Raw genomic sequence first — 40,658 nt, 5'->3', positions numbered from 1 at the left:
GAGGTGGGCTCCAACTCAAAATGCTGGAGATTCACGCCATTCGGCGTGAAGATCTCTTAACCGCATTTTGAGCCTCCACCGTTTTACGGCTTTGCCGAAGATTTCAGGCTTTAGCAGAACTTTACCGCCAGCAGAGAGGTAACACCAGCTGCGGAGCAGCAAATCGGAGAAGTGAGAAAAATGCGTTTAGCGAAGCGGCTAGCTTTTTTCCACTTCGACTTCCCCTTCGGGGTCTGAAAGGGGCGAGCAGCCCCTTTCTCGTGGATCCAGCGCATCGAAATCGCTGGTGGTTTTCTGGTTCTCTTTTGACACCAAAAGAGAACAATTAGCCTTAATGAAAAAGCGCTCTGCCCTTGTAAAAAGCCTTCAAAAAGGGTATCATAAAGAAAAAAACAAAGGAGCCTTACTTATGCGTGCTTACGAGCGACTGCTGAAATATGCCAAAGTATACACCACCTCGGACCCCGAGTCCGGCACCCATCCTTCTGCCGCACGGGAATTCGACCTCGCCCACCTGCTGGTGGAAGAGATGAAATCCATCGGCATTGAGGACGCCTTTGTGGACGAGCACTGCTACGTCTACGGCAGCATTCCCGCCACCAAGGGCTGCGAGAAGAAGCCCGCGCTGGGCCTCATCGCCCACATGGACACCGCCCCCGACGCTTCCGGCGAGAACGTCAAGCCCATCCTCCACGAGAACTACGACGGCGGCGATGTCACCCTGCCCGGCACCGGCATGGTCATGAAGACCTCCACCTTCCCCTTTCTGAAGGAGCTGAAGGGCGAGACTCTCATCACCACCGACGGCACCACCCTGCTGGGCGCTGACGATAAATCCGGCGTCGCTGAGATCCTGACCGCTGCCGAGACCCTTATCAAAAAGAAGCTGCCCCACGGCAAGCTCTGCATCGCCTTTACCCCCGATGAGGAGATCGGCGAGGGCGCTTCTCTCTTCGACATCCCGGGCTTCGGCGCAGACTTCGCCTACACCGTCGATGGCGGCGACGTGGGCGGCATCGAGTACGAGAACTTCAACGCCGCATCTGCCACTGTCACCATCCACGGCTTCTCCGTCCACCCCGGCAGCGCCAAGGACGCTATGATCAACGCCTCCAACGTGGCAATGGAGTTCCACATGGCCCTGCCCGTCATGGCCCGCCCCGAGACCACCGAGGGCTATCAGGGCTTCTACCACCTGTGCCAGATGTACGGCGACGTCACCGAGGCAAAGCTGGGCTACATCCTCCGCGACCACGACGCCGGCAAGCTGCAGTTCAAGAAGGACAACCTTCTCCACATCGCCTGCTACCTCAACGGCAAGTACGGCCCCGGCACGGTGGAAGTCGAGATCAAGGACAGCTACCGCAATATGCTGGAGAAGATCAAGCCCCACTTCCACCTTGTGGAGACGGCCCGCAAGGCCATCGAGAAGGCCGGCCTGACCCCGGAAGAGATCCCCGTCCGCGGCGGCACCGACGGCGCTGTCCTGAGCTGGAAGGGTCTGCCCTGCCCCAACCTCGGCACCGGCGGTTTCAACTTCCACGGCGTCTGCGAATGCACCACCGTCGAGCGGATGGACAAGGCCACCGAGATCCTGCTGAATATCGTTGAACTTTATTCTAAATAACTTCGCATCGTAAAAAATGGCTCTGGCATCTGCCGGAGCCATTTTTTGCTTCTTAAAACTCGATGCTCTGCGCCGCCTTGGCGATGGCTCCCAGCAGCTCCACCAGCTTGCTCTCGTCCATCCGGCTGCTGTTGTTGGCAAAGGCGTAGAAGCAGCCCTGCACGCAGAACGAGAGCAGGATGCCCCGGTTCAAATCAGCCGCGAAGGTCGGGTCGGCTTCCTCAAAGCGCTGGCGCAGCCCCTTCTCGATGCTGTTGGCGAAGATGCCCTGCCGACTGCCCGAAAAGAGGATGTTCACGGCCCGCTGGTTCTGCATGAAGGCATGGAACAGCTCCCGCGTCAGCGTCTCTGCCTGATGCAGTGCCACGCTGTCGTTGGTGCGGGGTACGCTGGCCAGGATAGACTCGATGAGCTTGTTTTCCAGTGCATTGGCCAGCGCGTAGATGTCCTCATAGTGGGCATAGAACGTCGATTTGTTGATGCAGGCCATCGCACACAAGTCTTTTATCTTGATTTTTTCCAGAGGGTTCTTCTCCCGCAGTTCCATGAAAGCCTGTTCGATGGCGCGGTCGGTACGGGCGATACGGATGTCCACAAAATCCACCTCTTCCGTGTTTTAGTTGATTATCCAACGGTTTTCGTCTTTCGTCGATGGACAAGACCCCGTGGATTTTTTACAATGAAAGCAGTACCCTTATTCTTCTTTTTTATAGAGCAGTCCCTTGGCGTCCAGTGCCGCTTCGATGCGGCGGAACGCCTCCGGCGTGGGGCAGCTCAAGGTGTGCAGATGCACACCGCCGGTCATCCGGCTCAGCAGGCACTCGGGCGTGTCCGCCGCCTGCTGGATAAAATGGTCCACGTCGTACCGGCTGGCGAGGTTGAGGTTGCCGCGCAGCTCACCGTAAAGCGGGTTCTCCACGGCCACATCCACCACGATGCCGCCCTGGTCCACCACGGTATACAGCTCCTCCCGCATCTGGTCTGCAGTGCTGTGGACACAGGCGAGAATGCCCGTGTAGCCCCGCGCCGCCGGGTGGAGCTGATAACCCCGGGGCGTTGCGTCGATCTGCGTCCCCGACGCCCGCAGCAGGGCCACATCACCCACCACGATCTGCCGCGAGACCCCCAGTTCCCCGGCCAGTACACTGGCACTCAGCGGTGCATCGGCCTCCGTCAGCCGCTCTAAGATCACTTTTCTGCGCTGCGCAGCATTCATCTTCCGCACTCCCCCTTTTTATCCTACCAGCCGCAGCAGGGTGGCGTAGTTGGAGGGCAGCTGGACTTTCAGCTTACCCCACTCCACCTGCGTCAGGATGGGCTGACTGCCCACACAGTCGGCCAGCAGGTCTTCGACACCCGAAGCCTCCACCGGCAGCTGGAACTCCATCGAAACCGGGCTGTCACCGTTATTGTACACCGCCACGACAGCCTTGCCGTCCAGCACCCGGGCGTAGGCGTAGCTCTGGGTGGTCAGCGTCAGCTCCTTGAACTCGCCCCAGCTCAACTCGGGACACTCCGCTTTCAGCCTGCCCAGTGCGGCATAGATGCTGGTGACAGGGTTCGTCTTCTCGGCGTCGGTGTAGTCGGCCAGCTCGAGGCAGGGGCGGAGCGGCCAGTCGCTGCCCCACTCTTTTTTGCCCTCGATGCCAAATTCCGAGCCATAATAGATGGACGGAATGCCCCAAAGCGTATATACTAGAAGAGCAATATGCCGGATGTGGTCGCGGTTGCGCAGTTTATTGGGCAGCCGCTCCACATCGTGGTTATCCGAGAAGTTATAGAGCCGGGTATCGTGGCAGAGGCCCTGCAGACGCCGCATGGTATGGGCGATCTCGAAATAGTTGTGGTCGTTGTGGCCGCTCCACAGACCCTTATGCAGTTCGTAGTTGGTGACGGAGTGGAGCATCTCTGGGTTGGCCCAGCGGCTGTAGTCGCCATGGATGACCTCGCCCATCAGCCAGAACTCGGGCTTCACCTCGTTGGCAACGCGGCGCAGGCCCTTCATGAAGTCGAAGTCCAGCACATCGGCAGCGTCCAGACGGATGCCGTCAATATCGAACTTATCCACCCAGAAGCGGATGGTGTCGAAGTGGTAGTTCTGCACCTCGGGGTTGCGCTGGTTCAGCTTGACCAGCAGGTTGAAGCCGCCCCAGTTGCCGTAAGAGAAGCCGTCGTTGTACTCGTTGTTGCCCCAGAAATTCACGTCGCAGAACCAGTCGCGGTAGCGGGCGTTCTCGCGGTGCTCCTTCAGCTCCTGGAACGCGAAGAAATCGCGGCCAACATGGTTGAACACGCCGTCCACGATGACCTTCTGGCCGCGCTCATGGCAGGCGGCGACAAATTCCCTGAACTCCTCGTTGGTGCCGAGACGCCGGTCTACCAGACGGTAGTCGATGGTGTCATAGCCGTGGGAACCGCTCTCGAACAGCGGGCCGATATAGATCGCCGTACAGCCAAGCTTTGCCGCGTGTTCTGCCCACGCATCCAGCTTTTTGAAAGCCCCGGGGACAGGCTGTCCGTCGTTTTCATGCGCGCAGCCGCACAATCCCAGAGGATAGATGTGATAGAATACCGCATTGTCATACCAAGCCATTGTCTGTACCGCTCCTGTTTTCAAAAAGTTACAGCAGAGCACTTTTCCGACAAAAGTGCATCTGTGTCGTATTCAGTATAGCACATTTTCCGACAAAAGTGTGGTAAAAGTGTTGTATATTTCTCATTTTACATATTTCATCGTCCGTGTTCTGTAAAAATTGCGATAAAAGGAGTCTTTCGTATGAATCTTCCCTCCATCCCCAAATCCTTCTTCAACGGCGACTGCTTCGACGCCTACCGCATCCTCGGTGCGCACCCCTGGCAGGGTGACCACGGCGAAGAGGGCTGGCGCTTTGCAGTCTGGGCTCCCGATGCCACTGCCGTGGAGGTCTGCGGCGGCTTTGACGGCTGGGGCGCAGGGATCCCGCTCCAGAAAGCCGACACCGGCGTGTGGAGCGGCTTTGTCTCCGGGCTGTGCGAGGGGGAGCTCTACAAATACCGCATCCACGGAGCCGACGGCAGCGTGGTCATGCGGGCCGACCCCTACGCTTTCGCGTCCGAAGTCCGCCCCGCCAACGCCAGCCGCCTGACCAAACTGGACTTTTCCTTTGACGACAGCGCATGGATGGAGCGGCGGGATAAATGCCGTAATCTGCCCATGAACATCTACGAACTCCATGCCGGCAGCTGGAAGCATAAGCCCAACTCCACCCAGCCCGACGGCTCGGACGGCTGGTACGATTACGAAGAGCTGGCCCGGGAGCTCATCCCCTGGCTGCTGGAACACCACTTCACCCATGTAGAGCTTCTGCCGCTGGCAGAACACCCCTTCGACGGCAGCTGGGGCTACCAGACCACCGGCTACTTCGCCGTCACCAGCCGGTACGGCACCCCGGCCCAGTTTGCCTCCTTTGTCAACGCCTGCCACCGGATGGGCATCGGCGTCATCATGGACTTTGTCCCCGTCCACTTTGCGGCCAACGCCGACGCGCTGGCCAACTTTGACGGCACCCACCTCTACGAGTACGACAGCGATGTGGGCCACAGCGAGTGGGGTACCTGCAACTTCAACTACTACCGCCGGGAGGTGTGCAGCTTCCTGAACAGCGCCGCCGCCCTCTGGATGGAGGTCTACCACTGCGACGGCATCCGGATGGACGCCATCTCCCGCGCCCTCTACTGGCAGGGCGACCCTGCCCGGGGCGTCAACGAGGGCGCCGTCACCTTCCTGCGGAACCTCAACCACGGCCTGAACGATCGCTGGCCCACCGGCGTTTACATGGCCGAAGATTCCACCAACTTCCTCAAAGTCACGGCCCCCACCCGCTACGACGGCATCGGCTTCGACTACAAGTGGGACATGGGCTGGATGCACGATACGCTGGACTACTTCGCCACCCCCTTCGGCCAGCGGCCCGACGCATACGGAAAGATCATTTTCAGTATGCACTATTTCTACAACGAGCTCTACCTGCTGGCGCTGAGCCACGACGAGGTCGTCCACGGCAAAAAGACAGTCATCGACAAGCTCTGGGGCACCTACGAGGAAAAATGCGCCCAGCTGCGCACCCTCTATTTCTATATGTATGCGCACCCGGGCAAAAAGCTCAATTTTATGGGCAACGAGCTGGGGCATTTCCGGGAGTGGGACGAAAAGCGGGAGCTGGACTGGGATCTGCTCAAGTACCCCTTCCACGATGCATTCCAGAAATATTTCGGCGCTCTGAGCCGCCTTTACGCCACCCAGCCTGCCCTCTACGCGGGCGAGTATGACCCCCGCTGCTTCGAGTGGGTGGCCAGCGAGAGCCGGGACGAGGGCGTGTACGCCTGGCTGCGCAAGGGTGCGGGACAGACCATCCTCTGCGTCATGAACACCCAGAACACTGCCCACAAAAAGTTCCCGCTCTACCTGAGCTTCCCCGCCGGGGCCGAAGAACTTCTGAACACTGAGGCCCCCTGCTGGGGCGGCGCGGACAAATCGAAGCCCAAACCCCTCCACACCTCGGACGGCGGCGTCTATGGCCGGGACTACACCCTCACCGTGGACCTGCCCGCCATGGGCAGCCGGATGTTCCGGCTCACCCCCGAAGCGCCCCGCCCCGAGGCTGCACAGGCCAGCGCCCGCCGGGCCGCTGCCGCACGCCGCAAGGCAGCCCGCACCCAGAACGCCAAGGCGGATGCCGCTGCATACAACTCCAAAAAGTAATATTTGTTTCGGAATATCCCGTCTGCTGAAAACGCAGCGGGATATTCTGCGTTCTGGCGCGGTCTGCGGCTGGACAAGCCTTGACGGAGCCGTTATACTGTTAGATGGAAAGTTGTGTTTTGCATTTTCCGGAAGTTAAATGAAAGGAATCATCCTTCTATGCCATCTGCTGCTGTTCGCCGGCTCTCGCCTCTGCAATGGGCGGGGGTCGGTCTGGGCGGCTGTGCGGTGCTGCTGGCTCTTCTGGGGCTGCTTGCACCGGCCAGCGCCTTCTTTTTCCCGCTGCTCAGTCTCTGGGCCAGCGTGGGGCTCTTTGTTCTGGCCCTCTGCGCTCTCCGTGTGGCAGGCGCAGAGCTGGACTTCTTCCACAAAGCCGTCGTCTTCGGCATCTGGGCTGTGGCTGTCGTCTATTTTTACTGGACATTATCGAGCCGGAGCTTTGTATACGTCTGGGATTACGCCAACTACCTGCTCAAGCAGTACGACGCCGAAGCCGCCTTTGCCCAGAGTGCAGGCGCGGGCCTTGCATACATCTTCGGCTCCATGGCCGACGACTACACCAATTTCATCACCCTCTTCACCGAGTTCCCGTTCTGCCTCACGAGCCACACCGGCGACGCCTATTCCTTCAGTCAGGTGTTCTGCATCCTGCCGACCCTGCTGGTGCTGCTGGCGGGCCTCGTCGTCAAGGTCGGGCAGATCCTGAATGTGAAGAACCGGATATACTATTTTCTCTTCGGGATGACGCTCACGGCGGCTTATCCCTTCCTGCGGATGAGCGCGGTGCTGGCCCAGCCGGACTGGTTCGGACTCATCTTCGCGTTTGCGATTCTTCTACTGACGCTGGATCTCCGATTCGACAAACTGGAGCCGGTGCGGTTCGGCCTCATCTTTCTGGCCACTGCCGCCATCATCCTCGCCCGCCGGTGGTTCCTCTACTTTGTGGTGGGCTACTACTTCGCCTACGCGCTGCTGCTCATCGCGGGCTGTGTGCGGTTGGCGAAGGGCGGCGAAAAAAGCGCCGCCCTTGTTCGAATCAAAAACCTCGTCCTCTTCGGCCTTGCGTCCGTCGTGGCGATGGTCATCCTGCTCTGGCCGATGGTGTCCCACATCCTCGCCTACAACTACGCAGGCCGCTACTCCTATTATAACGGCGGCGGTCTGGCCCTCGAGGCGTTCTATCACATCGGCCGGATGGGCCTGTTCAACATTCTCCTCATGGTGCTGGGTCTCGCCTTTGCGGCGAAGCACAGAGCGCCCTCTCTGCCCTGTCTCGCCGGGTGTGAGCTGGTGGTGAGCATCCTGCTCTTCACCCGAGTGCAGAACACCGGCTCGCATCAGTTCCTGCTCTTCCTGCCGGGATACTTCATTCTCTTTCTGCTGGGTGCCGCCGCGCTGGCCGAGGGCATCACGCGCCGCCGGAACCTCAAGCTGGGCTGCTGGGCCTTCGTGCTGATGCTGTCCATGTCAGTGCGGTGTTCGCCGCTGACTACGCTGGCCATGCCGGGTTTCGTCATCGAGCATTTCCCGATTCAAATTCCGGCCACCGAGTATTTCATCTCGCTGGACAAGCTCATCTACGATAGGAAGGACATCGGCCAGATACAGGTCATCGCCGACTGGATCGACACCCACTGCGATGAGGGGGAGCTGTGCTACATGATCCCCCACGATATGCTCTACAACCCCGACCACTTCAAGAACTGCCGCCTGCCGGACGCCCCCATCAACGACAAGCTGGCCTTCGGCTTCTCGGTCCCCGGCACCCACAATTTCCCCATGCAGTTCTTTGAGGCCAAATACGTTATCACCTGCGAGCCCTTCCCCCAGACTTACGTCGGCAGCGGCGAGATGTCCATCAAGCTGAACGACCAGTTCCTCGCCGTGAGAGACCAGTACTTCGCCTTTGAGCAGAGTTTCGATATGGGCAATGGCACCACCTTTACCATCTGGAAGCGCACCGCTGCCCCCACCCGGGAGGAAGTGGAATATTATCTGAGCGCTTTCGCTGAGGAAGACGCCCAGTACCCTGAAATGTTCTCCCAGGTGGCCGAAGCCTGGCTCACCGCTCACGGGCTGTGAGCTTGCCCTTTCTGCCGAAAACGTGTATAATTCGATTGATTGCTATAAAACCTGCAGCGCCGCCCGCCGGCCTGCTTACGTCATAAGGAGTACGCCACTATGGATAAGAAGAACACGCCTGAAGTGAAGCTGGGCCAGTACAAGGGCCTGGCTGTCACCCGTCACGTCCGCCCCGTCACCGACAAGACTGTGGACATCGAGCTTGTCCACCAGACCCGGATGCACGCCGTCTACCACCCCACCACCGAACCTGCCAAGCGCGGCTTCCGCGCCCTGCTGGACTTTGCCGGCTACATGGACGGCAAGGAGATCCCCGACAGCCGGATGGAGAAGGTCATGGTCGTGCTGGGCGACGGCAAGCTGATGCCCGCTGCCGAGCAGGCCATCTACGGCCACCGTGCCGGCGAGGTGTTCCGCTTCGACTTTACTTACCCGCAGGACTTCCGCCTGCCGGAGCTGTCCGGCAAGACCGCACAGTTCGAGATCGAACTCCGCTCTCTGGCCGAGAAAGTCACGCCCGCACCGGATGAGGCTTTCGCCAAGAGTCTGGGCTTCGACTCCCTCGATGCGCTGAAGGCTGACCTTCGCGCCAAAAAGCAGAAGATCCACGAAGAAGGGGCTGACCGCGCCGCCGGAAAGCAGCTGCTGGACATGGCCGGTGCCAACATGACCGTGGACCTGCCCGCCGAAATTCTCGACCGCACCGCCCAGAACGAAATGAAGCTGCTGAAAGAGCGCCTCTCCCGCAGCGGCATCACCCTCGAGCAGCACTGCAAGAACAGCCGCACCACTCCGGAAGCTCTCGAGAAGGACTACCGCGCACAGGCCGAGAGCCGCATCCGCTTCGTGCTGGCAGCCCGTGCCATTGCCGAGGCAGAGAACATCGTCGTCCACCCCGAGGAAGTCAACGCCGAGTACCGCCGCCTGTCCCAGCTGCAGGACACCCCCGAGGCTGAGATCCGGAAAGCCCTGCCCGAGGATACCATCGCCGCAGCGCTGGCCGCAAAGAAGGTGCAGCGCTTCCTGCTGGACAACGCACAGGTCACTACCGTGACCGATGCCCCCGAAAAGGAGTGATACCGCTATGGGTCTGTTTACCCGTTATGCAATGGACGCCCTGATGAAGACCTCCCACCCCGAGGTCATCCGCCGTCAGTGCTGGAATCTCCACCCCCACCGCACCCCCTGCACGGCCTGCAAGGACATCTGCCCCTACGGCGATGCCATCTTCACCCGCCCCAACCTCGTTAAAGACTGGGACCCCTGCACCGACTGCGGCCTCTGCGTGTCCGCCTGCCGCTCGGGCTGTATTGTCCCTTCGCCGGAGCAGGTACAGCGGGACACCTCGCTGGCTGATACCGACAACGACACCCTCTGGCTGGGCTGCGAGAAAAGCACCCGCAAGAACACCGCCGTTCGCACCTGCATCGCCTCCTTCTCGTGGGAAACGCTGGCCTATCTGGCTCTGAACAAGAAGCTGGTCCTTGACCTGACCCCCTGCGGTGAGTGCGAGAACGACGTCTGCGCCGCCCAGCTCCGCAAAGAGCTGACCCGTCTGGTGGAGTTCCTCGGCCCCCAGCTCTTCGAGAGCCGGGTCACGCTGGCCTATGAGCAGGACGAAGCGCCCTACCATGTACAGGAGCTGAGCCGCCGGGAGATGTTCTCCCACATGACCGAGGGCTCCCGCGCCGGCACCAAGAAGCTGCTGCAGATGCTGCCCGGCCTGCGCAGCGAGGAGGACAGCGCCGCCGACTTCCGCCTCATGCTCCACCAGCGGACAAAGCAGCTCAAGGCTGCTTCCGAGACGCCGCTGCGCTACGGCTGGTATCTGCCGAACTTCACCCAGAAGTGCTTCGGCTGCGGCAAGTGCGAGAAAGCCTGCCGCTCCGGCGCACTCAAGCTCGAGGATATGCCCGACGGCCAGACCCGCGTGGTCATCACGCCCTGGAAGTGCAGTGAGTGCGGCGTCTGCGTCGCGGCCTGCTCCAACAGCGGCATCGACGGCATGAAGCTGCGCCAGCTCACCACCCTCGGCCCGGTGAGCGTCTACAAATGCAGCAAGACCCTCTGTGCTGACTGCGGCAAGCCCATCGCGCCGAACAGCTCCGAGGGCATCTGCTCGGTCTGCCGCATCAAGCGCCGCACCAAGCAGCGTCAGGAGGAGGCCGCAGCCCGCGCCAAGGAGCGGATCGCCGAGCGCGAGGCCCGCAAGGCAGCGGAGGAGGCGGCAAAGGCCGCTGCCGCAGAGCTGGCCGCTGAAAATGCCGCAAATGCTTCCGGTGCCGCCGCAGCCGAAACGGCAGCGGTTCCCGTCTCTGCCGCACCTGCCGCTGCGGCGGCAACAGCTGTTTCTGTTGCAGAAACAGCATCTGCACCCGAAAAGGATTGACGCGGCCGCAAATCAATGCTATACTCAGTCATGACCACACTGTTTGGTGGCCGGGACTGTTACAAAGGAGTAACGGATGGATTTCCGTTGCTCTTTTTTCATAAAAAACGGTCCATTTGTCCGTTGCCGGGAAACAGCGGACACCGCACAACGCGATGCTGTCTTTTGTACAGCAGAAACAAGAAAAGAGGGAATTTATGATGAACACTTCCATCTCCCGCCGTCAGTTCCTGAAGGCCAGCGGCCTGGCAGCCGCCGGTGCCTGCGCAGCCGGCCTGCTGACTGGCTGCGGCGGCTCTTCCTCCGGCAGCGCTTCCGGCGCAGCCTCTTCCGGCTCCAGCTACACCATCCTGTACGACAGCCAGCCCGCTACCCTGAACTACCTGACCACCGGCACCGACCTTGAGATGGTCGTGGGCGCAAACTGCGTGGATACGCTGGTCGAGTACGACAACAAGGGCGTCATGCGCGAAGGCCTGGCCACCAGCTGGGACTGGGATGTCGACACCCTGACCTGGACGTTCCATCTGCGTGAGGAGAACTGGGTGGACTGCAACGGCGAGGTCGTGGCCCCCGTCACTGCACAGGACTTCGTGGACGCTCTGAAGTACGTCCTGACCCCGGACTACGCCGCCTCCAACGTGGGCCTTGTCACCGCTTACATCGCAGGCGCTGACGACTACTACAACTACCACGTCTATCTGAACAACGCCAACACCGGCGTCGTGGACGATGACGGCACCACCTACACCGTGGACGGCAGCGGCGTCGTCACCGTGACTGCCCCCGACTCTGACCCCGCCACCTACGCACCGGTGGACTTCGACGCCGTGGGTGTCACCGCTGTGGATGACCACACCCTGACCTACACCCTGACCTACGACTTCCCGGGCTTCCTGAGCCTGCTGTGCTATCTGCCCTACGAGCCCGCTTACGGCCCGCTGCTGGAAGAGACCGGTGACCAGTTCGCTACCAGCGCAGAGACCACCTACAGCTGCGGTGCCTTCTATCTGGCCGCCTACGAGTCTCTGGAGACCTGGGTCATGAAGAAGAACCCCGAGAACTACGACGCTGACAACGTCTTCATCGACACCATCAGCCGCATCTACAACGCCGAGGCCAGCGTCAACGGCCCCGAAATGATCAAGCGCGGCGAGATCGACGAGGCCACCATCGGTTCCGACATCCTCGACAGCTGGCTGTCCGACGACACCACCAAGGACATGGTGTCCATGGACCGCCCCAACACCAACTACACTTACTTCTATATGTTCAACTTCATGCCCTTCTCCCACGAGTTCTCCAACTGGAGCGTGGAGGGCATGGACGCTGAGTATGAGCCGGAGAACTGGGCCAAGGCCATCAACAACACCAACTTCCGCAAGTCCTTCCTCTACGGCATCAACAACTCTGTCACGCTGGCCGTCAAGGCACCCGAGGGCTACGACAACTACAAGCTGAACACCATCACGCCCCCCAGCTTCTGTGCCAACGCTGACGGCGTGGACTACCTCAAGTGCGGCGACCTGGCCAACATCACCGAGTTCTTCGACGAGGCGAAGGCCAAGGAGTACCGCGACGCTGCCATCCCGGAGCTGACCGCTGCTGGTGTGACCTTCCCCATCAAGGTGCAGATGCCCTACAATCCCTCTTCCACCGACTGGGACAAGCAGTGCCAGGTGTTCAAGCAGCAGCTCGAGGGTGTGCTGAACGACGGTTTCGATTTCATCGACATCATCATCACTGCCGGCCCCTCCGACAGCTTCCTGTCCAGCGTCCGCCGCAACGGCAAGTTCGCTTTCCTGCAGTGCAACTGGGGCGCTGACTACTCCGACCCCCAGACCGAGACCGACCCCTTCTATCAGGCCGAGGGCGCACGCGGCAGCCGCTACGCCTTCCTGCGCACTGGCGTCGAGGACGGCTTCATCACCGGCGACACCGCGGACGCCGTCATGAACTACATGAAGGCCATCGAAGAGGCTGTCAAGATCACCGACGACATCAACGCCCGCTACGATGCCTTCGCCAACGCCGAGGCTTCTCTTATCAACAATGCCCTCGTCGTCCCCATGGGCATGAGCATCCCGGCCTACATTGCCACCCGTCTGAACTACTGGGAGGGCCAGTACGCTTCCACCGGCTTCTCCAACAAGCGTCTGAAGGGCATCCATGTCCTCGACCACTACATCTCCATGAGCGAGTACGAGGCCAACCGCGACGCCCGCTAAGACTTTTTGAGTCTGTCTGCTCCAAAGCTCTCTGTTTTCCCACGGGAAAGCGGAGAGCTTTTCGTTTCTGAAGCCTCTTACATGAATTTTTGTAACGAACTTTGCCAAATCACTTTCCAAAAGTGTTTTTTTGTTGTATTCTATTCCTATCCGACATTTATTTTATAAAAGAGAGGGGTGCGCACAGATATGCTCAAATATCTGGCGAAACGCATCGGGCGCTCGATACTGACCCTGTTTATTATCGTCACGCTCGTTTTCTGCCTTTTGCGGCTGATGCCGGTGGAAGGCTATTTTGCTAACTACGAAAAAATGACCGAGGCCCAGATACAGGCCGGCTTACAGTCCATGGGCCTGCTGGACCCGCTGCCGGTGCAAATCGGCCGCTTCTGGGTCAATATGCTCCACGGCGACCTCGGCGTGAGCCATATCTATAAGGTCAACGCCTCCGTCACCAGCATCCTCGCTAAGAAGCTGCCCATCTCCATCCAGATGGGCGTGTACGCCATGCTGCTGAGCCTTGTCATCGGCATCCCGATGGGCCTGTTCATGGGCCGCTTCAAGAGCCGCTGGCCCGATAAGATTGGCACGGCCATCATCGTCCTCATCCAGGCTGTGCCTGCGGCAGTGTATTATCTGTACATCCAGATGTACGGCACCACCGCGCTGAACGTGGGCCTGCTCTTCGACGCTTCCAACTGGAAATACTGGGTGCTGCCCGTCTGCTCCATGAGTCTGGGCAACGTGGCGTTCTACGCCATGTGGCTGCGCCGGTACATGGTGGACGAGAGCAACAAGGACTATGTCCGCCTTGCCCGTGCCAAGGGCGTGAGTGAAAACAACATCGCCCTGCGCCACATCTTCCGCAACGCAATGGTGCCGCTGGTGCAGTATATTCCCTCCGCCTTTCTGAACACTGTGGTCGGCTCTATCTACATCGAAAGCCTCTACAGCATCCCGGGCATGGGCGGCCTGCTGGTCACCTGTGTCCAGCGCCACGACAACACGATGGTGCAGGGCATCGTTCTGCTCTACGCCTGCGTGGGCATCATCGGCCTGATTCTGGGCGACCTGCTCATGGTGCTCATTGACCCCCGCATCAGCTTTGGCAAGAAAGAAGGTGGCCGATAATGCTTTTCCGTATGAAAGATGAAAAAGCACACCAGCTCGAGGCAGAGCTGGATAAGTTACAGGCGGACGGCCCCGCCGCATGGGCAAAGCTGCCCGAAGAAGAGCTGTTCACCCCCGCCGGGTTCAGCGAAGAGCGGGCCGAGGCCACGTCCTACTCCAACTACAGCTACTGGGGCAGCACCTTCCGCGCCTTCTTCAAGAACCGCGTGGCCGTGCTGCTGCTCGTCGCCCTCATCGCCGTGGTGGCGTTTGCATTTTTGCAGCCCTACCTGCCCGGTCAGGTAGACCCCAACCTCTGCGCCGTGGACCCCGTCACCGGCATCCAGTACCGCAACATCGCCCCCGGTGAAAAGGGCTTCATCTGGGGTTCCAACGCCATCGGCCAGGACCTCTGGGCCCGCATCTGGGCCGGTGCCCGCACCAGCCTGACCATCGCTTTCTTCGTGGCCCTCATCGAGGCCGTGGTGGGCATCACGGTGGGTGTGCTCTGGGGCTATGTCCGTCAGCTGGACTTCTTCTTCACCGAGCTGTACAACATCTGCGACAATGTGCCTTCCACCATCATCCTGATCCTTATTTCCTACGTCGCCAGCCCCAGCGTCCAGACGCTGATCCTGGGCATGTCCATCACGGGCTGGATCGCCATGGCGCGTTTTATCCGCAACCAGATCCTCATCATCCGTGACCGTGACTACAACGTGGCATCCCGCTGCATCGGCACCCCCACCTCCCGCATCGTGGTGCGCAACCTGCTGCCCTACCTCGTGTCGGTCATCATGCTCCGCATGGCCCTGACCATCCCCGCCGCCATCGGCAGCGAGGTCTTCATCACCTACATCGGCCTCGGCCTCTCTGTCGAGGTGCCTTCTCTGGGCAACCTCATCAACGATGGCCGCAAGGTCATGATGCAGGCTGGCCTGCGCTATCAGCTGCTCTACCCCACCATCATCCTCAGCTTCGTCACCATCGCGTTCTACCTCATCGGCAACGCCTTCTCTGACGCAGCCGACCCCAAGAACCATCTGCAGTAAGGAGGAACAGGCATGAAAAAGAATGAACTGATCCTCTCTGTGCGGGATCTCAACATCAAATTCAATCTGCGTGGAAAGATCCTCCACGCCATCCGGGGCATCGACCTCGATGTCTACCACGGCGAAGTCCTCGCCATCGTGGGCGAGTCCGGCTCGGGCAAGAGCGTGTTCACCAAGTCCTTCATGGGCCTGCTGGACTCCAACGGCTCCATCACTTCCGGCACCATCGACTACTTCGGTGCCGACGACCACCAGCCCATCCGGCTCTCCGAGTTGAAAAAGGAGAAGGACTGGCTGAAAGTGCGCGGCCACGAGATCGCCATGATCATGCAGGACCCCATGACCAGCCTGAACCCTCTGAAGACCATCGGCGACCAGATCATGGAGGCCGTGGAGCTCCATCAGGGCCTCAAGGGCGCTGCCGCCAGGGAGAAGACCCTCGAGTACCTGCGGGATGTCGGCATCGCCGACCCGGAAGTGCGCTTCAAGCAGTATCCCCACGAGTTCTCGGGCGGTATGCGCCAGCGCGTCGTCATCGCCATCGCTGTGGCCTGCAATCCGCAGATCCTTATCTGCGATGAGCCCACGACGGCTCTGGACGTGACCATTCAGGCCCAGATCCTTGAGCTGCTGAAGGAGATGCGGGTCAAATATAACCTCACCATCATCCTCATCACCCATGACCTCGGCGTCGTGGCCAACATCGCTGACCGTGTGGCCGTCATGTATGCCGGCGACATCGTGGAGATCGGCACTTCGGACGAAATTTACTACGACCCCCGCCATCCCTACACCTGGGCGCTGCTGTCCAGTATGCCCCAGATGGGCGTGAAGGGCGAAGACCTGTTCAACATTCAGGGTACGCCCCCGAACCTCTTCACGGAAATTCACGGCGACGCTTTCGCGCCCCGCAACCCGCTGGCGCTGAAGATCGACTTTGTCAAGCGTCCCCCTTATTTTGATGTCAGCACGACCCACCGGGCCAAGACCTGGCTTCTCGACCCCCGCGCACCCAAGATAGAACCGCCCGCCGCTGTGCGGATGCTGCAAGAGGAGGGCAAATAACATGGCAGACGAACGCGAAGTTCTGGTCGAGGTAAAAAACCTCGAAGTGACCTACGGCTCCGGCCGCAAGGCTTACAAGGCCGTCAAGAACGCAAACTTCACCATCTATAAAGGCGAGACCTTCGGTCTGGTGGGCGAGTCCGGTTCGGGCAAGACCACCATTGGCCGGGCTATCATGCGCATCCTGCCCACCTCGGGCGGCGAGGTGTTCTATAAGGGCCAGAAGATAAACGGCAAGATCTCCCACGCGCTGGACAAGCAGGTCATCAAGGAAATTCAGATGATATTCCAGGACCCCCAGTCCTCCCTGAACGAGCGCGCCAAGGTGAGCTACATCGTAGGCGAGGGCCTGATGAACGTCCGGCCCGACCTCTCCGCCGCCGAGCGGGACGAAAAAGTCCGTCAGGCGCTGCTGGATGTGGGCCTGCTGCCCGAGTTTGCGTCCCGCTTCCCCCACGAGTTCTCGGGCGGCCAGCGCCAGCGCATCGGCATCGCCCGGGCTCTCATCGTGGAGCCGGAATTCATCATCGCCGACGAGCCCATCTCGGCACTGGATATGTCCATCCGCGCCCAGGTCCTGAACCTTCTGCGCCATCTGCAGAAAGAGCGCGGCATCACCTACCTCTTCATCGCCCATGACCTCTCCGTCATGCGCTACATCTCCGACCGCATCGCCGTCATCCACAAGGGCGACATCGTGGAGCTGGCCGACGCCGAAGAGCTTGTGACCCACGCCATCCACCCCTATACCCGCAGCCTGCTGTCGGCCATCCCCATGCCCAGTCCCCGCCGTGAGCGGCAGAAAAAGCTGCTGGTCTATGACCCCTCCATGCACGACTACTCCACGGAGGCTCCCCAGTGGCGGGAGCTTCGGCCCCGTCACTGGGTGCTCTGCAGCGCCTCCGAGGCCGAAGACTGGTGCCGGGAATCGTAAACTTTTTCTTGCGTTTTTCTCATTGTGGCCTCTCTGTTTATTGACTTTTGTTCTCTGCTCTACTACAATAACAGGAGTGGCTTTGTAACAATACGAAACAAAACATTGGCCCCCGCGCGGGTCTACAAACATAAAGGAATGAGAAATTGATGACGACGCAGAATCCTGTTTACGCATCCCAGGCCAAACCCTGGCTCAAATACTACGCTCAGAAGTACATCGACCAGACCCTGCCCACCCTTTCGGCATTCGATTATGTCTGCCACCGGAACCGGAACCATCTGAACGATATGGCACTGGACTACTATGGCCGGAAGTTCACCTACGCCGACCTCATCGTCAATGTCAAAAAGACTGCTGCCGCCCTGCGGGGCGTCGGGGTCAAAAAGGGCGACATCGTGACGGTGGTCAGCGTCATGACCCCTGAGGTCATCGCTCTGTTCTACGCCGCTGACATGGTCGGCGCCACTCTGAACCTTGTGGACCCCCGCTACAGCGTCGAGGGCATCCATGAGTATATCGAGGAGGTGGATTCCCACCTTCTCGTCTGCCTGAACGTCGTGTACGAGCGCTGCCGTCAGGCCGCAAAGCGCACCAACGTGGAAAAGGTCATCGTCCTCTCTCCGGCCGACTCTCTGCCCCCGGTGATGGCCGTAGGCTACAAGCTGACCACCCCCGACAAGAACAAATATGCCTCCAACGTCATCCGCTGGAAGCAGTTCATCAAGGGCGGCGAGGGCCAGAGCACCGCTGCGGAGCCCTATGACCCCGACCACGCCTGCGTCGTCGTCCACACCGGCGGCACTACCGGCTCCCCTAAAGGCGTCATGCTCACCGACAACTGCTTCAACGCTCTGGCGCAGCAGTTCCGCGCCTACGACAAGCTGTTCCACCGGGGCCAGAAGCTCATGAACATCATGCCCCCCTTCATCGCCTACGGCTACGCCTGCGGCGTCCATCTGCCGCTGGTGCTGGGCTTCACGGTCATCATCATCCCCAACCTCGACCCGGCCAAGCTGGGCAGCCTGGTGCTGAAGTACAAGCCTGAGCATATGTTCGGCGTGCCGGCCCACTATCAGCAGCTGGCCGCAGACCCCAAGCTGCGGGATAAGGACCTCTCCTTCATTCTGAACTACGCCGCCGGCGGCGATGCCATCGCCCGGGGCGCAGAGCAGACCGTCAACGACTTCCTCGCCGCCCATGGCGTCCGCTACCCGATGGCAAAGGGCTACGGCATGACCGAGGTATCCTCTGCCGCTACCGTGGCTGCCGGCGCAGACAACAAGCCCGGCAGCGTCGGCATCCCGATGGTCAATACCATCATTGCCGCCTTTGAGCCGGGTACCGACAGGGAACTGCCCATCGGTGAGCGCGGCGAGCTGTGCATCTCCGGCCCCACCACCATGAAGGGCTACTACAATAAGGCTGACGAGACGGCCATGATCCTTCGCCGCCACCCGGATGGCCGCATCTGGGTCCACACCGGCGACATCGGCTATCTGGACGAGGACGGCTTCGTCTACCTCGACTCCCGCATCAAGCGCCTCATCATCCGCCACGACGGCTTCAAAGTCTTCCCCTCCATGATAGAGAATGTCGTCAGCCGCCACCCCGCTGTGCATCAGTGCTCTGTGGTGGGCTGCACCGACAAGGACCATGTGCAGGGCCGTCTGCCCTTCGTCTACATCGTGCTCAAGGCCGACACCACCGCCAAGAAAAAGCAGGTGATACGGGAGCTGGAGCGGATGTGCGCCGAGGAGCTGCCCGAATACGTCCAGCCCGTGGCCTACAAGTTTATTTCCAGTATGCCCATGACCCCTGTGGGCAAGGTCGATTACCGTCAGCTCGAAGCTGACATCTCCCCCCGCGACTATTGATTTCCATGAAAGGACTCTTCTGCCATGAACAAGCGTTTTGCAAGTCTGGCGGTCTCTGCCCTGCTGCTCGTCTCCCTGCTCAGCGTCCCCGCGCTGGCCGAGGGGACCGAGGCCGCTGCGGACGCCGCCGGCGATGATCATGTCATCGTCACCCTGAACCCGGAGGCTGCCCTGCAGCCCGAAACTCCGGCGGAAGCCGCGGCTTCTGCCACCGAGACGGCTCAGGCTGACCCGGTCCCTTCTGCGGACGACGCAGAGGAGGCAGCGACCGCTGCTGAGACCGAGGTCAAGGCCGATGACACCAAAGAGGAAGATAAGGACGAGCAGCTCACCTACGTCGCACTGGGCGACAGCATCGTGGCCGGCGTCGGCCTGGCCGATGTCCAGTACAGTGCGCGCTCCGGCTACAGCGTCGATATGACTCCCAACTTCCATGGCTATTCTCCCGACTGCTATGTCGGCAAGGTGGCTGCAGCTCTCGGCCTCGACCGTGACCACGCCATCAACCTCGGCCTGCCGGCCCTGACGGCTCCCGACCTCGCGGACATGATCCGGTACGGCAAGATGCCCCAGATGAACATGGCGTCCGGCTGCGAGTACAACTACCCTGAGTTCCAGGACTACATCCGCAAGGCCGACGTCGTCTCCGTCCAGATCGGCTCCAACGACGCCTTCGTCCCCTGCATCGTGGCTCTGGGCAACGCCACCAACTGGAAGAGCGAGAAGCTGGCCGCTACCATTCTGGCCGGCGACCTGCGCAATGAAGGTTCCGGCTCCACCATGTCCGCCATCTACCGCAGCATCAAGGCGATGGATCTGACCAAAGCCGAGAGGGACGCCACCTGGAATCTGCTCTTCTCCGGCATGAGCAAGATCTGCGACGAGACTTACCCCAAGACCACCGCAGCCCTCATCTCCATCGTGCAGGAGATCCGCAATCTGAACCCGGATGCCCAGATCATCCTCGTGGGCTACACCAACCCTGTGCCGCTCATCCCCTGCTGGCGCAGCTACTTCAACAAGCTGAACAAGTTTGAGAAGCAGATCGCCAAGACTTATAACTTGACTTATGTGGCCATCCCCAACACGGAGACCACCCTCGACGTGCATCCCACCATCAAGGGCCACCAGTACATCGCCAACAAGCTCGTGAATGCCATCGAGAATCCGTAATCAACAAATACAGCAAAGCCCCCGTTTCCAGCTGGAAGCGGGGGCTTTTTCCTACAATACGTTATGCGGCCAGAGCCTTTTTGATGTTTTCAAAGACGGTGTCGCTGTCCTCACAGCAGACCATGACCACCTCGCCGGTGGGGACAGTCGCCACGCGGGCGGCAGAAGCGATCTGGTACTGGTCTTCGAGGTAATGCTCCATGGACTTCTGCTGGCTCTGGACATAGGCATCCATCGCATCCACCACGTCCTGCGTCTTGCCCTCGGCGGGCTTGACGATGGCCACGCCGTAGACGCTGACCATCATGCCGGACACTGAGGCGGCGAAGTCGTCGTACATATCGTCCTCGAGGCCCAGCAGAGGCATCATCATGTTGGCCACCTCGTCGGAGAGCTGGTCGGCCTCATACTCGGCGCTGTAGCCGTACTGGGCCGTGAACTTGCCATCCTCGCCTTTGGTGAATATCATCTCATACTTGTTGTCCTCGTCGCTGCGGGCGTCGTGGAGGATCTGGGTGTAATCTTTCTTCGCGGCAGAAGACGCGCTGCCGGAGCTGCCCGACGCGCCGCAGCCCACCAGAGCCAGCAGCATGACGCCGGCCATCAGACAAGCAATGATACGTTTCATATTCAATTTATCCTTTCGTTCGCAGGGTGAGGTTTTCGGTGTGCAGTGATAGTATTTGATGTTTTATCCCTGCTATTCGGTAAACGACCCACGGCGGGCGAAAATTGCACCCACAAGTGTAACAGTTCTATGAACGCTTACAGCATCATGGCCTCAAGGTCACCGTGATTGACGGGCGTCGAGAGGATGATCTGGGTGCTGGTGGTACCCAGCTTCTGGAACTGTAAGATAAGATGCTCCAGCTGGGGCATACTGCCGCAGCTCACCTTGATGAGGAAGGTGTAAGCGCCCGTGACGTGGTAGCACTGCAGCACCTCTTTGCTGTTCTTCATCAGCTCCACCAGCTCGTCCCGCTGGGACGGGGCCACCGAGAGGCTGATGAGAGCATCCACATAGACCCGGTCAGACGGGCGGTTGAGCATCACGGTATAGCCGCTGATGATGCCGTCCGTTTCCAGCTTGTGGATGCGGCTGGAGACAGCGGGACTGGTCAGCGCCACCTTTTCGGCGATCTCCTTCACCGGCATACGGGCGTTCTTTGCGAGGAGGGCGAGAATCTTGCGGTCCAAATCGTCCATAGGAAAAGTACTCCTTTTGAAATATGTTACATTACATAAATTTTTTTGAAAGTAAAGTTTTATTGTTGTAGCAATAGCACAAACTGTGCAAAAATCAGTTTTCGTTTTGCCGTCTTTAATTATATAAAGTTTTTGTCAAAAAGTAAAGTGCTAAATTAAAGCGAAACCAAATTTTTGCATTTGACAAGAAAACAAATTCGGGTATAATACATACTGCAAGGCAGCGTCACTGAAGTTCTGATGTACCGCCGGGGATCCCGGTGTTCGGGTACGATATGTTGCCGACTGATCACGCGATTCACCACTTTATATACTTTCCCACCCCTCTATACACAAAAACCCGCTGCCAGGCGGGTTTTTGTGTTTTATACAGGTTTTTATGGTTCTGCCAAGGCTCTCCCCTTGGGAGAGCCTTTTTAACTGTATCTTACACGCCAAAGGCCCCCATCCGGTATCTGCCGGATGGGGGCCTTTGGCTGTTTATACTTGAAAAGGGAGCGAATAGCCTGATCATTCTTCGGTGCGGGTCTTCTTGAGCAGGCTCAGGATGACCGCACCCACGACGCTGCCGACCGCCAGAGCCACACAGTACATCACAGCGTGGTCAACGACCGGGAATACGAAGATGCCGCCGTGAGGGGCGCGGAGAGCGCAGCCAAAGGTCATGGACAGCGCACCAGAGAGGGCTGCGCCGATGACGCAGCTGGGCAGGACGCGCAGCGGGTCAGCGGCAGCGTAAGGGATAGCGCCCTCGGTGACGAAGCAGAGGCCCATGATGTAGTTGACGATGCCGTTGCGGCGCTCGTCGGGAGTCCACTTCTTGGGGCAGAAGGTGGTGGAGAGGGCGATGGCGATGGGAGGCACCATGCCGCCCACCATGACAGCGGCCATGACCTCATAGTTGCCGGAGGCGAGGGCTGCGGTGCCGAAGACGTAAGCCGCCTTGTTGAAGGGGCCGCCCATGTCGATGCTCATCATACCGGCCACGATAGCACCCAGCAGAACCTTGGAGGTACCGCCCATGGCGTTCAGCCAGTTGGTCATGGCGGTGTTGATCATACCCATGATGGGGTTGATACCGCACATGACCACGCCCACGATGAGGATGCCGCCCAGCGGGTAGATGAGCATGGGACGGATGCCGTTCAGGCTGGCGGGGAGCTTCTCCGTGATTTTCTTGAGGAACTCCACCACATAACCGGCCACGAAACCGGCCAGCAGAGCGGCCAGGAAGCCGCCGGAGATGCCGGTGGTCTCACCAGCGGCGATACCGGCGAAGTTGGTGCCGTTCATGGCCAGCACGCCGCCTGCGAAGCCGACAGCCAGACCCGGACGGTCTGCGATGGACATGGCGATGAAGCCCGCCAGGATGGGGAGCATATAGCTGAAGGCCGCAGAACCCACCGTCTTGAAGAAGGCGGCCAGCGGAGTGTTCATGCCGAAGTTGGAGGGGTCAATGCTGTAATCGTCCAGCAGGAAGGCCAGCGCTATCATGATGCCGCCGCCCACCACGAAGGGCAGCATATGGGAGACGCCGTTCATCAGATTCTTGTAGAGGCTGCGGCCAAAGCTGTCGGAGGCAGAAGCGTCCTCCGAGGCCTGTGCGCCGCCCTTAGCGTGGAACTCCGGCACCTCGCCGGAGGTTATCTTATGGATGAGCTCTTCAGGCTTGTGGATGCCGTCGTCCACGCGGGTGAAGAGGACCGGCTTGCCGTCGAAGCGGGCCGTCTCGATCTTCTTCTCCGCTGCCACGATGATGCCGTCGCAGTTTGCAATTTCATCTTTCGTCAGGAGATTCTTTGCGCCGTCGGAGCCGTTGGTCTCGACTTTGATGGTCACGCCCATCTTGGCACCGGCCTTGTTCAGGGCTTCAGCGGCCATGTAGGTGTGGGCGATGCCGTTGACACAGGCGGTGACGGCCAGCACACGGTAGCCCGCCTGCTCGATCTCCTGGTCGGTGAAGCTCTCGTCGCCGAACTGGGCTTCTTCCTGCGCGTCGATGGCGGCGAGGAAGTCTTCCGGGGTCTTGGCGGTGCGTAGCTTCTCCACGAAGTCCTCGTTCATGAGCATCTGCATCATGCGGGCCAGCATATCCACGTGGAGGCTGCCGTTCTTGGGGGCTGCGATGGCAAACAGCAGGTCGGTCTTGCCGTCGTCCTCGGCATTGTACTGCACCGGGGTCTTGAGGCGGAGGGCCGCCAGACTGGGCCGGGTCACGCAGTCGCACTTGGCATGGGGGACGGTGATGCCGTTATCAACATAGGTCGAGCCCTCGTCCTCGCGCTCATACAGACCCTTTTTGTAGGCTTCCTTGTCTCTGATGTTGCCGTGGGTCGCCTGCAGCTCCACCAGACGGTCGATGATCTGGCTGCGGTCCTGCTGGGCTTCGTCCAGCGCAATGGACTGTGCCGTGAACAATTCCGTGATTCGCATAGTGTGTCTCCTCTCCCTGTTTCCTTCTATCGCTCAAATCGTCGCCAGCAGGGCGTCGATTTTTTCCTTCTTTGCCAGCCCGAGGCTGAACGCAGTGGCACTGCCGCAGGCAGTCCCCAGACGCAGGGCTTCCAGATAGCTGCCGCTGCGCAGGTAGCCTGCCACGAAACCGGCCACCATGCTGTCGCCTGCGCCCACACTGTTGACCACCTTGCCCTTGGGCGTGCCGATTCGGTGGACCTCGCCCTTCTCGTCCAGCAGGAGCGCACCGTCACCGGCCATGCTCACCAGTACGTTCCGGGCGCCCTTTTCCTGCAGGGTGCGGGCGGCAGCGGTGATGTCGGTGTCGGTGGTGAGGGTGCGGCCCACGATCTCACCCAGCTCATGATTATTGGGCTTGATGAGGAAGGGGTGATACTGCAGCACATTCACCAGCAGGTCGCGGGTCGCGTCCACCACCGTATGCACACCGTGGCCTTCCAGACGGGCCAGCAGACGCTCGTAGGTGGTCTGGGGCAGGCTGGACGGGATGCTCCCCGCCAGAATGAGGATGTCGCCCTCGGCCAGCTTATCGAGCTGTGCTTCCAGCTGCTCCATGGCGCTCTCGGGGATGTCCGGGCCTGCGCCGTTCAGCTCAGTCTCCTGCCCCGCCTTTATCTTGACGTTGATGCGGGTCATGCCCTGCTCGAGGTGGATAAAGTCGGTGGTGATGCCCTGCGCGGCCAGACCCCGCTCGAGCCACGCACCCGTCTCACCAGCCACAAAGCCCAGCGCCGTGTTCCGGCAGCCCAGCTCGGCCAGCACACCGGACACGTTGATGCCCTTGCCGCCCAGCACGCAGTCCTCGCCTTTGGCGCGGTTCACCTCGCCCACTTCCAGCGGCGTGTCCAGCCGCACGACGTAGTCGATGGCCGGGTTGAATGTCACGGTATAGATCATTCTGTTGCCTCCTTTACCAGAGTGAATTGTCTGTATTTCGGATTCGGACAATGATTCGTCAGGATCGCGCCGCCGGACAGCTCGGCGATGACCGCCGGGTAGATGCGGGCGAACTTCGAGTCATCCACGAGGAACCAGGCTTCTCTCGCCCGGCGCACGACCGTGGCCTTGACAGCCGCTTCCTCGGGGTCAGGTGTCGTGAATCCTGCGTCCAGCGCCACGCCGTTTGCCCCCAGGAACGCTTTCGTGAAGTTGTACTGCTGCAGGCTGTGGAGAGCCGCAGCGCCGATGATGGCCTCCGTCTCGGGCCGCAGCAGACCGCCCACCAGAAAGACCTTGCAGCCCTTCTGGGCCAGCAGACGGGCGTGAGCGACGCCGTTGGTGACGTACCGGGCGTCCAGCGCCGGGCCGCTCAGCTCCCGGGCCAGCGCCAGCGTGGTGCTTCCGGCGTCCAGAAAGACGAAATCCTCTGCAGTGATAAGGGCCGCTGCCGCCTTTGCGATACACTTTTTCTGGACGACGGCCAGCGCTTCCTTTGCGGCCATCGTCGGCTCGTCGGCGAGGAACTGGCTGTCCGGCAGGGTCGCGCCGCCGTGTACCTTGTTCACCTTGCCCATCCTGTCCAGCTCGTTCAAATCGCGGCGGATGGTGGACTCGCTGGCATCCAACGCCTCGCAGAGTTCCTGCACCGTCGCGGTGCGCTGCTGGCTCAGCAGCTTCATGATGCGGGAAAGCCGCTCCTCTACCAACATCTTCATCCCTCCTGTTGCACGTTTCTGCCTGTGTTTGAATCATTTTGGCTGTTTCTGTCTGTATTATAGCAAATTTTCCGTCAAAATCAATCACTTTCCGTCAGTTTATCTGCCAAAATATTTCCGTCAAAATCATGCATTCTGCACAATAAGTGGGATACAACCCGCAAAAGAGCGCAAAAAAATCCGTCCCGGAGCGGTCAGCTTCGGGGCGGATGACGGTTTTGTGGTTTGATTTGACCGTTTTTGACGGTTTTGGTTTTGCCGGAAATGATTTTTCCTTCCGGGTCGGATGCGATTTAGGCGTCCGAACGGGCGTAAGCGTTCTTCATGCCGCTGCTCAGCTCGAAGAGGACCTTATCCAGCGTATCGGAAGCCCGCTTCTTCAGCTCGGCAGCGATGGCGGTGTTGGCCTCCTCCCGCAGGGCGGCGCGCTGGCTTTCCTCGGCAGAAGCGATTTTCTTATCGTACTGGTTCAGCAGTGCGCGGCTGGCGGAGAGGACGCCCTCCTCGTACCGCTCCACATGGATGAGGCTCTTGGCGTAGGAGGCATCGGCCATGGCGGCGATCATCCGGCTCACCCAGTAGAAGCTGTCGGTGGAGACTTCACCGGTGGTGCAGGCCAGATAGGCCGGGGTGCGCTCGACGTTGGCGTAGAACGGCACCATGGTATTGAAGGCATTGGAGGCGTAGGCGATCCACTCCACAGCGCGGATGTCTTCCGGCACGTCAGGCCGCATCTGGATGAGGGCCATGAAGTCGTTGCGGTTGATGCCGATGGAGCGGTAAGCTCCCTTCATGCTCTTGTCGCCGTAGCTGGCGTAGGGGTCGAAGGGAGTCCCCTGATAGTGGGAGGACAGCACATACTTCACATCCTCCGGGGTCAGCTTCCGCTCCGGCACCATGCACCAGGGCAGGTCGTCCGAGCGAGGGCCGTAGTCGGCGGCAGGGCCGTCCCAGACCCAGGTGTTGGGATTGAGGTGGCGGAGCATGAACCATGCGCGGGGGGTGTTGTAAACGTGGTCGGCGTCGTCGTGGCTGCCGAAGGCGTCACGCGGGTTCAGACGGCCATCCAGCGAGAGGTCGAGGTAATTGTCCCGGATGAACTCCCTCAGGTCGGCAGAGCAGAGATAATTCTCCTGTGCGCCGAAAGCGTCGTCGAGGTCGAAGGCGTCGATGCCCAGCTGGTTCGGCATGACCACATAGGAGTCGTCCGGCACACGGCGGGCCATCCAGTGGTGGCCGCCGATGGTCTCCAGCCACCAGATCTCGTCCACATCCTGGAAAGCGATGCCGTTCATCTCATAGGTGCCGTACTCTTCCAGCAGCTTGCCCAGACGGAGCACGCCCTCGCGGGCAGAGTGGATGTAGGGCAGGACGAGGTAAACAATATCTTCCTCGCCGATGCCGCCGGGGACTTCCGGCTGGCCGTCTCTGGCGGGCTGGTAGACCACCAGCGGGTCTGCGCCCAGAACGCGGGGGTTGGAGGTGATCGTCTCGGTGGCGGTCATGCCGACGTTGGCGGCGTTGACGCCCGAAGCAGCCCAGATGCCCTTGCCCTCCACGGCGTTGGGCATGGCGGTCATCCGCAGGGCATTGCCCGGCAGGGGAACTTCTACATGAGAGATGACCGACTTGTAAACAGCCGGGTGCTCCTCCGGCTGAACGACAACGAACTTTTTCGCGGTGAAGTGGCCGGAGCCGGAATCGTCGTTCCGGGCGATCATGGTAGAGCCGTCATACGAGGCTTTTTTGCCGACAAGGATGGTAGTACAAGCCATAGCTGTTATCCTCCAAAATTTTACATCTTGTATGTATAGTGCTCATTTATACAGTTTCGCAGGCGCGTTTGTTCTGCAAAACCCATTGTATCGCGTTTGGCCTCCGGGCGCAAGCCCTTACATTTCGCCAATGTAGGCAAAGCGCGGCTGACGCTTGCCGTCCCGCTCCACCTCTTCGGCCCACATAGCCGCCGGACGCACCCAGAGCCCGCCCTCGCCGTACAGAGGGCGGTAGACCACCATTTCCTCTTCGGTCTCGCTGTGGCGGGCCATCCCGATGACCTGATATTCGTTGCCCTTGAAGTGCCGGTAGCGGCCCGGCTTGATGTCGTATTGGAACTGGTACATAAAAACTCCTTACAAAAAGCCCGGCCGCAGACTGGTCTGCGCCGGACTTTTCCACTTGCTTCACCCCTGCGGGTGGAAATATTCGTAAATGGTCTGGGCCATCTGCCGTCCGACGCCGGGGGTGTTCTCCAGCTGGTCAGGGGTGGCCTCTTTGACGGCGCCCACGCTCTTGAACTGGGTCATCAGGGCCTTGGCCGTCTTGGGGCCGACGCCCGGCACCTCGGTGAGAGTGGACGAATAGCTCTTCTGCTTCATCTGCTGCTTGCGGTAGGCGTTGGCGAAGCGGTGCGTCTCGTCCTGAATGGCGGTGACGAAGGTGAACGTCCCGCGGTTCATGTTGATGGCGATCTCCCGGCCCTCGCTGTCCACGATGGCGCGGGTGCGGTGGTGGTCGTCCTTCACCATGCCGTAGAGGGGTACATCGGCCAGTGCCGTCCCGGCCAGTGCGGCCTTCGCGGCGCTCACCTGTCCCCTGCCGCCGTCCATCAGGAGCAGATCAGGCTTCTGGCCGAAGTAGTTGCTGCTCGGCTCGCCATTTGCGGCCATTTCGGAATACTTTTCGTATTCAGCCGCACGGCGGGAGACGGTCTCCGCCAGCGAGGCGTAGTCATCGGTCCCGGCGACGGTCTTCATCTTGAACTTCCGGTAGCCCGCCTTGTAGGGCTTGCCGTCCCGGAACGTCACCATGCCGCAGACGCTGGTGCCGTCGCCCCAGTTGGAAATATCGTAGCTCTCGATGGTGCGGGGGGGCTTGGGAAGGCCCAGCACCTGCGCCAGCTCATCCAGAAGCTTTTCCTCCCGGGCATAGCGGCCGCTCTCGCGGGCCAGCCGCTCAACGGCGTTGGTGTGGGCCATCTCGACGAGGTGCGCCTTATCGCCCCGCTGAGGGACATAGAGCTGCACCTCACTGCCCCGCTTCTCGTTGAGGGCCTGCTGTAAGGCGTCCACATCCGGCGGCAGCTCGTCCACGGCAATGACTTTCGGTATCTGTTCATCGTCGAGGTAGTACCGGGGCAGAAATTCCTCCCGCACCGCCGCGATGTCGGCGGTATCGTGGAACAGAAACTCCCGTTTGTCGGTCAGCCGCCCCTCCCGGAAGCGGAGGACAGCCGCGCAGACGCTGCCGGGCGTACCCGCCAGCGCTACCACGTCCATCTCCACGTCGGGGTCAACCACGACCTTCTGCCCTGCCGTCACCTTGGTAATGGCGGCGATCTGGTCGCGGATGAGGGCCGCTGTCTCAAATTCCAGCCGGTCAGAGGCTTCCAGCATCCGCTCGTTGAGGGTTTTCAGAATATCCTTTTTGCCGTAGCGGATGAGGTGGACAGCGCTTTTGACGGCCTGCTCGTAGTTTTCACGGCTTATCTTGCCGCTGCACACCGCCATGCACTTGCCGATGTGGGCGTTCAGGCAGGGGCGGCCTCGGCCAATTTCCTGCGGGAATCGCCGGCTGCACCGGGGCAGCAGAAAAGCATCCATCGCCGTCTCGGCCATCTGACGGGCCGCAAAGCTCGAGGTATAAGGGCCGATATACTCCGCGCCGTCGTCCTCTTTTTGCAGCGTGAACGACAACCGCGGCCACTCGTCCTTTGTCACCTTGATATAGCTGTAGCCCTTGTCGTCCTTGAGCAGGATGTTGTACTTCGGGGTGTGGGCTTTGATCTGGCTTGCTTCCAGCACCAGCGCCTCGAACTCGCTCTGGCAGACGATGACGTCGAACGCGTAGGCGTGGGCGATCATCTGGCTGACCTTGTTGTCGTGAGGCACACCCTCCCGGAAATACTGGCTCACCCGGATGCGCAGACGTTTGGCCTTGCCGATATAGATGATGGTGCCGCTTTTGTCCCGGATGATATAGACACCCGGCAGAAGCGGCAGCATACAGGCCTTTTTGTAAAGTTCCGCCTTGGTCATCAGGTGTTATGCCGGCCTTTCTGCATCATCTCAGTCTTGGCAATATTCGACGCCGCCAGCGCCAGACCGCACACGTCGAGGGCCACGCTCCACCACTTGGGCTTCCGCTCCGAGGTGAGCAGAAGGGTGATATTGACGATGAGCGTCACCAGATAGACGCCAAAAAAGCAGTACCACGGCTTGCCGGAATCACAGAACTCGCCAAACTTGAACAGTGCTTCTTTCGTCGAATCTTTCATGAGGCTGCCTCCTTTATTCTGATGCATCATACCAAAAAAGCGGCAAGGATGATCCCCGCCGCTCATACACGAAATGGAACTGAATTACTCTGCGAAGCCGGACTCCACCAGCTTGATGAGGCCATCGACAGCAGCCTGCTCGTCTGCGCCATCAGCGATGATGCGGATGGTGGTGCCGCCCACGATGCCCAGAGACAGGACGCCCAGCAGGCTCTTAGCGTTCACGCGGCGCTCTTCCTTCTCGACCCAGATGGAAGACTTGAACTCGTTGGCCTTCTGAATAAAGAAGGTTGCCGGACGGGCGTGCAGACCAACCTGATTTTCAACGGTAACTTCTTTGACGTACATAGTAAAACGCTCCTATCTATTATCGTTCTGGGGAATGCAATTATGTTTTGCGCCTGTTGCGTTGTGATTATTTTAACGCAAAGCGAAACCGTTGTACAGACCCCAGACGCATTTTTGGCGGTTTTCCCAAGGATGAGGGGGGCATTTTCCACCTTTTGTACAAAGACAACAAAATTATTCCCCCAGTGTTGGCGGGGTAATACAAAAGTTTTCAACATTTTTTCGACAGAGGGTCAGCACTCCGACTGCTTTTGTGCTTATCCGGCAGAGTATGACGTTTGCCGCAGACTCTGCTCAACCCTCGTACTGCATCCACAGCAGCGCGCATTTCTTTACAACAGAAGGATATTCCGCAGGGTCAAATTCCATGTCTTTTTCGCCTGTGAATTTCCATCCCATCCGACGATAGAGAGCGATGGCGCGGGCGTTGGTGTCCAGCACGCTCAGGCGGGGATGCTCATACTCTTCCAGCTTTTTGCGGGCGAAATCCAGCATTTTCTGGCCGATGCCCTTTCCCCGGGCATTCCCAGACACAAAGAGATGCTCAATGCGGCCGGTCTTGTGGTCTACGCTCACCATGCCGTCCGGCACATCTTTCGTCGTGTGCAGGTAGCAGGCCCAGCCGCCTTTTTTCTCCGCCTTGAGCTGAGCGAGAAACTCCTCTTCTGTCAGGCTTGCACAATACTCTTCCGTCCAGTTTCCGGCGCAGACGGCGCGGCGTCCCTCCGCAAACAGCTTTGCCGCAGCGGCAAACTGTTCTTCCGTCTTGACGAGGCGGACATTCTCGCCCCGCTTCCACTTGGGCAGCTCGGTGATGGGGTGGCTCTCGCACCACTGCTCATACAGCTCCGGGCGGCGCAGACGGGTGCGCTCCCGGCTCTTTTCGCCCCGCCATGCGTCGATCTTCTGGTGGTCGCCTCCCAGCAGAACGTCGGGTACAGCGCGGCCCTCCCAGACCTCGGGGCGGGTGTACTGGGGGTATTCCAGCAGGCCGTCCCAGTAGCTCTCTTCCTCGTAGCCCTTCTGCTCCGCCAGAACGCCGGGCTTGAGGCGGAGGACGCTGTCGGCCACCACGAGGCTGGCCAGCTCGCCGCCGGTGAGGATATAGTCGCCAATCGAGATCTCTTCGTCCGCAAACGCTTCAATGACGCGCTCGTCGATGCCCTCATAGTGGCCGCAGACCAGCGTCAGGTTATCGTACTGGGCCAGCCTGCGGGCGTGCTCTTCGGTGTAACGCTGACCGCCCGCCGTCAAGAACACGATATGCGGGGCCGGGCGTCCCTGTTCCGCTACCTCTTTCTGGACGGCGCGCAGGCAGTCGGCGATGGGCTGGGCATAGAGCACCATACCGCAGCCGCCGCCATAGGGGTAGTCGTCGGTCTGCTTCTGCTTGTTGAGGGTGTAATCCCGGATCTGATGGCAGTGGGTCTCGATGTAGCCGCGCCTGGCTGCGCGGCCGATGATGCTGGCGTCCAGCACCTGCTGGCACATCTCAGGGAAAAGGGTCACGATGTCCACACGCATTCCCATCGCTCACTCCTCCTCCCGCTCACTGTCGAAATCGTCGTCCAGCAGGCCCGGGATGGGGGTGACGAGGATATAGCCTTCCGGCGGGTTGCGCTCTTTGAGAAAGGCGTCCACACCGGGGAATATATATTCCTTGCCGCTGGGGGACTTGACCGTATAGATGTCCTGTGCGCCGGGGTGGTCCACGCTGGTGACGACGCCGTACACCTTGCCGGTGTCGGCGTCCCGCACCTCGCAGCCGATAAGGTCGGCCACATACCACCGGCCCTCGGGCAGGGTGGCGTCGCTGCGGTCGAAGTAAAACACCTGACCCCGCAGCGCGCGGGCGGCGTCCATATCGTTCACGCCCTCCAGCTGGAGCAGCGCCATCTGCCCCTGCGGGCGGATGGAGGTGATGTTATAGCACTTGCCGCCCTTTGCCGAGGCGTAGAGACGGCCCGTCTTTTTGAGGAAATCCACGCCGTCGCACCACAGCTCCAGCTTCATTTCGCCGCGCACACCGTGGGTGGTGACGACCTTGCCTGCTTCCAGATATTGCTGCATTGTAAACTCCTGTCTAACCTCTCCGTCACGGCTTACGCCGTGCCACCTCCCCTAACGAGGGGAGGCTTTGGCATTTCGTAAAGCTTTATCTCTTCGCCAGAGGCTCCCCTCGGTAGGGGAGCTGGCTGCCGAAGGCAGACTGAGAGGTTATTCCTAATAACAAAAAGGCCCTTTGCCATTACAGCAAAGGGCCTGTAGGGTGCTTAGTCGATCTCAACAAGGACCTTTTCATCGACCCGCACAGCAGCCGCGCGCATCACCACACGAATGGCTTTTGCGATCCGGCCCTGCTTGCCGATGACACGGCCCATATCTCCCTCTGCCACGCTCAGGTGGTAGACGATGGTGCCGTCCTCACGGGGGGCGTCCACCGTGACCTTGACGGCGTCCTTATCCTCCACGAGGCCGCGGGCAACTGCCAGCAACAGCTCCTGCATGAGTCAGCCCTCCACCTTACAGAATGTTGGACTTCTTCAGCAGCACGCGAACGGTGTCGGTGGGCTGAGCGCCGTTGGCGATCCAGGCCTTAGCCTTCTCGCCGTCGATGCTCACGACAGAGGGCTCCTGGTTGGGATCGTAAGTGCCGATCTCCTCGATGAAACGGCCATCGCGGGGGAAGCGGCTGTCAGCAACAACAACACGATAGAAGGGAGCCTTCTTGGCGCCGACGCGGCGCAGACGAATCTTAACTGCCATGGTAATATCCTCCAAAAATTTCTTGTTCCCCGGTTTACGGGGGATTAAATCTATCTGTACAACCCCACAGCGGGGTGTATACCGGAATTATTTCATGCCTCTAAAGGCGCCCGGGTTGCCCATCAGGCCGCCCAGCTTGCGGGCAAAGCCCTTGGGGCTCTTCTTGAACTGCTTCATCATCTTCTGCATCATCTCAAACTGCTTGAGCAGCTTGTTGACATCAGACACCTGAGTGCCGCTGCCCGCAGCGATGCGGCGCTTGCGCTTGGGGTTGATGATGGAGGGGTCTTCGCGCTCGGCCTTGGTCATCGAGTAGATCATGGCCTCGATGCGGTCGAAGGCTTTCTCGTCGATCTGGCTGGCGTCGATGCCGGACATTCCGGGCATCATGCTCAGCATGGCACCCGCGCCGCCCATCTTGCGGATCTGGGCGAACTGGGCCAGCATATCGTTCATATCGAACTTGTTTTCCATCATCCGCTTGGCGGTCTCTTCGGCCAGCTTCTCGTCGGCGGCATCCTGTGCGCGCTCGATGAGGCTCAGCACATCGCCCATGCCGAGGATCCGGCTTGCCATGCGGGAGGGATGGAAGACTTCGAGGTCATCCAGCTTTTCGCCGGTACCCTGGAACTTGATGGGCTTGCCGGTGACAGACAGCACCGAGAGGGCTGCGCCGCCGCGGGTATCGCCGTCGGTCTTGGTGAGGATGATGCCGTCGATGCCGACCGTTTCGTTGAAGGTCTTGGCGACGTTCACGGCGTCCTGACCGGCCATGGCGTCCACGACCAGCAGAGTCTCGTCCACGGGGACAGCCTCTTTGATCTGGACCAGCTCCTGCATCAGCACTTCATCGATCTGCAGACGGCCTGCGGTATCGAGGATGATGATGTCGTTGCCGTAGTCCTTGGCGTGGGCCAGCGCCTTTTTGGCGATGGCAGGCGGCTTTTCGCCGGGCAGGGTGAATACCGGCGCACCGGCCTGCTTGCCCACCACCTGCAGCTGGTCGATAGCGGCCGGACGGTAGATGTCGCAGGCCACCAGCATCGGGCGGCGGCCCTGCTTGATGTAGTATTTTGCAAGCTTTGCTGCGTGGGTCGTCTTACCGTTGCCCTGCAGGCCGCAGAGCATGATGATGGTCTGGCCCTTGTTCTTGATGACCAGACGAGGGGCTTCCTCGCCGCCCATCAGGGCGACCAGCTCCTCGTTGACGATCTTGACGACCTGCTGGGCAGGGGTCAGGCTCTCCATGACCTCCTGGCCCATGGCGCGCTCGGAGACCTTTGCGCAGAAGTCCTTCGCTACTTTGTAGTTGACGTCGGCTTCCAGCAGGGCCATCCGGACCTCGCGCATGGCGGCTTTGATGTCCGCCTCGCTCAGTTTGCCGTGGCCGCGCAGCTTTTTGAACACACCGGCAAGGCGGTCGGTCAAAGATTCAAATGCCATTGTTCGGTGCTCCTCTCAAATCAGTTTTCAGCTCTCATTCACTTCGTCGATGGAGCGGATGAGCCCCAGCATCTTATTCAGAGTGGCGGCATACTCGGTGGTGGTCAGCCGGGCGTTCGGGCCGGTGCATTCAAACCGGGCGTCGATGACCAGCTGCTCCAGCTCTTCCAGTGTCTGCTGCACCCGGCGGTACCGGGCCGCGAAGCCGACCTTTTCTTCCAGCTCCTTGAGGGCCGTTTCGCCATGCTTGATGGCGTCCCGCGCCCCCTGCCGGGTGATGCCGAAGTTTTCTCCGATCTCGCTGAGGGAGAGGTCATCGTTGTAATACTGGCGCAGCATCTCGCGCTGTTTGGGCGTGAGCACTTCGCCGTAAAAATCGAGCAGATAGCCCATTTCAAAGTCTTTTGCCATGTTCTGTCCTGCTCTGACCTCCGCTGTTTGTAAAGGTTTTTTGCTTTACATACGGAGTATAGCAGACGGGGTGTCCCTTGTCAAGGACTTTTTGCGTCATTTTGCCAAATTTTCTTCCGATCTTTCTCTTTTCTGCCCAAGCCCCGCTTGACGCTTCCTCTCCTTTGCGTTAAAGTTATAGGCGTAAGCTTTCCCCCGGACGCGAAAGGAGACCGCCCGTGCCTATCTACCCCAACATCTACCAGACCCTGCTGCCCGGCCCCATCGTCGAGCTGCGGGGCTATCTTGCGGCCTGCGGGCTGCGGGGGCGGCTGTACGCCTATCTGAACTACAACGGCCCCACCGGCACGGCGCGGGACGAGCTGGCTGAGGGGATGCTGGCGCTGGCCCTTGAGCGCGGGGCGCTGACCCCCGGCCAGACCATCGTGGAGGCCGTGTCAGGGCCTTTTGCCACAGCGCTGACGCTGGCGGGGCTGACGGCGGGCCACCCGGTGACGCTGGTCATGCCGGAGGACGCCCCCGCCATGCGGCAGGAGAGCCTGCTCCGCCTCGGAGCGCAGATCATCCATACCCCGGCCCAGGCGGGCCTTGCAGGCGCACGGGCGCTGGCAAAAGCCACCGCCGCCGAAAAGGGCTGGTACTATATGGACTGGCTCAACAACGACGACAACCCCACCTATCACCGCCGGGTGACAGGGCCTGCACTGGTGCGCTCCATCGCGCGGGAGGGTTCCAGCATCGTGGACTGCATCGTCATCGGCGTGGGCAGCGGCGGCACCATCACCGGCGTGGGCGAAACGGTCAAGGCGTGGACGAATGACGTCCGCATCGTTGCAGTGGAGCCTTACGAGAGTCAGGCCCTGAGCAGCGGCCTCACTGGCTCCCATGGCATCCCGGACATCGGCTTCGGCCTCGTTCCCGGCAACTACAACTCCTATGTAGTGGACAACATCGCTGCCGTCACCACCGCCGATTCCGTCCGGGCGGCGCAGCGGGTCCTGCGCACCGATGCCATCCCGGCCTCCCCCAGCGCAGGTGCCGCCCTTCACGCAGCGGCCCAGCTTATCGCAAACGGCAAAAGCCGTTCGGCACTGGCCGTGTTCAGCGCACGCCAGAACATACTATAAAAAGGAAACGAGAAGGAATCCATGACAAAAGACATGACGACCGGAGCCATCACGCCCCTTCTGGTCAAATTCACCATCCCGCTGGTGCTGGGCAACCTGTTCCAGCTCACTTATAACGCCGCCGACAGCATCATCGTGGGCAAATTTGTTGGCGAAGACGCCCTTGCCGCCGTCGGCACCTCCAACCCGCTGATGACGCTGGCCATCCTCTTCATCAACGGTCTCTGCCTCGGTGCCGGCATCCTTGTCAGCACGGCCTATGGTGCCGGAGACACCCAGCGCGTGGAGCGTCAGGTCTCCACCACTGCCATCGCAGGCACGGTGTTCTCGCTGGTCTTTTCGGCCCTCTGCGTTCTGCTGGCGACGCCGCTGCTCCGGCTGATGCAGGTTCCGGAAGAGATCCTGCCCATCGCGGTGCAGTACCTCCGCATCGTCTTTGCGGGCCTCATCTTCACCTTCTTTTACAACTTTCTCGCCGCCACCATGCGGGCGCTGGGCGACAGCAAGAGCGCCCTTTACTTTTTGATGATAAGCTCGGTGCTGAACATCGGCGGCGACCTCTTCTTTGTCGAGGTGCTGGGCTGGGGCAGCGAAGGCTGCGCCCTCTCCACCGTCCTCAGCGAGGCGCTCTGCTGTGTGCTCTGCGTCGTCTACATCCAGTTCAAAGTCCCCGTCCTTCAGCTGGGGCGACGCTGGCTCGTCTTTGACGGCTCTCTGCTGCGCAGCACCGTCCAGTACGGCTGGACCAGCGCCATGCAGCAGGCCACCGTCCAGCTGGGCAAGATTGCCGTGCAGGCCATCGTCAACACTCTGGGCATCAACGCAATGGCCGCTTTCACCGCCGCCAGCCGGGTGGACGACTTCACCTATATGCCCCAGCAGAACATCGCCCACGCTATGACCACCCTGATGGCTCAGAACCACGGTGCCGGCAAAAAGGAGCGGGTGCGTCAGGGCTTTTTCTGCGGCCTGCGCATCGAGCTCATCTACGGTTTCTGCCTGATGGCCGTCTGCCTGCTCTTCGCCCGTCCCATCATCTCCCTCTTCGTGGATGACCCCGCCGTCATCGACCTGGGCGTCAAGTTCCTGCGGTGCGCCTCCCTCTTCTACCTGATGCCCGGCGTGACCAACGGCATCCAGGGCGGCTTCCGCGGCCTCGGCGATTTGAAGATCACCCTGAACAGCAGTATGCTCAACATGGGCTTCCGCGTGGCCGCCGCCGCTGTGCTGGTGCTGGTACTCAAGGTAGACCTTCAAATCATGCCTGTGAGCTACGGCATCGGCTGGCTGTCCATGCTGGTCTATGAGCTGCCCCTGCTCATCCGCTACATGAAAGAGGACAAACTTTAACTCCGACAAAAAAGAGCAGGGCGTGCAGCCATACGGCCGCACGCCCTGCTCTTTTTCGCTTTCAGGCTATTTACAAGAAGTTACTTATTCTTGTACATTTCCTCGTAGTATTTCTGATAGTTGCCGCTGGTGATGTGCTCCATCCACTCCTCGTGGTCGAGGTACCAGTCAATGGTCAGGACGATGCCCTTCTCGAAGGGAGTCTCAGGATACCAGCCAAGGTCGTTCTTGATCTTGGTGGGGTCGATGCCATAGCGGCGGTCGTGGCCCAGACGGTCAGCGACGTGCTTGATGAGGTCTTCGCTGATGCCGTCGTCCTTCAGGCGGTCGTGCAGCTGCTCGATGATGGTCTTGACGATGAAGATGTTGGGGCGCTCGTTGTGGCCGCCGACATTGTAGACCTCGCCCACCTTGCCGCCGTTGCAGACCATATCAATAGCCTTGCAGTGGTCCTCAACGTACAGCCAGTCGCGGATCTGCATACCGTCACCGTAGACGGGCAGCTGCTTGTGGTGCTTGACGTTGTTGATCATCAGCGGGATGAGCTTCTCGGGGAACTGGTAGGGGCCGTAGTTGTTGGAGCAGCGGGTGATGTTGATGGGCATACCGTAGGTGTCGTGGAATGCCATGACGAACATATCAGCGCTGGCCTTGGAGGAAGAGTAGGGGCTGTGGGGACAGAGCGGGGTGGTCTCCATGAAGAAGCCCTCAGCGCCCAGAGCGCCGTAGACCTCATCGGTGGACACCTGCAGGTACTTCTTGCCCTCTTTCCAGGTCTTGGCGTCGGCGTCGTACCAGGCTTCCTTGGCGCGCTGCAGCAGGTTGACGGTACCCATCACGTTGCTCTGGACGAAAATTTCAGGGTTCTTGATGGAGCGGTCAACATGGCTCTCAGCGGCAAAGTTGATGACGTAATCGAAATCGTACTTTGCAAACAGGCTCTCGACCAGCTCCTTGTCGCAGATGTCGCCCTGCACAAAGACGTGGCGGGGGTCGCCCTCAACGTCCTTCAGGTTCTCGAGGTTGCCGGCGTAGGTCAGCTTATCGAGGTTGACCAGCAGGATCTCGGGGTACTTCTTGAGCATATAATGCACAAAGTTGGAACCAATAAAACCGGCGCAGCCGGTGATAAGATATTTTTTCATAATATGATTTTCCTCAGTGTTCTCTTCATTTTCAGCAGCCTTGCCCTCTCCGTAACCTTCGGTGACTGAGAGGGTCATTTCATCCCATTGTCGCCGTCCCAGTGCTCAAAGAAGCAGGCCAGCGCGTCCTTCCAGTCGCGGACGTCGTTGCCGACGGTGCAGCGGAGCATCCGGTTGTCCAGAGCGCTCCACTTGGGGCGGTCGGCGCTGTCCGGGTGCTTTGCCTTGTACTCTTCGCTGGTGCAGGGAGACACGGTGGCGTCCACGCCGGACAGGCGGATGATCTCCGATGCGAAATCATACCAGGAGCAGATGCCCTCGCCGGTGCAGTGATACAGGCCGTACTCGTGGGTCACGCAGAGCTGCAGGATCTCGTGGGCCAGATCGACGGCGTTGGTCGGGTTGCCGCACTGGTCGTTGACAACTTCCAGCTTGCCGAACTTTTTGCCGGCGTTCACGATGGTCTTGACGAAGTTTTTGCCGTAGTAGCTGTAGAGCCATGCCGTGCGGACGATGAAGTGGCGGTGGCAGAACTGCTCCACATACTTCTCACCCATGAGCTTGGTGGAGCCGTAGGCGCTGATGGGGCCGGGAATGGTTGCCTCATCCTGCGGGATGCCGCCGTTCTCGCGGCCGGAGAAGACATAATCCGTAGAGACGTGTACCAGACGTGCGCCGGTCTTGGTGGCGGCCTGTGCCAGATTGCGGGGGCCGATGGCGTTGGCCTTGAAGGCAGTGTCATGGTTCACCTCGCAGCCATCCACGTTGGTGAAAGCGGCGCAGTTGATGATGACGTCCGGGCGCTGACGGCGGATGAAGTCATCCACCATCTTGTAGTTGGTGATGTCCAGCTCCGGCAGGTCCACCGGAATGACCGTGGCGCTCACCAGCTTCTCGGGGATGGGGCCAAGCTCACTGCGGCCTTCCCGGAGCTGCTTGATGATCTCGGTGCCAAGCTGGCCTCTGCAGCCGGTAACAATGATTTTCATGCGGATACCGCCTCTCTTAATACTTCAGTTTACCGTCGGCCACATTCTTGAGGTGCTGGCCGTAGGGGCTCTTGCCGTAGCGCTCTGCGCTTTCCAGCAGGGTGTCGCGGTCGATCCAGCCGTACTTGAATGCGATCTCCTCGGGGGCGCTGATCTTGATGCCCTGACGCTTCTCGATCATCCGCACAAAGTCGGCTGCCTCCACGAGGCTGTCCATCGTGCCGGTGTCCAGCCATGCAAAGCCGCGGCCCAGCAGCTGGACGTCCAGCTCATCCTGCTTGAGGTACATATCGTTCAGGGTCGTGATCTCCAGCTCACCGCGGGCGGAGGGCTTGACCTGCTTTGCCATCTTAACGACTTCCTTGTTGTAGAAGTACAGGCCGGTGATGGCGTAGTTGCTCTTGGGATGCTGGGGCTTTTCCTCGACGCTCAGCACCTTGCCGTTTGCGTCGAACTCCACGATGCCGAAGCGCTCGGGGTCCGGCACATAGTAGCCGAAGACGGTGCAGCGGCCCTTGTTCTCGGCATTGGAGACAGCACTCTTCAAAATCTTGGAGAAGCCGTTGCCGTAGAAGATGTTGTCGCCCAGGATCATTGCGCAGCAGTCGTCGCCGATGAACTCTTCACCGAGGATGAAAGCCTGAGCCAGGCCGTCCGGGGACGGCTGGACCTTATATTGCAGATGGATGCCGTACTGGCTGCCATCGCCCAGCAGCGCCTCGAAGCGGGGCGTGTCGGTGGGGGTCGAGATGATGAGGATGTCCTGGATGCCCGCCAGCATGAGGGTGGACAGCGGATAATAGATCATCGGCTTGTCATAGACGGGCAGCAGCTGTTTGCTGGTGACCATCGTCAGCGGATAGAGCCGGGTGCCGGCACCGCCGGCCAGAATGATACCTTTCATTTTGTGCACTCCTTATATTATGAAATAAAAAAGTTGTGCAGCTTGTACAAGGCCCGGCAGCGTATCCGCTGGGTCCTGTATGGATTCAAAGCGGAGCTGCGTCCGCTGTAAACATTGTTGGTGGTAATACGCCGCCAGCCGCCGGGCTTCCCGCGCCACGCGCGCTGGCAGGATTTCGCTATGCACTACTGGCAAGCTTGCGATAGTATTACACCTTATTCTACTATCAAATCGAAAAAAAAGCAAGGAAAGAGCGCTCTCCACAAAAATTTTTGTGGAGAGCGC

37 protein-coding genes are annotated in these 40,658 nt (G+C 60.0%); 14 read left to right on the top strand and 23 right to left on the bottom strand.

Features of this window, described 5'->3' with window-relative positions; translation table 11 throughout:
* Positions 1-409 precede the first annotated feature (409 nt).
* The gene (gene pepT, locus AAAU26_RS05020) at positions 410-1,627 is read left to right on the top strand and encodes a peptidase T (RefSeq protein WP_227619178.1); all 1,218 of its coding nucleotides are present in this window, start codon (positions 410-412) and stop codon (positions 1,625-1,627) included.
* Between the two features lie 52 nt (positions 1,628-1,679).
* On the opposite strand, the gene AAAU26_RS05015 is transcribed toward pepT, so the two are convergent.
* The 3 genes from AAAU26_RS05015 to AAAU26_RS05005 all read right to left on the bottom strand — a co-directional run bounded on the left by AAAU26_RS05015 (position 1,680) and on the right by AAAU26_RS05005 (position 4,220).
* Positions 1,680-2,222, bottom strand: coding sequence for a TetR/AcrR family transcriptional regulator (locus AAAU26_RS05015; protein ID WP_149794361.1), 543 nt, complete (start codon positions 2,220-2,222; stop codon positions 1,680-1,682).
* Positions 2,223-2,321: 99 nt separating this feature from the next.
* On the bottom strand, positions 2,322-2,843 hold the full coding sequence (locus AAAU26_RS05010) for a transcription repressor NadR (RefSeq protein WP_149794362.1): 522 nt from the start codon (positions 2,841-2,843) through the stop codon (positions 2,322-2,324).
* Between the two features lie 18 nt (positions 2,844-2,861).
* On the bottom strand, positions 2,862-4,220 hold the full coding sequence (locus AAAU26_RS05005) for an alpha-amylase family glycosyl hydrolase (protein ID WP_320443581.1): 1,359 nt from the start codon (positions 4,218-4,220) through the stop codon (positions 2,862-2,864).
* Positions 4,221-4,403: 183 nt separating this feature from the next.
* Between AAAU26_RS05005 and glgB the strand changes: the two genes are divergently transcribed.
* The 11 genes from glgB to AAAU26_RS04950 all read left to right on the top strand — a co-directional run bounded on the left by glgB (position 4,404) and on the right by AAAU26_RS04950 (position 20,278).
* The gene (gene glgB / locus AAAU26_RS05000; RefSeq protein WP_227619177.1) at positions 4,404-6,368 is read left to right on the top strand and encodes a 1,4-alpha-glucan branching protein GlgB; all 1,965 of its coding nucleotides are present in this window, start codon (positions 4,404-4,406) and stop codon (positions 6,366-6,368) included.
* A gap of 159 nt (positions 6,369-6,527) precedes the next feature.
* Positions 6,528-8,450 carry a hypothetical protein gene (locus AAAU26_RS04995; protein ID WP_227619176.1) on the top strand — a complete coding sequence of 641 codons (1,923 nt, stop codon included), beginning with the start codon at positions 6,528-6,530 and terminating at the stop codon, positions 8,448-8,450.
* Between the two features lie 99 nt (positions 8,451-8,549).
* On the top strand, positions 8,550-9,527 hold the full coding sequence (gene tig / locus AAAU26_RS04990) for a trigger factor (protein WP_227619175.1): 978 nt from the start codon (positions 8,550-8,552) through the stop codon (positions 9,525-9,527).
* Positions 9,528-9,534: 7 nt separating this feature from the next.
* Complete coding sequence (locus AAAU26_RS04985) at positions 9,535-10,839, top strand: 4Fe-4S dicluster domain-containing protein (RefSeq protein ID WP_227619174.1); 1,305 nt, start codon at positions 9,535-9,537, stop codon at positions 10,837-10,839.
* A 197-nt stretch (positions 10,840-11,036) separates the two neighbouring features.
* Positions 11,037-13,067 (top strand): ABC transporter substrate-binding protein, encoded by a 2,031-nt coding sequence (locus AAAU26_RS04980; protein WP_227619173.1) that lies wholly within the window; start codon positions 11,037-11,039, stop codon positions 13,065-13,067.
* A gap of 189 nt (positions 13,068-13,256) precedes the next feature.
* Complete coding sequence (locus AAAU26_RS04975; protein WP_158395047.1) at positions 13,257-14,198, top strand: ABC transporter permease; 942 nt, start codon at positions 13,257-13,259, stop codon at positions 14,196-14,198.
* The gene (locus AAAU26_RS04970; protein WP_217210576.1) at positions 14,198-15,229 is read left to right on the top strand and encodes an ABC transporter permease; all 1,032 of its coding nucleotides are present in this window, start codon (positions 14,198-14,200) and stop codon (positions 15,227-15,229) included. The genes AAAU26_RS04975 and AAAU26_RS04970 overlap by 1 nt, the downstream gene beginning before the upstream one ends.
* A gap of 12 nt (positions 15,230-15,241) precedes the next feature.
* Positions 15,242-16,294, top strand: coding sequence for an ABC transporter ATP-binding protein (locus AAAU26_RS04965; RefSeq protein WP_149794369.1), 1,053 nt, complete (start codon positions 15,242-15,244; stop codon positions 16,292-16,294).
* Between the two features lies 1 nt (position 16,295).
* Complete coding sequence (locus AAAU26_RS04960) at positions 16,296-17,228, top strand: ATP-binding cassette domain-containing protein (RefSeq protein WP_227619172.1); 933 nt, start codon at positions 16,296-16,298, stop codon at positions 17,226-17,228.
* A 149-nt stretch (positions 17,229-17,377) separates the two neighbouring features.
* Positions 17,378-19,105 carry a class I adenylate-forming enzyme family protein gene (locus tag AAAU26_RS04955; protein ID WP_227619171.1) on the top strand — a complete coding sequence of 576 codons (1,728 nt, stop codon included), beginning with the start codon at positions 17,378-17,380 and terminating at the stop codon, positions 19,103-19,105.
* A 24-nt stretch (positions 19,106-19,129) separates the two neighbouring features.
* The gene (locus tag AAAU26_RS04950) at positions 19,130-20,278 is read left to right on the top strand and encodes an SGNH/GDSL hydrolase family protein (RefSeq protein ID WP_227619170.1); all 1,149 of its coding nucleotides are present in this window, start codon (positions 19,130-19,132) and stop codon (positions 20,276-20,278) included.
* A gap of 61 nt (positions 20,279-20,339) precedes the next feature.
* Here AAAU26_RS04950 and AAAU26_RS04945 read toward each other — a convergent pair whose 3' ends face one another.
* From AAAU26_RS04945 to AAAU26_RS04870, 16 genes are all read right to left on the bottom strand, one after another.
* A complete protein-coding gene (locus tag AAAU26_RS04945) occupies positions 20,340-20,906 on the bottom strand; it encodes a DUF4358 domain-containing protein (protein ID WP_158395052.1) in 567 nt (188 codons plus the stop codon).
* A gap of 137 nt (positions 20,907-21,043) precedes the next feature.
* A complete protein-coding gene (locus AAAU26_RS04940) occupies positions 21,044-21,484 on the bottom strand; it encodes an Lrp/AsnC family transcriptional regulator (RefSeq protein ID WP_015565596.1) in 441 nt (146 codons plus the stop codon).
* 510 nt (positions 21,485-21,994) lie between these two features.
* Positions 21,995-23,917 (bottom strand): PTS fructose transporter subunit IIABC, encoded by a 1,923-nt coding sequence (locus AAAU26_RS04935; protein ID WP_158395053.1) that lies wholly within the window; start codon positions 23,915-23,917, stop codon positions 21,995-21,997.
* Between the two features lie 33 nt (positions 23,918-23,950).
* Positions 23,951-24,856 carry a 1-phosphofructokinase gene (gene pfkB / locus AAAU26_RS04930; RefSeq protein WP_158395054.1) on the bottom strand — a complete coding sequence of 302 codons (906 nt, stop codon included), beginning with the start codon at positions 24,854-24,856 and terminating at the stop codon, positions 23,951-23,953.
* The gene (locus AAAU26_RS04925) at positions 24,853-25,614 is read right to left on the bottom strand and encodes a DeoR/GlpR family DNA-binding transcription regulator (protein WP_227619169.1); all 762 of its coding nucleotides are present in this window, start codon (positions 25,612-25,614) and stop codon (positions 24,853-24,855) included. Before AAAU26_RS04925 ends, pfkB begins: the two co-directional genes overlap by 4 nt.
* A 293-nt stretch (positions 25,615-25,907) precedes the next feature.
* Positions 25,908-27,389, bottom strand: a complete 1,482-nt coding sequence (locus tag AAAU26_RS04920; RefSeq protein WP_158395055.1) for a C69 family dipeptidase — start codon at positions 27,387-27,389, stop codon at positions 25,908-25,910.
* A 117-nt stretch (positions 27,390-27,506) separates the two neighbouring features.
* Positions 27,507-27,737 (bottom strand): DUF1653 domain-containing protein, encoded by a 231-nt coding sequence (locus AAAU26_RS04915; protein ID WP_015565591.1) that lies wholly within the window; start codon positions 27,735-27,737, stop codon positions 27,507-27,509.
* A 60-nt stretch (positions 27,738-27,797) separates the two neighbouring features.
* A complete protein-coding gene (gene uvrC, locus AAAU26_RS04910; RefSeq protein WP_207676974.1) occupies positions 27,798-29,651 on the bottom strand; it encodes an excinuclease ABC subunit UvrC in 1,854 nt (617 codons plus the stop codon).
* Positions 29,651-29,890 carry a hypothetical protein gene (locus tag AAAU26_RS04905; protein WP_158395057.1) on the bottom strand — a complete coding sequence of 80 codons (240 nt, stop codon included), beginning with the start codon at positions 29,888-29,890 and terminating at the stop codon, positions 29,651-29,653. The genes uvrC and AAAU26_RS04905 overlap by 1 nt, the downstream gene beginning before the upstream one ends.
* Positions 29,891-29,974: 84 nt before the next feature.
* Positions 29,975-30,238 carry an HPr family phosphocarrier protein gene (locus AAAU26_RS04900; protein ID WP_005920365.1) on the bottom strand — a complete coding sequence of 88 codons (264 nt, stop codon included), beginning with the start codon at positions 30,236-30,238 and terminating at the stop codon, positions 29,975-29,977.
* A 294-nt stretch (positions 30,239-30,532) separates the two neighbouring features.
* Positions 30,533-31,768: a tRNA (guanosine(37)-N1)-methyltransferase TrmD gene (trmD, locus tag AAAU26_RS04895; RefSeq protein WP_158395058.1), complete on the bottom strand. Its 1,236-nt coding sequence runs from the start codon at positions 31,766-31,768 to the stop codon at positions 30,533-30,535.
* A 3-nt stretch (positions 31,769-31,771) separates the two neighbouring features.
* Positions 31,772-32,308, bottom strand: coding sequence for a ribosome maturation factor RimM (gene rimM, locus AAAU26_RS04890; protein ID WP_227619168.1), 537 nt, complete (start codon positions 32,306-32,308; stop codon positions 31,772-31,774).
* A gap of 203 nt (positions 32,309-32,511) precedes the next feature.
* Entirely contained in the window at positions 32,512-32,745 is a 234-nt protein-coding gene (locus tag AAAU26_RS04885) for a KH domain-containing protein (RefSeq protein WP_015565586.1), read from the bottom strand.
* A 16-nt stretch (positions 32,746-32,761) separates the two neighbouring features.
* Complete coding sequence (gene rpsP, locus AAAU26_RS04880; RefSeq protein ID WP_015565585.1) at positions 32,762-33,004, bottom strand: 30S ribosomal protein S16; 243 nt, start codon at positions 33,002-33,004, stop codon at positions 32,762-32,764.
* Positions 33,005-33,091: 87 nt separating this feature from the next.
* Positions 33,092-34,447, bottom strand: coding sequence for a signal recognition particle protein (gene ffh / locus AAAU26_RS04875; protein ID WP_158395060.1), 1,356 nt, complete (start codon positions 34,445-34,447; stop codon positions 33,092-33,094).
* A gap of 27 nt (positions 34,448-34,474) precedes the next feature.
* Positions 34,475-34,858, bottom strand: a complete 384-nt coding sequence (locus AAAU26_RS04870; RefSeq protein WP_149794382.1) for a sigma factor-like helix-turn-helix DNA-binding protein — start codon at positions 34,856-34,858, stop codon at positions 34,475-34,477.
* 218 nt (positions 34,859-35,076) lie between these two features.
* Here AAAU26_RS04870 and AAAU26_RS04865 point away from each other — a divergent pair, with 218 nt between their 5' ends.
* Together AAAU26_RS04865 and AAAU26_RS04860 are read left to right on the top strand one after the other, a co-directional pair.
* Positions 35,077-35,985 carry a PLP-dependent cysteine synthase family protein gene (locus AAAU26_RS04865; RefSeq protein ID WP_227619167.1) on the top strand — a complete coding sequence of 303 codons (909 nt, stop codon included), beginning with the start codon at positions 35,077-35,079 and terminating at the stop codon, positions 35,983-35,985.
* A 21-nt stretch (positions 35,986-36,006) separates the two neighbouring features.
* Complete coding sequence (locus AAAU26_RS04860) at positions 36,007-37,335, top strand: MATE family efflux transporter (RefSeq protein ID WP_015565582.1); 1,329 nt, start codon at positions 36,007-36,009, stop codon at positions 37,333-37,335.
* Positions 37,336-37,415: 80 nt separating this feature from the next.
* On the opposite strand, the gene rfbB is transcribed toward AAAU26_RS04860, so the two are convergent.
* From rfbB to AAAU26_RS04840, 4 genes are all read right to left on the bottom strand, one after another.
* Entirely contained in the window at positions 37,416-38,480 is a 1,065-nt protein-coding gene (gene rfbB, locus AAAU26_RS04855) for a dTDP-glucose 4,6-dehydratase (RefSeq protein WP_158395064.1), read from the bottom strand.
* Between the two features lie 74 nt (positions 38,481-38,554).
* Positions 38,555-39,469, bottom strand: coding sequence for a dTDP-4-dehydrorhamnose reductase (gene rfbD / locus AAAU26_RS04850; protein WP_015565580.1), 915 nt, complete (start codon positions 39,467-39,469; stop codon positions 38,555-38,557).
* Between the two features lie 16 nt (positions 39,470-39,485).
* Positions 39,486-40,373: a glucose-1-phosphate thymidylyltransferase RfbA gene (rfbA, locus tag AAAU26_RS04845; RefSeq protein WP_217210551.1), complete on the bottom strand. Its 888-nt coding sequence runs from the start codon at positions 40,371-40,373 to the stop codon at positions 39,486-39,488.
* A 12-nt stretch (positions 40,374-40,385) separates the two neighbouring features.
* Positions 40,386-40,658: hypothetical protein (locus tag AAAU26_RS04840; protein ID WP_227619166.1), on the bottom strand; the 273-nt coding region annotated here is incomplete at its 5' end.

Source organism: Faecalibacterium longum (assembly GCF_040094125.1).
Taxonomy (GTDB): Bacteria; Bacillota; Clostridia; order Oscillospirales; family Ruminococcaceae; genus Faecalibacterium; species Faecalibacterium longum.
The sequence above is the reverse complement of the archived record's forward strand: the minus strand, read 5'-3'. Positions and strand labels throughout refer to the sequence as shown.

Coding starts and splice junctions, on each gene's coding strand:
- AAAU26_RS04940 (WP_015565596.1), bottom strand. CDS start 21,484: ATGGACGATTTGGACCGCAAGATTCTCGCCCTCCTCGCAAAGAACGCC.
- AAAU26_RS04975 (WP_158395047.1), top strand. CDS start 13,257: ATGCTCAAATATCTGGCGAAACGCATCGGGCGCTCGATACTGACCCTG.
- AAAU26_RS04915 (WP_015565591.1), bottom strand. CDS start 27,737: ATGTACCAGTTCCAATACGACATCAAGCCGGGCCGCTACCGGCACTTC.
- AAAU26_RS05005 (WP_320443581.1), bottom strand. CDS start 4,220: ATGGCTTGGTATGACAATGCGGTATTCTATCACATCTATCCTCTGGGA.
- AAAU26_RS04885 (WP_015565586.1), bottom strand. CDS start 32,745: ATGCAGGAGCTGTTGCTGGCAGTTGCCCGCGGCCTCGTGGAGGATAAG.
- AAAU26_RS04945 (WP_158395052.1), bottom strand. CDS start 20,906: ATGAAACGTATCATTGCTTGTCTGATGGCCGGCGTCATGCTGCTGGCT.
- rfbA (WP_217210551.1), bottom strand. CDS start 40,373: ATGAAAGGTATCATTCTGGCCGGCGGTGCCGGCACCCGGCTCTATCCG.
- AAAU26_RS04925 (WP_227619169.1), bottom strand. CDS start 25,614: ATGAAGATGTTGGTAGAGGAGCGGCTTTCCCGCATCATGAAGCTGCTG.
- AAAU26_RS04920 (WP_158395055.1), bottom strand. CDS start 27,389: ATGGCTTGTACTACCATCCTTGTCGGCAAAAAAGCCTCGTATGACGGC.
- ffh (WP_158395060.1), bottom strand. CDS start 34,447: ATGGCATTTGAATCTTTGACCGACCGCCTTGCCGGTGTGTTCAAAAAG.
- rimM (WP_227619168.1), bottom strand. CDS start 32,308: ATGCAGCAATATCTGGAAGCAGGCAAGGTCGTCACCACCCACGGTGTG.
- AAAU26_RS04950 (WP_227619170.1), top strand. CDS start 19,130: ATGAACAAGCGTTTTGCAAGTCTGGCGGTCTCTGCCCTGCTGCTCGTC.
- rpsP (WP_015565585.1), bottom strand. CDS start 33,004: ATGGCAGTTAAGATTCGTCTGCGCCGCGTCGGCGCCAAGAAGGCTCCC.
- AAAU26_RS04860 (WP_015565582.1), top strand. CDS start 36,007: ATGACAAAAGACATGACGACCGGAGCCATCACGCCCCTTCTGGTCAAA.
- uvrC (WP_207676974.1), bottom strand. CDS start 29,651: ATGACCAAGGCGGAACTTTACAAAAAGGCCTGTATGCTGCCGCTTCTG.
- rfbD (WP_015565580.1), bottom strand. CDS start 39,469: ATGAAAATCATTGTTACCGGCTGCAGAGGCCAGCTTGGCACCGAGATC.
- AAAU26_RS04970 (WP_217210576.1), top strand. CDS start 14,198: ATGCTTTTCCGTATGAAAGATGAAAAAGCACACCAGCTCGAGGCAGAG.
- AAAU26_RS04960 (WP_227619172.1), top strand. CDS start 16,296: ATGGCAGACGAACGCGAAGTTCTGGTCGAGGTAAAAAACCTCGAAGTG.
- AAAU26_RS04935 (WP_158395053.1), bottom strand. CDS start 23,917: ATGCGAATCACGGAATTGTTCACGGCACAGTCCATTGCGCTGGACGAA.
- rfbB (WP_158395064.1), bottom strand. CDS start 38,480: ATGAAAAAATATCTTATCACCGGCTGCGCCGGTTTTATTGGTTCCAAC.
- AAAU26_RS04955 (WP_227619171.1), top strand. CDS start 17,378: ATGACGACGCAGAATCCTGTTTACGCATCCCAGGCCAAACCCTGGCTC.
- AAAU26_RS05010 (WP_149794362.1), bottom strand. CDS start 2,843: ATGAATGCTGCGCAGCGCAGAAAAGTGATCTTAGAGCGGCTGACGGAG.
- glgB (WP_227619177.1), top strand. CDS start 4,404: ATGAATCTTCCCTCCATCCCCAAATCCTTCTTCAACGGCGACTGCTTC.
- pfkB (WP_158395054.1), bottom strand. CDS start 24,856: ATGATCTATACCGTGACATTCAACCCGGCCATCGACTACGTCGTGCGG.
- AAAU26_RS04870 (WP_149794382.1), bottom strand. CDS start 34,858: ATGGCAAAAGACTTTGAAATGGGCTATCTGCTCGATTTTTACGGCGAA.
- AAAU26_RS04985 (WP_227619174.1), top strand. CDS start 9,535: ATGGGTCTGTTTACCCGTTATGCAATGGACGCCCTGATGAAGACCTCC.
- pepT (WP_227619178.1), top strand. CDS start 410: ATGCGTGCTTACGAGCGACTGCTGAAATATGCCAAAGTATACACCACC.
- trmD (WP_158395058.1), bottom strand. CDS start 31,768: ATGGGAATGCGTGTGGACATCGTGACCCTTTTCCCTGAGATGTGCCAG.
- AAAU26_RS04995 (WP_227619176.1), top strand. CDS start 6,528: ATGCCATCTGCTGCTGTTCGCCGGCTCTCGCCTCTGCAATGGGCGGGG.
- AAAU26_RS04905 (WP_158395057.1), bottom strand. CDS start 29,890: ATGAAAGATTCGACGAAAGAAGCACTGTTCAAGTTTGGCGAGTTCTGT.
- AAAU26_RS04900 (WP_005920365.1), bottom strand. CDS start 30,238: ATGTACGTCAAAGAAGTTACCGTTGAAAATCAGGTTGGTCTGCACGCC.
- AAAU26_RS04980 (WP_227619173.1), top strand. CDS start 11,037: ATGATGAACACTTCCATCTCCCGCCGTCAGTTCCTGAAGGCCAGCGGC.
- tig (WP_227619175.1), top strand. CDS start 8,550: ATGGATAAGAAGAACACGCCTGAAGTGAAGCTGGGCCAGTACAAGGGC.
- AAAU26_RS04965 (WP_149794369.1), top strand. CDS start 15,242: ATGAAAAAGAATGAACTGATCCTCTCTGTGCGGGATCTCAACATCAAA.